Below are 54,955 nucleotides of genomic sequence, written 5' to 3'. Positions count from 1 at the left end.
GATTCGTCGGCGATGTGTTCGGCGCTCCACTCGCCCTGGAAGGTCTCGTCGCCTTCTTCCTCGAGTCGACCTTTCTGGGCCTGTGGATCTTCGGCTGGGGTCGGCTGCCGAAACTGGTCCACCTGGCGACGATCTGGCTGGTTGCCATCGGTGTCAACGCTTCCGCGTACTTCATTATCGCGGCCAATTCGTTCATGCAGCATCCGGTGGGCGCTCGCTTCAACCCGGAGACAGGCCGAGCCGAACTGACCAGCATCTGGGAGTTGCTTACGAACAACACTGCGCTGGCGGCGTTTCCGCACGCCGTTGCGGGGGCGTTCCTGACGTCGGGAACCTTCGTTGCCGGCGTGGCCGGTTGGTGGATGGTCCGCAACGTCCGACGCGGAGAAATCGATCTTGCGCGCACCATGTTCCGCCCTGCCGCGCGCATCGGAATGCTGGTGATCGTCATCGCTGGACTCGGCCTCGTCTACACCGGTGACGTGCAGGGCAAGCTGATGTTCGAGCAGCAGCCGATGAAGATGGCGTCGGCGGAATCGTTGTGCCACAGCGGAACCGATCCTGCGTTCTCGGTCCTGACGATCGGCACGCACAACAACTGTGACAGCGTCACCCACCTCATCGAGGTGCCCGGCGTTCTGTCGTGGTTGGCCGAAGGCAAGTTCTCGGGCGTCGAACTCAAGGGTGTCGTCGACCTGCAAAAGGAATACAACGAGAAGTTCGGCCCCGGCGACTACCGGCCCAATCTCTTTGTCACGTACTGGTCTTTCCGCACCATGATCGGCTTGTCGGCAGGCTCGGGACTCCTTGCGCTGGTCGGGTTGTGGATGACTCGCGGCCGCCGCGTGGTGCATCAGCGCTGGTTCGGTTGGCTCAGCTTGCTCGCGATTCCGACGCCGTTCCTCGCCAACAGTGCGGGCTGGGTCTTTACCGAGATGGGCAGGCAGCCTTGGGTTGTCGCGCCGAATCCCACGGGTGTCGACCAGATCCGACTGATGGTGTCGCAGGGTGTGTCCGATCATCCGACGTCGACGGTGGTGATCTCGCTTGTCACGTTCACGGTGATCTACGCCGGCCTCGGTGCGGTGTGGTTCGGCCTGATCCGTCGGTACGTGATCGCGGGTCCACTCGAGCACGATGCGCATCCGCCGGGTGACGACGAATCGGACGCCGATTCCGATGCGCCCTCGCAACTTTCGTTCGCCTACTAGGAGCGTGTGATGGGTATTCACGAGGCGTGGTTCGTGGTCATCGCCTTCCTGTTCCTCGGCTATTTCGTGTTGGAAGGCTTCGACTTCGGCGTCGGAATGTTGATGCCGATACTGGGTCGGGGTGCTGGCAGCGAGAAGCGTCGACGGGTCGTGCTCAACACGATCGGACCGGTATGGGACGGCAACGAAGTGTGGCTGATCACCGCGCTCGGCGCGTTGTTCGCAGCGTTTCCCGAGTGGTACGCGACGTTGCTTTCCGGGTTTTACTTGCCGTTCCTGGTGCTGATCGTGTCTTTGATTCTGCGGGTGTGCGCTATCGAATACCGCGGCAAGATCGACGATCCGGTCTGGCGGGCGCGGTGCGACGCCGGTATCGGAATCGGATCGTGGATACCGGCGGTGCTGTGGGGAGTGGTGCTGGCGAACCTGATTCGTGGTGTGGCGGTCGACTCCGACAAGCAGGTGACCGGCGGACTGCTCGATCTGTTCAGCCCGTACGCACTGCTCGGTGGGTTGACGACGGCGTTGCTGTTCGCGTTGCACGGTGCCGTGTTCATCGCGTTGAAGACAGCCGACGAAGTGCGAGTGGATGCGGGGAAACTGGCTGTGTCCCTTGCTGTTCCTGCCGTGGTCGTGACCGGTGCCTGGGCCCTGTGGACGCAACTCGCGTACGGCAAGGGGTGGACGTGGATCGCTCTCGGTCTTGTCCTCGCGGCGTTGGCAATTGCATTGCCGCTGGCACGGGCCGGTCGTGAAGGCTGGGCGTTCGGAGCGACAGCTGCCGCCGTCGCGTCGTTGGTGGTGCTGGTCTTCGGATCGATGTTCCCGAACGTGCTGCCGTCGACCATCGACTCGGCGTTCGATCTGACCATCCACAACGCGTCGTCGAGCGCCTACACGTTGCGCATCATGTCGTGGGCGGCGCTGTTCACCGCTCCCGTGGTGATCGGGTATCAAGCCTGGACGTATTGGGTTTTCCGGCAACGCATCTCGATGGCGCACATCCCGCCGCCGATCGGATTGCGGACGCGATGACCATATCCGCAGACCGCACCAGCCGCGCCCCGATCGATCCGAGGCTGTGGCACTACTCGCGCTCTGCACGCAGGTATCTGGTGCTGTCCGTGGTGCTGTCGGTTGTGACGACCGCGGCGATCGTGGTGTCGGCCCTGATGATCGGGGAGATTCTTGCCGGGGTGATCGTGACCGCGGATCGTCGGACGATCGGATCGTGGGTGCCGGAGTTGGTGATCCTCGCCTGCGCCGTAGCCGTTCGTGTCGCGACGACGTGGTTGCAAGCTCGGTTCGGGCACCGAGCCGCCACCCAGGTGGTCGCGGAATTGGAAGGCGATGTGTTGGCGGCGTCCGTGGTCTTGCCGCCCCGCGAATTGGACAGTCGGCGAGGCGAACTGGCCACGGTGTTGACGCGCGGGTTGCAAGACCTGCGGCCGTACCTCGCAGGCTACCTGCCCGCATTGCTGCTCGCTGTGATCGTCCCGCCGTGCCTGCTGATTGTGATCGCGACGCAGGATCTGACCTCGGCGGGAATCATCGCGATCACGTTGCCGCTGATTCCGGTGTTCATGATTCTGATCGGCCTGCTGACGAGGGGAGTAGTGGCTTCGGGACATTCCGCAGGCTCCACGTCCGCCAACAGGACGCTGACATCGCTGAGCAGGCTGTCGGACCAACTGCTCGACCTGCTCGCGGGGCTGCCCACGCTGCGCGCACTCGGTCGTGAGAAGGGTCCCGCCGAGCGGGTTCGCGAGCTGGGTGACGGTCACCGCCGGACGGCAATGAAGGCGTTGCGGGTTGCCTTTCTGTCCTCGATGGTGCTGGAACTGCTTGCAACACTGAGCGTTGCGCTGGTCGCAGTGAGCATCGGCCTTCGCTTGGTGTTCGGTGACATGGCGCTGCAGGCGGGCATCATTGCGCTGATTCTGGCGCCCGAGGTGTACCTGCCGTTGCGGTCGGTCGGTGAGCGATTCCATGCCGCAGAGGACGGTATGGCCGCGGCCGGACGAGCGTTCGGTGTACTGGGTGCCTCGGCGGACGTCGTGACGGGGGACCGCTTCACGTTGACTGCTCATCACCGGATCGATCTCGCCCGTGTGAGCGTCCAGGCACGCGATCGCACGGCCCCGCATCGATTGGAGGGCACCCTGCGTCCAGGCTCGATCACCGTGCTGACCGGTCCGAACGGCAGCGGTAAATCGACTGCGCTGCAGGCAGTTCTGGGTCTGGTCTCGGCGTCGTCCGGTCGGGTGCTGGTCGATGGGATCGATGTCACCGCGCTCGATCGGGACTGGTGGTGGAGTCGTGTTGCTTGGCTGCCGCAGCGCCCTGTGCTGATCCCGGGCTCGTTGCGAGAGAATCTGGAGCTGACCGGGATCGTCGGCGGTGATATCGCAGCGGCCTGTGCTGCAACCGGATTCGACGACGTACTTGCGGACCTGCCCGATGGCTGGGACACCGTGGTCGGTGCCGGGGGAGTCGGGCTGTCGCTGGGCCAGCGGCAACGGCTCGCGCTGACGCGGGTGCTGCTGACCGAGCGGCCGGTGCTGCTGCTCGACGAGCCGACCGCGCACCTGGATGCGGAAACGGAAGCGGCGGTACTGCATTCGATCGTAGGTAAGGCGGCATCGGGAGCGACCGTGGTGATGGTCGGACATCGGCCTGCCGTGCTCGCCGTCGCCGACAGGATCGTGGAGGTGAATGGCCATGACTGATCCATTGCTTCGGGCGTTGTCGTTGCTGGACCTGCCGCGCAAGCGAATCACTGCCGCCGTCGGCGCCGGTGTGATCGCGCTGGGTAGCGCGCTTGCATTGGCGGCTTTGGCTGCCTGGTTGATCGCTCGGGCTTGGCAGATGCCGCCGGTGTTGGACCTCTCGGTTGCCGTCGTGTCGGTGCGGGCGTTGGGGATCACGCGGGGGTTGTTCCGCTACCTCGAACGACTTGCCAGTCACGACACTGCTTTTCGCGGCACAACGTCGGCCCGTGCCGAGATCTATCGAAAACTTGCTGTCGGTGACGCCGCTGCTGTGACGAGACTTCGGCGCGGCGATCTGCTGACGAGGACGGGCGACGATGTCGACACCGTGGGCGCGGTGGTGGTGCGGGCGCTGGTGCCGATGGCGGTCGCGGCGGTGCTGTCGGTCGCTGCCGTCGTTCTGCTCGGCATGATCTCTTGGGCCGCTACCGGTGTGCTGGCGGTTGCGTTGGTGGTCGCCGGCGTGGTCGCTCCGATGTTCTCCGCACGGGCCGCCCGCGCTGCCGAGGCCGCAGCGATGACCGCGTCGGCGACCTATGCCGAAAATGCCGTCACCGTACTGGATCACGCGGCGGAGCTGCGCGTCGCAGGCCGAAGCGATGTGGTGATCGAAGCGGCGAAGGCGGCGAGCAACCGTGCTGCCCATGAGTCCGATCGGGCGGCAGGCGGCGCAGCGTTCGCGGCCGCAGCGACGCCCCTGGGTATCGGAGTGAGCGTGCTGGCGTCGTTGATGATCGGAATTCTGTTGGCGGACAACGGTATGTCGCCGATGTCGCTCGCGGTGCTAGTGCTGTTGCCGTTGGCGGCGTTCGAGGCGGTCGGGCCGATGCCTGCCGCTGCCCAGGCTCTCACCCGCGGGCGAGTCGCGGCCGGTCGGATCATGGAGTTGGTCGACAAGGCGACTGCAGCTGGGCGCGACGGCGTTGTGCCCGTCGTTGGCGTGGATATCGAGACATTGGATGTGTGTGCCGGATGGCCGGGCGGCACGGCCACCCGGCCGCAGAACATGACGGTGCCGCCAGGCGGTCGGGTTGCGATCGTGGGGCCGAGCGGATCGGGGAAGACGACGCTGCTGATGACGCTTGCCGGGTTGCTTCCCCCGACTGCGGGTTGGGTGAACGTCGGCGGTATCGACGTCACGGAATTGGATCCCGCCGAGCTGCGGCAGCGGGTGACGTTCTTCGCCGAGGATGCGCATCTGTTCGAGACGTCCTTATTGGAGAATTTGCGCGTCGCGAGGGGTGATCTGAACGAGGTCGATGCGGTGGCGGCGTTGCGGGCTGTCGGGCTGCGGGACTGGGTCGATGCACTGCCGGACGGTGTCGACACGGTGCTGGTCGGTGGTGATCGTGCGGTATCGGGTGGTCAGCGTAGGCGGATCCTGCTGGCGCGAGCGTTGGTTGCGCCTGCCGACGTGCTGCTGCTGGACGAGCCGACCGAGCATCTGGACGCCGCGGCGGGTGCAGAGCTGCTGCGTGCGCTGCTCGATCGCGATTCGGGGCTGCTGGGTGCGGACAGGTCGGTCGTGGTCGTGACGCACCAATTGCCGACCGATACGCGCGCCGATCAGGTGATATCGCTGAATTATGCGCAGCGAGAAAATCTGTTGCCGACTCCCTGAGTGCGCAGTACCTTCGGAATTACACGAGGAAGGAGGTGGTCTGAAGTTGGTGAATTTTAGGACGCGTGAGGTGGCTGCCAGCTAGCCGCTACCGCTGACGGATTCATTGACCGCGCGAGCGGCTGGCGAATCCCAGGCAGCTACCCGACCCCCGAGCCCCCGGTCAGTCCAGACCGGGACCTGAAAGCAGGTATGGCTCGGGGGTCGTTCCATGTGCGGCTCCGCCGCCCGTGCGTGAAATTCAGTGCCCCAACACCCAATTTCACTCACAGTTCGGGCAGGGGTTCGGGCCGAGATCCACGCCACCGCGGACCAGTACCAATCGCACTTCAGCAGCAACTGCGCACGGTTGGTCATGCACTTCCTCCCATCCGAAAACGAGACTGTGCTTGCCTGCGATTTCGGCCGCATTCTCACGTCGCCTGTCACGAAACACGATGTCGCGGAAAGAATGTGCAAGTCGGCCGTCTAGTCGAACGATGAGTTGCGACGAGGTCATTGGATACTCGACGTCCTCGTATAACGTGCGGCCGTCGACCACAACAGGCGATTGTCGCATTGCGCGCGGGAGGCCGTGTGCTTTCTCGACGTCGATAGCATAGTGAAATTCCAGCATTGACTGAACGCCGTCCCGGAGCAGATCGATAGCAGACGCGATGGCCTTGATGTAGCGGCGAGGTTTTCGATCCTGCATCCGCTGCAGTAGTAGATCAGGTCTGACCCCGCCGTTCGTCGCGCACGCGATTAGCGTGGCGTACGCGGCCTTTGGTGTCGGCTCGAGGACTGCCATGTCGAGAACCGTGTCTGCGCGGGATGTGCAAGGGAATTCGCGCTCGACCGCGATGTGTGTGAGCGCGCGAGATCGGTGAACGACGACGCCAGGGTGTCGCAATTCGCCGATGAATGGCGCAGGTTGGTCTGTGCGCGAAATTCGCGAAGGCGCCTGGCTGACCGCCGACCGCCCGTAGCGCAAGGTGATGTGAACCGGATCTGTCTCGTCGATGCGCTGTATGCCCCACAGAGTCGCTGCCGTGCCATGGCTCAGCACTGCGCCGCCCCCGCCGTAGAGGAGAGCGGAATCGAGGACCATTTGTCGATTCAGCGGTCCAGTAGTGACCGCGTAGACACCGTAGAGAACGCGCTGCCACCGACCGGCGGTGACTTCGTGTTCGATCCGGTCGCGGGTATAGCCGAGCCGCCGTAAATGCGGGTACGTCACTAAGCCGCTATGAGTATTGAGCAATGTTTGGAGCGTCGCGTTTTCCATAGCAGGATGGATAGCGCAAGCCACCGTCACAAACGAGCCGAGAAGTCCCGGATTCGTGCAGGCCTGTGGATAAACCGTGAGTGAAATTCAGTGCTCTGGCACCCAACTTCACGCACGGGTGTCAACCGATGTAGCGCTGAAGCCTTGCCGATAGCCGCGGCGCTAGTTCGCCATCGGGCTGGATTCGTTCTTCCACGTATGCCAGATCGCCGCCGTCGACGATGCCGTACAACCGCTTCGCGCCGCCGACCACCACACCCGACTTGCTCTGGATCACCACGTCCGTCGCCAATTGCCAGGACGACTGGTTGAGGGCTTCGCCGTAGAAGAGCTCGATGATGCCCGAGCTGTGGGTGAGCAGCAGTTCGACGGTTTCGTCGCCCTTGGTCGAGTCGCCGCCGATTCGCCAGTATCCGGTCTCCCGCAGATCAGGGCCGGTGTACTCGCCGTCGGCATCGAGTACCCAACTTCGAGACTCCCAGGCCAGGAAATCGCCGCCATCATGCGACACGACAACTTGTTGGCCGAAGCGATAATCGCCGGTCTCGGGTGTGTGGCCCTCGCCCTCGCCGCGCCAGACTCCGACCAGCGGCAGCAATGCGAGCATCGCGGGATTCAGATCGGGACCGAGGCGAAGGTTCGCCGTGTCCTCGGGCAGCGGCAGCCCAGGCAGTGCCGGAATATTGCGCCCGCCGGTTTCTTCGGCGCGAATTGCAGCTTCGGCTACGGCCTGATCGCCGCTGGGTCGTGCCACGGCAGGTGCGTCGACGTGCTCGTCGACAGCGGACTCGACGCCGGGATCCTGATCGGGGCTACCCGCAGGGTCCTGACTCACGACTCGTCGGTGACCAGTCGGTAGATCACATACAGCCCGAACCAAGTGATCAGGAGGGCTGCCGCACCAAGGAGTAATTCGTAGAAGAGGACCACGTCGGCCAGTTTAGACCGCGCGTGTGCCCACCACCGAACGGGAGCTACCAAAAGCAACCTTTCGCGCCTCGGCGCGCGTCATGACAATGAACGGGTTGGAAGGAGGGCAATGGGGGAGGAGGGATTCGCGCTCTACGTCGCCGAAGAATTCACGGCGGCTGCAAAGCGCGCGGCAGGGCGCTTCGACGGCTGGGCGGACGGCGAGGACGCTGTTCAGGAAGCGTTGATCAGAGCCTGGTTGACGACCGAGCAGGGGACCGAGATCAGGTCGTTGCCCGCGTGGATCACGACTGTTGCGCACAACGTCGGCCTCGACACGATCCGGAGTCGGCGAGCTGAAGAGCGAGCATTACGACGGATCGGGTTGCCGCAGAACATGATCGGCGGTCTGGACCGGCTGGAGAGACTCGGTGAGGTGGCCGACGCCATCATCGAGCTGCCGCGCCGCCAGGCCGAGGTATTGGTCCTGCACTACTACGGCGACCTGAGTGTTGCGGAGATCGGCGAGCACCTCGGCATCACCCCTGGCACCGTGAAAGCACTTTGCACCGCGCCCGTGCAGTCCTGGCGTCATCGCTTCGGAGACCTACGACAACGAGGAGCAGGCAGATGAAGGGCTGGATCATGGGTGGGAGCCATCCACACGACTATCACGTCGAGAAGATCGACGAGATGCTCGGCGGCAAGCCGGTCGCGCGGTTGGAATTCGGCGGGGACAAGGTCATCGGCTTCGGCACGATGACGCAGGTCGTCAAGTCCAACCGTTATGCGGGCAAGCGGATGCGGTTGTCGGCGTCGTTGCGCGCCAACGCCATCGAAGGGTGGGCCGGGCTGTGGATGCGAATCGATCGAGCGCACGGGGGAATGCTCGGCTTCGACAACATGCAGGATCGTGCGCTGACCGGATCCTCCGGCTGGCGTCGCGTCGAAATCGTGCTCGACGTGGATGCGACAGAGGCGCAAGCCATTGCTTTCGGCGTCCTGCTGAGCGGCTGCGGGGCCGTCGACATCTCCGATATTCGGTTCGAAGAGGTCGGAAAGGACGTGCCGACAACGGATTCTGCGATCACAGAACCCGTCAACCTCGACTTCACCGAAGATTGAACGCCGAACGGGCGGTTACCGGAGCAAATGCCGAGTGCATTGTCCGGTAACCGCCCGTTCGGCAGTGAGATCAAGCAGAGACGGTGACGTCCACGTTGTGGATGCCGTTGCTCTCGGGACGCACCTTGGCGTCACCGTTGCCCGAGCTGGACAGCGCGCGCACGGTCCAGTCGCCGGGGGCGGCGAAGAAGCGGAAGTCACCGGTGCCCGAGGCGACTACCTCGGCGGTGAACTCGCCGGTGCCGTCGAGCAGCCGCACGAACGCGCCGCCGACAGGCTGGCCGTCGTTGGCGACGACCTTGCCGGTGATGACCGTTTCCTTCTCCACATCAACGCCCGCCGGAATGGCCTGGCCCTGGGTAGGTGCTGCACACATATTTATGCTCCCAACTCGATAGGTGCTCCGACGAGGGAGCCGTACTCGGTCCAGCTTCCGTCGTAGTTCTTGACGTTCTCGTGGCCCAGGAGTTCCTTGAGTACGAACCAGGTGTGCGAGGAACGCTCGCCGATCCGGCAGTACGCGATGGTGTCTTTGGAGCCGTCCAGGCCGGCCTCGCCGTAGATCTCGGTGAGCTCTTCGTCGGCCTTGAAGGTGCCGTCTTCGTTTGCTGCCTTGCTCCACGGCACGTTGAGGGCGCCCGGGATGTGGCCGGGACGCTGGCTCTGCTCCTGCGGCAGGTGCGCCGGGGCGAGGATCTTGCCGGAGAACTCGTCGGGCGAACGGACGTCGACCAGGTTCTTGTTGCCGATGGCATCGATGGCCTCGTCGCGGAACGCACGGATGGTCAGGTCGGGCTCAGCCGCCTTGTACTGGGTGGCCTCGCGGGTCACGGCATCCTGCGACAGCGGACGACCGTCGAGCTCCCACTTCTTGCGACCGCCGTCGAGCAGCTTGACGTCCTGGTGGCCGTAGAGCTTGAAGTACCAGTAGGCGTAGGCAGCGAACCAGTTGTTGTTGCCGCCGTAGAGCACCACGGTGTCGTCGTTGGCAACGCCACGAGCCGACAGCAGATCGGAGAACTGCTCACGATTGACGAAGTCGCGGTTGACCTGGTCCTGCAGATCCTTCTTCCAGTCGAGCTTGATGGCGCCCTCGATGTGGCCGGTGTCGTAGGCCGCGGTGTCTTCGTCGACCTCGACGAAAACCGTCTTGGGGGCGGTCAGGTTCTGCTCTGCCCAGTCGGTGGTGACCAGTACATCGGAGCGAGCCATGGTGATCCTTTCGGGTGTGATCGTGTTAGGAGTTATGCGGCAGCGGGGGTAGAGGTACGGAATCGTGCGACCAGAGGGTAGATCTGGCATCCGAGGCAGATTCCGAAAGCAGCATTGAGGAACGCCGCAAACAACGCGAAACCTGTGAAGATCGCGCCGATCACGGGAGCACCAGCGACAAAACCGATCAGGCCTGCCGCGGCGAAGATGAAGCCGACCAGCTGGGCGAAGCGCAGCGGCGGTGTTGGTTCTTTCTCGGTGGGCTTGCTCAACCGCGGGGCGACAAGCTTTCCGAAAATCTGGCCGTAGGGGCTACGACGCGGGCCGACGGCCGCACCGACGGCGAAAACGACGGCCTGCAGGGCAAGGATCACCGCGGCGGTCGCGACGGAGAAACTGGCAACCAGCAGGACGATCACCAGAACTGCGGTGGTGATCCATGCGGCGAATCGGGGGCCGCGAACATCGACCTGCTCGAGCGGGGTGTTGGTGGTTGTGGACATGACGTGCTCCTGCGCTGGGAATGGCTTGATGGCCGGAAGTTGTGAGGCGAAGGTGTTCGATTTACGACGTGGCGCAACGAGGTGCGGGCAACGATGTGAAAGCGAAGAACGACGCGATCAGCGACAGCAGAGGCAGCAACAACCGCCGAGGCGGCACAGGTCGACTGTGCGGCGACGGGTGAGCATGAGCTCGCGGCGGATTTGCACGACACGGAGTTTACCTGTTTCTGCCGGAAATTGAACTTCTGGCCCCGCGACCACCACTTTTGGCCTTCGAGCTCAGGCGCTCAACGGCTCGAGTGCGCCGCGCAGATCGGCAACCGACGGGACTCCTGCAATCCGGAATCGCTCGGCCGCATCGGCGTCCAGAATGAAGGTGGTCGGCAAGGACAGAACGCCGAGTTCCTTGGCCAGCTGCGGGTTTTCGTCGATGTCGAGTTCGATCTCGACGGGCGGGCGTGGCGTGCCCGACAGGTCGGTGACCACCTGCCCGACGACCCGCCGTACCGCCGCGCACGGACCGCACCAGTCGGCGGAGAAGTGCAAAATCGTCGGCCGTGCACCGTCGACACCGACAGCGGTGAGCATGTCGGTGCGCGAACCCTGACCGTCGGTGGGTGAGACATTGCGGACTTTGCCTGCCCGACTGCGGAGGAAGAGGCCGATGCCTACGGCGAGTACCAGCGCGATCAGCAGAATTGTGATTTGTGTCATGGCCTCTGGAGTTGGTCGATGTCGATGGTCACGTTGTCGCCTTCACCCTCGATGACGATTTGCGAGCCCTGCGCCGACACCTTGGTCGGAACCACGCCGAACGGCAATTGCCGGGTGTCGATGTATCTGTCGAACAAGCCGAGCACGGTCGCCTTCAACTGCTCCGGCACCGCGACGTCGATCCCGCCGTCGCCGCCGGTGTAGAAGTCGCTGGCTGCGATCTTCACCTGATTCCCGTCGAGGACCAGATCGGCTTTCACGCTGACCTTCTGGGTGAAGGGGCCGATGGTGACTGTGCCGGTAAGAACAACGCCGCCGCCGGTCGTGGTCATTCCCGACCCGCCGGATCCGCCGGTGCCGTCCGACTTGTCCGCCGGCGACGCCGAAACCTGCAGGTCAGGGATGCCTAGGAGTTGGCCGAGCTCGGTGGCGTCGATCTTCAGTCGTCCGCCGATGTGATCGACAGGCACTTTGTGCACCTTGCCTTCGATCAGGTCGCTCGCCGGAATGGACACGCCGTTCAGCGTTGCTTCCAGCGTAGTGTTGCTGATCAGATCGGCGCGTACGCCCTGAGCCCTGATCTCGATGTTCTTGTACTTGCCGTCGATGGCCTGCGTGATGAACGGAAAACCGTGGATGGTCACCTCGGGATCCGAACTCAGCTCGCCGCCTTCGCGCAGTGCCCGAGACACTCGGTATTCGGAGTACGCCGCGGCGCCGAAGTCGACGACCACGGCAAGTCCGATGAGGATCGCCAGTCCTAAGATGAGTTTCCGCACCGCACCATTGTGACCGACCCGGCCGAGTGCACCGCCCGCGCGGCGTCGTCGTGACCCGACGTGTTCCCACATCGGCGCGCTAGTCTGTCATCCGACGTACACGCACTCGCAACGCGCGATGGGAGGGTCTGAAGATGGAGCTGCTGCTGCTCACGTCGGACCCCGATCCCGAGTCCGTACTGCCGTCGCTTGCGCTGCTCGCGCATACGGTCCGCCCTGTTCCCACCGAGGTGTCGTCGCTTCTCGAGGCAGGCAGTACCGATGTTGCCCTCGTCGACGCGCGTACCGATCTGGCTGCGGCGCGTGGGCTGTGTCGACTGCTCGGCAGCACCGGTTCCGCTGTTCCTGTCGTCGCGGTGCTCACCGAGGGTGGCTTGGTCGCCGTCAACTCGGACTGGGGACTCGACGACATTCTTCTTCCCGGCACCGGTCCCGCCGAGGTGGATGCACGGCTTCGCCTGCTGGTCGCTCGCAGCGGTGGCATTGCCAGCCCGGAGAACTCGGGCAAGATCACGCTCGGCGAGTTGGTGATCGACGAAGGCACGTACACGGCACGTCTGCGTGGGCGTCCGCTGGATCTCACCTACAAGGAATTCGAACTTCTCAAGTACCTCGCGCAGCACGCAGGCCGGGTCTTCACCCGTGCCCAGCTGCTGCAGGAGGTGTGGGGCTACGACTTCTTCGGTGGCACCCGCACCGTCGACGTCCATGTTCGACGCCTCCGCGCCAAGCTCGGCACCGAATACGAATCGCTCATCGGCACCGTACGCAACGTCGGCTACAAGGCTGTTCGACCGAGCCGCAGTGCCAAGTCGGACAGCTCCGGCCCGGTCGACGACGATGACGACGCCGAATTCGCGCCTGCCAACGGATCGGTCGGCTGAGTGGGCTGGTCCAGTGCCCTCGATGCCGATTCGGCACGGCGCATCGGTGAACTGGTCGAGGCCGCGACCGCGCTCGACGGGGGCACGCCGATCGACGAGCAGGCGGTTCTGTCGCTGACCACGGAATCCGACGCGCTCCACCTCACGCATTCGGTCGATGACACGATCGTCGGCTACGCCAACCTGATTCCCGCGCACGGCGAGCACGGTGCGATGGCAGAGGTGGTCGTCGATCCTGCCGCGCGAGGCAACGGAGTCGGTACCGACCTGGTGCGCGCCGCGTTGAGCGAGGGTGGCCCCGGTGCCCGCGTGTGGGCGCACGGCGATCTGCCGGCCGCGCGTGCGATCGCGTCGAAGCTGAACCTGAGCAGCGCACGTGAGCTGCTCCAGCTTCGACGCCCCCTTGCCGCGCCGGAACTGCCGGATGTCGTTGTGCCAGAAGGTATTTCGCTGCGCACATACGGTGGAACCGGCGACGACGCCGATATTCTGCGGGTCAACAACGCGGCGTTCTCGTGGCATCCAGAACAAGGCGGCTGGACCCAGGCCGAGATCGACGAGCGCCGCACCGCCGACTGGTTCGATCCAGAGGGGCTCTTCCTGGCCTTCTCGGAAAACGCAGCCGACGGCCCGCAACGCCTCGTCGGCTTCCATTGGACCAAGGTCCATTCCGAGACCGATTCGCCCATCGGCGAGGTCTACGTGGTCGCGATCGATCCGGCCGCACAGGGCAGGGGATTGGGACGGCTGCTCACCGTCGCGGGCCTGCGCTACCTGCGAGATCGGGGGCTTGCGGAGGTGTTGTTATACGTCGAAGCGGACAACGTCGCGGCGGTCCATACCTACGGTCGGCTGGGCTTCGAGCGGTTCCATGTGGACGTCGCGTATGCGACTACGTCACATTCGGTCTGATTCGGCGCCAAAAACGGACATTCAGCCCACCTGTTCACTCTCCGTTCACCGAACGGGGACCAAACGTCCACCGCATGCCCTTACCTTTCTCGGTGGGCGGCGCCGCGCTGCCCGGTGCATGCCGATTCGATGCGGGCACCACATTCTTACCGCCGACCAGTCGGCGAGTCGGACAAAGTTTCCCGGAGGAAACAGGTGAATCTCAAGCGCAGCAGCGCCCTGGTCGGTGTAGTGGCCCTCGGTGCCATGACCCTCGCCGCATGTGGCAGCGACAACAACACGGCATCGACGACGTCCGCGTCCGGTGGCGCATCCGCCGCCGCCGCGTCCACCGCGTCGTGCGATGGCAAGTCCAACCTTTCGGGTGCGGGCTCGTCGGCTCAGAAGAACGCAATGGATGCGTTCACGGCTGCATACATTTCGGCCTGCCAGGCCAAGGGCAAGACGGTCAACGTCGCCTACAACCCCAGCGGTTCCGGTGACGGCCGTACCCAGTTCATCGCGAAGCAGATCGACTTCGCCGGCTCCGACTCGGCCATCAAGGATCAGCAGGCCACCGATGCCAAAGCACGCTGCGCGGGCAACGACGCGTGGAACCTGCCGCTGGTCTTCGGTCCGGTCGCGCTGGCGTTCAACGTCGACGGCGTCGACAAGCTGGTCCTGAACGGTGAGACCGCCGCCAAGATCTTCAACGGCACCATCAAGAAGTGGAACGATCCGGCGATCGCCGCTCTCAACAGCGGTGCCAAGCTGCCGGACACGGACATCACCGTGTTCTTCCGCTCGGATTCCTCGGGTACCACCGACAACTTCCAGCAGTACCTCGCCGCCGCCTCGAACGGTGCCTGGGCTGCTGACGCGACCGGCTCGGACTTCAAGGGCAACGTCGGCCAGGGTGCCAAGGGCTCGGCAGGCGTCGCGCAGGGCGTGTCCAGCACCCCCGGCTCCATCGCATACGTCGAGAAGTCGTTCGCCGATCAGAACAAGCTGAAGTCGGCCCAGATCGACAACGGCAGCGGCCCGGTCGAGCTGACCACCGCGAGCGCCACCAAGTCGATCGAAAGCGCCAAGTTCAAGACCGAAGGCAGCAAGGACCTGGCTCTGGATCTCAAGGCCACCTACGCGAGCAAAGAAGCAGGCGCGTACCCGCTGATCCTCGCGACGTACGAGGTCGTTTGCTCAAAGGGCTACGACGCCGATACCTCGGCTGCCGTCAAGTCGTTCCTGACCAGTGCGGCCAACGAGGGTCAGTCGACCCTCGAAGAGTCGGGCTACATCCCGCTGCCGGATGCGTTCAAGAAGACGGTTGTCGCGTCCATCGACGCAATCAGCTGACAGATCGCCGGGGGTCGATCGGGAAGAGACATTGGCCTTATATTCAGATGACAGGATTGTGAGCGCATATGAGTGAGGCGCCTACCCAATCGAAGCCGTCGTCCTCCAGTCCTGCCGGCGGCAGGGCTGGAGGGGGCGGTCCCCTCGGCGCAGATTCACCCGAACCATCAGTTTCACCAGAACTACCGGAGGCCCCGATCAATTCATCGGCAAGCTCGATCACCGGTAAGGCCACACGGCCGGGCGATCGAATCTTCAGTTCACTCGCATCGGGTTCGGCGATCTTCGTCACCGTCCTGATCGGTGCGATCGGTGTCTTTCTGATCTGGCGCGCAATTCCGGCGCTCAGTCGCAACGAAGTGAACTTCCTGACGAGCAACGTCTGGAAAACCGAGAACATCAACGCCATGCTGTTCGGTGTTCGGGACTTGTTCCTGGTCACCATGTTGGTCTCGTTCTTCGCCCTGCTCCTCGCGATGCCCATCGCGCTGGGCATCGCCATCTTCCTCACCGAATACTCGCCGAAGCAGCTCAAGAAGCCGCTCGCGTACGTGATCGATCTGCTGGCCGCAGTGCCGTCGATCGTCTACGGCCTGTGGGGTCTGCTGGTCTTCGCGCCTGTGATCCGCCCCGTCGCGGTGTGGCTCAACGACCACCTGTCCTGGATTTTCCTGGTCAAGACCGGATCGGGTTCGGTCGCAGGTGGCGGCACCATCTTCACCGCGGGCATCGTTCTTGCCGTGATGATCCTGCCGGTGATCACCGCAGTGACCCGCGAGGTCTTCACGCAGACGCCCACCGCACACATCGAGGCCGCTCTCGCCCTCGGTGCAACCCGCTGGGAGGTGGTCAAGACCACCGTCATCCCGTTCGGAAAGTCCGGCTACATCAGTGGTTCCATGCTTGGCCTGGGCCGCGCGCTGGGTGAAACCATGGCGCTGTATCTGATCCTGCGCACCACGGCACAGTCGTTCAGCGGCTCGCTGTTCGACGGCGGAGCCACGATCGCGTCGAAGATTGCGCTCGGATACGCGGAGTTCAACAACTCGACGCAGGCCGGCGCCTACATTGCCGTCGGCCTCGTGCTGTTCGTCCTCACGTTCGTCGTCAACGCCACCGCGCGTGCCGCCGTTGCAGGGAAGAAGCATTGATGACAACCACCACGCTGGACAAGCCCGTCAAGCGCAAGACCTTCCAAGGCGTCGGCACGCGACGTCGTGTCACCGATCTCACCGCGACCGTCCTAGTGACACTGTCCGTGCTCATCGCACTGGTGCCGCTGGTATGGGTGCTGTGGACCGTGATCGCCAAGGGCCTTCCCGCCGTCACCAGCCAGACCTGGTTCACCAACTCGCTCAGTGGGCTTCTCCCGGCCTCGCCCGGCGGTGGTGTCTACCACGGCCTCATCGGCACACTGATCCAAGGCCTGGTCTGCGCTGTCTTCTCGATCCCACTCGGCATCTTCGTCGCGATCTACCTGGTGGAGTACGCGGGCAACAGCCGGCTCGGCAAGCTCACCACGTTCATGGTCGACATCCTCAGCGGTGTTCCGTCGATCGTGGCGGCCCTGTTCATCTATGCGCTGTGGGTCGTGACGTTCGGAATGACCAAGTCGGCATTCGCCGTATCGCTTGCCTTGGTGTTGCTGATGGTTCCCGTGGTCGTGCGTAGCACCGAGGAAATGCTGAAGATCGTGTCGCAGGATCTGCGCGAGGCGTCCTACGCGTTGGGTGTTCCGAAGTGGAAGACCATCGCGCGCATCGTGATTCCAACCGCGCTGTCCGGAATCATCACCGGCGTCATGCTCGCCCTCGCCCGCGTGATGGGTGAGACTGCGCCGCTGCTGATCCTGGTCGGCTACGCGCCGTTCATCAACTTCGACATGTTCAAGGGCGAGATGGGCTCGCTGCCCGGCGTCATGGTCGCGGAGATGAACAACCCGACCGATGCCGGCGTGAACCGAATCTGGGGTGCAGCGCTCACGCTGATCCTGTTGATCGCGATTCTGAACATCTTCGCGAAACTCGTCGGCCGATTCTCGTCGGTGAATACCCGGTGACCAACCACATGACCTACATAACGAGCAGGGAGTACTGATGGCCAAGCGTCTGGATCTCAAGGACGTCAATATCTACTACGGCAAGTTCCACGCCGTGGCAGACGTCGGCCTCGCTGTGCCGCCTCGCAACGTCACCGCGTTCATCGGGCCCTCGGGTTGCGGCAAGTCCACGGTGTTGCGTTCGCTGAACCGTATGCACGAGGTCACCCCGGGCGCCCGCGTCGAAGGCGCGATCCTGCTCGACGGTGAAGACATCTACGGCTCGCAGGTGGATCCGGTGGGTGTGCGCCGCACCATCGGCATGGTCTTCCAGCGTCCGAACCCGTTCCCCACCATGTCGATTCGCGACAACGTGGTTGCGGGCCTCAAGCTGCAGGGCGTGCGCGGCAAGAAGGAACTCGACGAGGTCGCCGAGCGCTCGCTGCGCGGTGCCAACCTGTGGAACGAGGTCAAGGATCGCCTGGACAAGCCGGGTGGTGGCCTCTCCGGTGGTCAGCAGCAGCGTCTGTGCATCGCCCGCGCAATTGCGGTTTCGCCTGACGTGCTGCTGATGGACGAGCCGTGCTCGGCCCTCGACCCGATCTCCACGCTGGCGATCGAAGACCTGATCACGGAGTTGAAGAAGGACTTCACCATCGTGATCGTCACGCACAACATGCAGCAGGCCGCCCGCGTCAGCGACCAGACCGCGTTCTTCAACCTCGAAGCCACCGGTAAGCCGGGCAAGCTGGTCGAGATCGACGACACCGAGAAGATCTTCTCCAACCCCACGCAGAAGGCGACGGAAGACTACATCTCCGGCCGCTTCGGCTAAACAGTCGATTGGAAAAGCCGCCGCCCGCTGATATCAGCGGGCGGCGGCTTTTTTGGTTTCCCGACCTACTGCGCCGAATGCAAGGGCGCGTCGGCATCGGTCGGCATCTTGCCGGTGACCAGGAAGATCACGCGACGACCGACCTCGACGGCGTGGTCGGCGAACCGCTCGTAGAACCGGCCGAGCAACGTCACGTCGACGGCGGCGGCAACGCCGTGCTTCCAGTCGCGATCCATCAGCACCGTGAACAGGTGACGGTGCAGGTCGTCCATCGCCTCGTCCTCTTCCCTGAGGCGGGCGGCACGCTCGGGATCGCGGGTCTCGAGGACCTCTTTGGCGGAAGCGCCCAGCTGGACCGCGATCCGACCCATCTCGGCGAAGTAGCCGTTGACCTCTTCAGGCAGGACGTGGTTCGGGTGGCGACGGCGTGCGATCTTCGCGACGTGCAGCGCCAGCGCGCCCATCCGATCCACATCGGCGACGATCTGGATTCCGCTCACCACCGATCGCAGGTCACCGGCGACGGGTGCCTGCAGCGCGAGGAGCGCGAACGCGCGTTCCTCGGCGAGCTGGCTGAGTTCGGCGATCCGGTCGTATTCGGTGATCACCTGTTCGGCGAGGGTGAGATCTGCCTGGAGGAGCGACTGGGTGGCTCGTTCCATAGCCGAGCCCGCGAGTCCGGCCATTTCGCCGAGGAGCTTCGCAAGATCGGTCATTTGTTCGTTGTAAGCGGCGCGCATAATAACCAAGCCTACTGTGCCGTATGGTCCGCGTCACGATCAGGCGGTAAACGTGAGGTGAATGGGCCGTCACCTTCCCACAACTGTTTGTGCAGTTCAGGAGCAGGAATCGTCGGCGGCGTTGGTCACGCTGAGGTCCACCGGAAGCGACGGTGCCCCGTTGGTCGACGACGGTTGGGTGGCCACCGGTGCCAGCGGTGAGCCTGCCGGAGTCGGATCCTTCACCTTCCCGGAGAAATCGGAGCCGACGACAACTTCGACGATGTTGCCCAAATCGTCCGATTCCTGCAGCGTGGCGCCGGGGATGGTGGAGGCGACGGTCTCGGCCTGTGCCTCGTTGCCCGTGGAGTAGCGCACGATCGTTGCGGTGCTGGTGCCGCTGTAGTTGCCGACGCTGTAGATCGAGAAGCCGAGGCTGCCGAAATTGTCGGCCGCGGTGGCCGCCATGCCCGACGCACCCGATCCGTTGGAGACCTGCAGGCTGATCGAACTCGGGTCGACGGCCGTCTGCACCGGTTGGTTCGGCGGTGGTGGCAACGGCGTCGTCGACGACGGCTTCGGCTTGTCCTTGCCTTCCTCGCCCGGCAGCGGATCGTCGTTGATGATGGCTTTGAAGATGGCCGTGATGTCGTCGGTCCGCGGAATCTCGTTGCCGTAGTCCGTGGTGCCCGCCGTCGGGACGGTGAGGAACGTGACGGCGCCGGCGTCCACGTTCTGCAGCGAACGGCCAAGCATCACAAGATCTTTCGTCGCGACGTTCTGTACGAACACGTCGCGGGTGAAGGCGTTGATGAAACCGTTCAGCTTGCCCGGATCGAGCAACACCTTGTTCGACAGCGCCGATCGCAGCAGCGACGACAAGAAGCGCTGTTGCCGCTTGATCCGGCCGTAGTCGCCGTTGCCCTCGGATTCGATGGTGCGCGCGCGCACGTAGTTCAATGCCGTCTTGCCGTCGACGGTCTGTTTGCCGGCTTTGGTCAGAATCGGTCCCAGCTCGCCGTCGGTCAGGGGCGTCGAGCTGCACACCTCGACGCCACCTACCTCGTTGACCATGGACTCGAACCCGGAGAAGTCCATGCCGACGAAGTGGCCGATCTTCAGGCCCGACATCTTCTGAATCACCTTGACCAGGCACTTGGGCCCGCCGAGCGCATACGTGGCGTTGAGCTTGTCGCCCTCCGCGGCCGGGTAGGTCTCGTCGGTGTATTTGCCTGCATCGTTGTCCCAGCCCTTGCAGACCGGGCGGGTGACGTCGAGATCGCGGGGGAAGGATACGGCCACGACGCGCTTGCGATTGGCGGGAATGTTCACCAGCATCACGGTGTCGGATCGGCTGCCCTCAGCGTCGTCGACCGTTCCTGCTCCCACCGAACTGTTCTTGCCCGCGCGACTGTCGGTGCCGACGATCAAATACGTCTCGTCGCCGGTCTGACCGCCGGGATCGACGACGTCGGTCGAGTTCTCGTCCAACGCCGCGACCTGCGCAAAGCCGTTGTCCGTCGAGCGGAGGTAGCCCCAGACCAAGCCGGTGAGGAACAGTGCGACCACTGCGAACATCGCAATGGTCGTGCGGCCGACGATCCGCATCCGACGCTTGCGCCGCACCTTGCTCAATGCCAGGCGCGTCAGCTGTGGCGCCGCGATGACCTCTGGTTTCGCGGGAGCGGGCGGGGTTTCGGCGAGTCGCTCCGCCAACGGGGTGGCGGGCACCTCGGGTGCGGGTGGTTGAGCTCTGTTCTGCGGCGGCGCGGCCTGCGGTGGGACTGGTTTGGGCGGCAGCGGCTTTGGCGGGATCCGTTTGGGTGTAGGCGGTTTCGGTGCCGCTCGTGGAGTCGGCACCGGGGGATTGGGTCGCCTGACCTGGGGTGGCGTCGTCGGGCGTTGCCGGGTGGGCGGCTCGGTGCGATCGGTGATCTTGGGAAACTGATCCGTTTCGGCTTCGCCGCCGACCTTGTTCACCAGATCGGAAACCGAAACCGAATCGGAGTCCGACTTGCCTGCCTGCGGCGCACGCGGTGCGCGTGGCTTGGGCGCCTGGCGCGACCGGACAGGATTCTTGGGTTCCGACTTCTTCGGCGCGTTCTTTCCGAAGGGAAGCTTGGACGCGATCTTGTCCTTCAGCGTGGGCTCGGGATCGGCGCCGGGGAGTTCACTCGGATCGGAAAAATAGCGTTCCCAGTGTGCGCGACTTCCAGGCGGCTGCGAGCCTGGAGTTTCGTCGTCACCCACCTAACGAACCTTGCCTCTCGCAACTAGTCGAACCGCCACTGGTATGGAAACCGCCACCGGCATTGCGACGACTCGAGCAATGATAACGATCCAGCCACCTCGGTCCACAAAGGAACCGTGCGGTCCGATCGGGCCCGGCAATAGCCCCGATGTTGCTCAGCCGCCGCTGTGCATGAGGTCTGCGCCGGCAGGCACCAGCACGTCCTCGGGATCGTCGAGCCACCCCTCCGGAAGGGCAACGGCGCCGGGCGAGCCCTGGCGTCCGCGTGGGCCTTCGGCGTCCTTGGGGAAGGCGACGGTGGGGTCGAGCTGATCGAGCAAACCGTCGAGTTCGGTCAGCGACGACACCAGCGCGAGTGCGACACGCAACTCCGGTCCGGCCGGGAATCCTCGCAGGTACCAGGAGATATGTTTGCGCAGCTCGCGCAGGCCCTTGTCTTCACCGTGGTGCGCGGCGAGCAACTCCGCGTGCCTGCGCATGATCGTCGCGACCTCGCCGAGCGTCGGGGGCACCGGTTCCGGCGTGCCGCTCAAGGCGGCGCTCAACTCGGCGAACATCCATGGCCTACCCAGACATCCGCGGCCGACCACCACGCCGTCGCATCCGGTTTCCGCCATCATTCGGACGGCGTCCTGAGCGGCGAAGATGTCACCGTTGCCCAGCACAGGCACGTCTGTGACGTAGTCCTTGAGCCTGCTGATCTGTGACCAATCCGCCGTTCCCGAGTAGCGCTGTGCGGCGGTGCGAGCGTGTAGTGCGACGGCGGCTGCGCCTTCTGCTGCGGCGATCCGACCGGCATCGAGGTGGGTGTGGTGCTCCTCGTCGATGCCGACGCGGAACTTCACGGTCACCGGAATGTCGGTGCCCTCGGTGGCCTTCACAGCGGCCGCGACGATTCTGCCGAATAGCGTCCGTTTGTACGGCAGCGCTGCACCGCCGCCCTTGCGGGTGACCTTGGGGACCGGGCAGCCGAAGTTCATGTCGATGTGGTCCGCCATGTTGTCGTCGACGATCATCTTGGCCGCGTCGTAGGTGGTCTGCGGGTCGACCGTGTAGAGCTGCAGCGATCGCGGCGTCTCGGTGGGCCCGAAGGTCGTCATGTGCAGCGTGGCAGGCTGGCGCTCCACGAGCGCGCGGGCGGTGACCATTTCGCAGACGTAGAGGCCGGAAACGCTGCCTGCCCGCTCCATCTCGAGCTCGCGGCACAAGGTCCGGAAGGCGACGTTCGTGATCCCCGCCATCGGGGCAAGAACGACCGGACTCGCGAGTTCCAAGGAACCGATTCGAAGCGCACTCATCAATTCAGTATCCGGGACAACTGATCAATGAAGAACATGGGTAACTCCAGGGGTACGCCCAAAGGGCAGGAAAAACAGAACCGCCGGCCCGCAACGGGACCGGCGGCGCACCACAACCAGTGCGCTGAAGTCGCTGAGAGGAGGCCCAGCGGCGGACTAGCTAGCTTGCATTTCCCGTTTCTTTGCCTCGCGGGCCAACATGCGATCGCGCTGTTCCTCGAACTTGAGAACATCCTTCTCGAGCTTCTCGAGGAAGCCTGCGAGGCTCTCGCGGGTGTTCTCGCCCTTGGCGGTGAAGTCCGTGCGCTCGAAGATGTTCCACTTGCGCAGGACGGGCATGATCACCTCTTCGAGGTGCTGGCGAAGGTCGTAGATGCCGTGCTTGGCCATCAACACACCGTTGCGGCGGAAGTTGGGCATGCCTGCGCCGGGCATCTGGAAGTTCTGGACGATCATGTCGATCGCTTCGATGGTCTGGTCAGGCGAGATGTCGAGAGCCGAACCGCACAGATTGCGGTAGAAGATCATGTGCAGGTTCTCGTCGGCGGCGATGCGCTGGAGCATGCGGTCGGCGATCGGCTCGTTGCATGCCTTGCCGGTGTTGCGGTGCGAAACCCGGGTCGCGAGTTCCTGGAACGTCACGTATGCCACGGAATACAGCAGCCCTGCACCCTCGGTTTCGGGCGACGCGAAGCCATTGGTCATGTGCTCCATGCGAGCCTGCTCGAGCGCGACGGGGTCGACGGCGCGGGTGGTCACCAGGTAGTCGCGCATCACGATGCCGTGGCGGTTTTCCTCGGCGGTCCAACGACCGACCCAGGTGCCCCAGGCGCCGTCTTGTGAAAAGTTCTCGGCGATTTCGCGGTGGTACGACGGCAGGTTGTCCTCGGTGAGGAGGTTCGTGATCATCGCGGCCTTGGCAACTTCGTCCAGCTGGGACTGGCTGGGATCCCAGTCCTCGCCGCCCATCGCCGCGAAGTTACGGCCTTCGTCCCACGGCACGTAATCGTGCGGGTGCCATTCCTTGGCCATCGAAATGTGCCGGTTGACGTTCTCTTCTGCCACCGGCAACAGCTCGGTAAGGAGTTCGAGTTGGGTGAGATCCCTCGCCATTGCTTGCCCCTCGATCGATTGCAGATGTCTGTGCGCCACCACGGCACGGTGGCCGGTTTAGGCAAGCCTACGGCACCGTAGGTGTGATTCGAAACGCGTCGGCGCGCCGAAAGTGATGCCGCAGCCCTTCCGATCCACCGTAGCGAAGGTGTGCGTCGGACAGTCCACGACGGGGTGCCGCGGCACCCCGTCGTGGCCGTTACTACTTCTTGCCGCCACCCAGAAGGCCGCCGAGCACGTTGCCCAATGCGCCGCCGCCGCTGCCACCGAGCAGGCCGCCGAGGATGTTGCCGAGGCCGCCGCCTGCCGCCTGCTGGCCGCCGCCCGCGCCACCCAGAATGCTGCCGAGGACGTCGCCGATTCCGCCTCCGCCGCCGCTGGCTTGAGCCTGCGGAGCAGCGGCGTTGCCGGCGAATTGCTTCGCCAGGTACGCCAGCACGATCGGAGCGAGGATCGGAAGCAGCTTGGCGATGATCGCGTTGCCGCCAGCACCGCCGACGTTTCCGAGGGTGTTGACCACCTGGTCCTGTGCGCCGCCGAAGACATTGCTGACGATCTTCTGACCGTCGGCGACGTTGATCTTGCTGACATCGACGCCCTGATCGAGCAGGGTGCCGTGGTTGTTCAGTGCATTTGTCAGCGAAGCAGCACCACCCGGATCTTGCGCGTTGGCCTGCAGACCGCCGAGCAACGTGGGGAGCGTGGACTTGACCGCGGTGGTCGCGGTCTGCTCGTCGACGCCGAGCTGCTGTGCGATCTGGCTGATGGGGATCTGGGACAAAAGATCTTCGAAGGACGCCATTCTGACCCGCCTACTCGTGGGCATTTTTCGGCAAATGCCCCCTATTAGCTGACCCTAGTGAAGCGGGAACGGTTACGGGAGAGTTTGCGTCGCCGCGATGTGCCCTACGCGCCGCGCGGAACCAGACACGCGAGCAGTGCGATCACCAGCGCGCCGCCCACCAGATTCAGACCCCACCGATCGGCAAGCAGAGTGCTGTAGTTGTCGCGGATCATCTGGCCCGAATTCGCGTTCAGGCGCCAAGCGAAAACACCGAGCGTGCCGAAGCCGAGCACCACACCGAGCCAACCTGCGATCCGCCAGCCGATCAGACCTGCGAGCAGCAGAAGCACAGCGGCGCCAAGCAGCAACACGTTCATGGATGTGTAGAAGGTCACTGATCTGTCGGCGATCTGATCGAGTCCCCAGCCCGGTCCGAAGCCGTCTCGCAGGTCGACCAGAGCGACGTTCGTCGGTACGACCCGACCGATCACGGGGAGAAACGAGCCGACCGCCAACCCGATCGCACAGACGAAAAGAAGAAGGTGGACGAAGCTGCGCATGGTAACCAACGGTATCGGGTCACGGCGACACTCGCCGTGCCACGATTGCCCGATGGCGCAGAACATGAAGCGGCTCGAAGCGATAGTCGCCGAGTTGCCCGAAGCGCAACGCGTGAACGTGATCGAGTGGGGCGGCCATCCCACGTTCAGGGTCCGGAACAAGAACTTCGTGTTCAGCGACCACGACGCAACCTCGCTGTCGTTCAAGCTGAGCAAGGACGAGGCCGCGGCCGTGATCGCCACCGACCCGAATGCCGAGCCCGTCGCCTATGGGCTCGGCAGGCACGGCTGGGTACGAGTGCAGCTGAGCGGGCGTGTCAGCGCTGCGCGGTGGGAGCAGGTGCGCGAGTGGGTTCGCACGTCGTACACGTTGGTAGCGCCGAAGAAGTTGGCGCGCGTTGTGGAGGAAGAGGACGCGGGGTGAGAGTCAGCGTGTGCCCTCGCTGCGCGCCTTCAGTCCATTCGCTTCGGTTGCGAGATAGCGATCGGTGAGACCTCTGAAGAAGAGGCGGCCCATCACCACGCCGAGGACACCGGATTGCTCGACGCCCAAGCGCACGCGAGTCCCGCCGTCCGTGAGGGGTTCGAGCGCGTGGCTGGCAGTGGTCCGCACACCCGGACTCGTGGCGACCCAGGTGAACGAATGGCCGGGCTGGCATTCGGTCACGACATATTCGGTCGGCGGCAACTTCGGTTGTTGAAGTCGCGCCATGCTCCCTGCCTGCAATGGCCCTTCATCGAGGCGAGTCGCCGAGGTGACGGTTTCGGTCCACTCGGACCATCGCTCGACGTCGGCCAGGACTGCCCACACTCGCTCGGGCGAAGCATCGATGTCGACGGTGATGCTCTGTTCCATCGAGAAATTCTCCCGCATACCCGCGGGTCAGGTGCGCCGAATGTTTGCAATCGCTCGTTCGGCACCGGCGACGATCAGCGGCACCAGTTCGGCGGCCGAATGCAATTCGGTGATCAGATCTACTGCCTCTCCGGCCCAGACAGCCATCTCGTCGGTGTCGCCGCGAGCAACCGATCGCGAGTACTCCTGCTGTGTTGCAATATCTTTCGCGAGCTCGACTTCGCGGCCACGCCAGCGCTCGAGGAACGCGTTGCACACAGTTCGCGAGCTGAACTCCGCAGGCCACTGCGCGCCACCCGCGATATCGAAGACCCGACCGCGTTCTGTCTCGCTGCCATGAGCATCGACGATCGCCTTGCCGACCTGCGCTGGAATCAATGCCTCATGCGTTGCTTGGAATCGCGTTCCGATCAGCGCACCTGATGCGCCGAGTGCCAGCGCAGCAGCGAGACCTCGCCCGTCGGCGATCCCGCCTGCAGCGAGAACCGGTACCGAGCCTGCGATGTCGACGACAGCGGGAACGAAGGGGAGGGTCGACCGACCCCCACCGTGGCCGCCTGCCTCACCGCCCTGAGCAACGACGACATCGGCGCCGAGGTCGAGTGCACGGCGGGCGTCATCGAGGTTCGTTACCTGCACGATCAACGGAATGTCGGCGTCGCGAACGATTTCGACGAACGGTGTCGGATCCCCGAACGACAGCATCAACGCCGCCGGACGCTGTTCCAATGACCATTCGATGACGGCCGAGTCGATCGCCCACGTCAGAAAGCCGATACCCCAGGGCTTGTCGGTCCGGTCTGCAGCGATTGCCAGCTCGGTCGCCAGCCAGTCGTGATCTCCGCGACCGCCACCGATCATGCCCAACCCGCCGCCGTTGGAGACTGCAGCGGCAAGAGCGCCGCCGGCGGATCCGCCCATCGGCGCTTGGACTATCGGGTGATCGACGCCGAGTAGTTCGGTGAAGGCGGTCTGGAGCATGACTCGATGATGCCGCGCGACGTCAGATACGTACACCTCAGTGCTGCCCTGCGAGGCAAATTTGTGCCCCCTCTCGGGCTCGAACCGAGGACCTGCGGATTAAAAGTCCGCGCAAGTTATTAGTACCACACGCCACAATCTTTCACAAACAGTCACCCGTTTTAATGCCTTGAGCTGCGGTTACCGGCACTTGACGCTGCCGTTCCTTCACAACGATTCACAGCCTCTATCAATCTCTGTGCCCCACGTTTTGCCCCACGGCTGGCGCCCCGCTGCCCCACGCCGCTAACCCAACGCTTTTCGCACGTTGTCCCAATTCGATTGGGCAAGGTGGGCGTATCGCATCGTCGTTGTAATCGACGCGTGCCCCATGAGTTCCTTGACCTCCGCGAGTGACACTCCCGCGCGGAGTAGGCGGCTGGCGTACGTGTGCCGCAAGTCATGCAGCCGTACATGCCCCACGGGTTTGCGTGCGCCGCGCTTGCCTGTGTAGGCGATCCGCGTGGACGCCTCGAACCGGTGCCTCAGGTTGCTACTGTCCGGAGGTTTGCCGTTGACGTGAGCGAGCACTAGGCCACTGTGCAAACGCGCCCCACGCGGATACTCAACGGGCGCCGGACTCCCGTAACCGTTGCGCTTAATCAGCTCTGCGAGTTGCCCCGCCAGGGTGGAGCCAATTGGTATGTCGCGCCGCTCATAGTCCTTCGGCGGTTTCATCACACGGGCAACCGGGTCGTACGCCCATTCGATTCGCACTAGCTTGCGCTCAGGGAATACGTGTTCAAGATGCAATCCCAACGCTTCCCCCAGTCGGGCGCCGGTCCCAATGAGTACGTCGGTGGCGAACCTGTCGAAGTCGTCAAGCGAGCATTGAATTGCCCGAAACTCTTCCGTCTCTAGAAACCGTTCCGGCATTGGGCCGGGCTTGGGCAGCGTTACGCCCTTGCATGGGTTGTAGGCGATCAGGCGGGCGCCGTTGGCGCCCTTGAGTGACGCGCTCAGGAGGAAATAGCACTTGGCGACAGTAGAGGGCGCCAATTGCTTATCTGTCAGCTCAGCAACCCACGCCTCTACCGATTCTTTCGTGATCGAATTTAGCGGCTTATTCGACCAGTGCGGGCGCAAGTGGTCGCGTATTCGTCCGTCGTCTGATCGCGCGGTGGACTTCGCTACTCTGCGGGAGCTTTGCCAACGTGGTTCCCATTCACCCCACGTGATCTTTCGGGCTTCGCTGGGCGTTGGTGTATCGCGTTCCGATTCTTCGGCGGCGTTCGCTTTCCGTACTGCCTCACGTTTGTGCGTGTACGTCCCTGCGGACCGCTTGCGTCCGTCGCCATCGCGGTAGAGCGCCCGATACTTTCCGGACGGTAACGCTTCCGCCCATCCCATTTAGACGCGCTCTCTTTCTGGCATTGGTTCGGTTGTCTTGATCCGGTAATTGCCGTGCGCGGCTACGGCGTAGAGAAAGGTCGTGAGCGCACTGAGCGGCCATACAACGGCGTCCTGCGAGCTGGCGAACATATCGGCGTGCAGGTATTCGGTTGCGCGGTATGCGCCCACGAAGATTCCGCAGAGCGAACCGGCGCCAAGCGGGAGCAGGACGGTTAGCCATACCCGATCTTTCGATTCGTGCGCGAGGATCACAGACCCGAAAATTACGACGTTCGCGATAAGGATTGCGACGGCGGCAACGTACGAATATGCCTCAGCCCATCCGCCAAGGTGGCCGATGTAGCTAATGTCCGCACTTGCACCACCCGCTTTGACGAATGCGAGGGTGACGAATGCGGCGACTGCAATCCCAGCATGTGCAATGAACCCGTTGAGTTCCGGCTTGCCCCACGCGTTCGCGGCGTGGATGACGAGAGCGCAGAGAGCGAGCAACCCGCATAGGTCTCCGCACAAGTCGGCAAGGTTCCGGACGCTAAGGGCAGCGTCGAGCGCCTCGTTAATCCAGACGTTGCCAAGGACCGGGCTGCGGAGCACGCAGTACGCGGCGAGTCCCGCGAGGGCGATGGTCATAGGGCGGGACTCGCGTCGAGCCCAACGATTAGACCGGAGCCAAGCGGCGGAACCTGCGGCCAAGATTGCAGCCATATGCAACGCGTGTGTCATTCCAATAAGCCTTTGCGGAGTCGTTCGCGCTGTTGGGTTTTCGCCCCCCGTGCGCTGTCCTGATTGGGTCTGAGTGTCGCTCGATTGCCCCCGGCTCCGCGTGACTCAGGTTTCATCTTAAATCGTCTGACTGTTACTGGTTCGGGTTCCTCTTCCGCGTCTAGGTCCTCTCTGTGGGCGTCCTCTCTGCGGGTCAGTTCGGCCAGTAGTTGGACTGAGGTTGCGGCGCGTAGTGCGCGTGTGGCGTTGCTGTGCGCCACTTCTGATTCATCTATGAGGCCAGCCGCTACTAGTCCGTCTATGGGGCTTGCGCCGTATGCGCGCGCGAAGTCAACGACCGTTTCCGCAAACTTGACCGGGTTAACGTCAAGGTGCCGACCAACTTTCGTGTTATCGACACCCATGCGTTCGCCGATCGTTCGGTTGCTGTCGGTTCCTGCCACGGCGTATTTCCATGCTTGGAATCGGTTCATGTCGCTAATCTTGCACCACTTCCGGCGCAACCTCAACCGCTCCGACCTGCGGGTTTTGTTTTTCGTGCGCACAAATCTGCGCCACTTACGGCGCAGAGTGTTGCAAGTCTGCCGCGGTCATGTAATAGTTCTCACGTCGCCAAGAACGAATAACAACGATGTAAGACAGGGGGCAGGGATGCCGGGGCAGACAACCCTAAGGTTCCTTCCGGGACTATTGGAGCTGGTCAGAGAGTCGCGGGGCTTCAAGAACGAACGCGATTTTGCTGCCGCCCTGGGTGTTAGCCAGGGAACTTTGCGCCGGGTTCAGTCCGGCTCGCAGGCTCCCACGGCGATACTGATTTGCAGCGTTAGCATCTTGTCGGGTAGAGGGCTGGACCGTGTTGTTCAGGCCGTGAGCATCCGCGAAATGCGGGCGTCGTGAGCCGGGCGCGGTTCGAGCTGGTCTCAGTTAAAGAGGCTGCGGCTGAGGCGGGGCTACACGCGAACACGATTTACACAGCTTTGCAGTCTGGTGAGTTGCGCGGCTTTCAGCGGAAAGCTCGGGCGTCTTGGCGGATTGACGTGCGGGACTTGGCCGCATGGCTCAGGGGCGAGCAGGTAAGCGCCTAAACCCTACTTGCAAGCAAGAAAACCACTCAGCGACTAAACGTCACTGTGACGCAACGAGACTCAGGAGAATCCAAAATGACCGCACTGGCGTTCCTTTCTATGGCCGTTCTGCGCTTCACGCAGTCGATCCCGTTCCTCATTACCGGGAGCAGTTAGCCACAACGAACAGCCCGGCAAGCGGCGGCAACCACTTACCGGGCCAGCGAACAAACCATCAGACCCACACAATGAGTAGAGAGCTGTTCAATGACTGAGCTTACCGTCTCTATTGAGACGATGACCGCGACCGTGCAGGCGCTGAGCGCCCTGGTCCTTGAGAACGTGGCGCTGCGTGCCGGACTGGACGCGCCTGTGCCGTTCATGTTGACGGATGCAGGCAAGGCCGTGGCTGAGGATGCGGGAATTGCGTTCGCGCAGTTCGATCCCGACGAGCCGGTGCCGTTCGTTCCGGCTGAGACTGTAGACGGCGAGCCACTGGATTTCGGCTACTACGAGGACCGCGAGGGCGACGAGTGGTGCAAGTCGGATGATGGCTGGCAGTTGACCCGATTCAACGGGCGCACGATTCAGGACGAGTACCCGAACGAATGGGACGAGACCGAGGGGTACGGCCCCCTGACGTTCCTGCGTCCGCTGTTCTCCGATCCGGAGCCCACCAAGACGTACACGCTGAGCGAGACGGCGGAAATCCTTGGGCGCCAGGGGATCGATACGGGCCAAAATCGGCTCAAGCGCTTTCTGAACGAAGGCATTGCGTGGACGGATCACTTCGGCGAGCCGCGCGGGTGCGCTGATGGCATGTTGGTCCTGACTGACTGCGCAAATCGTCATCGCAAGGGCGTCGTGCGTGTCACGCCCGAAGGTGTCAACGAGCTTGTGCGCGTGATGAATGTGGCGATCTGATGGCGTACGCGGACACGCTTGAGCGTGAGGCCGACCGGATTCTCGCGGAAGCTGGATACGTCGAGCCGCGCGTGACGAAGGCCGACCTCGCGGGAAGTGCGGCAGATATTGACGCGATCCTGCACGCCCCGCATTGGGTGCAGCGCAAGGTTGCGCGTCGGATGAAAGTTCGGATCAAGTGACCGGCGAGCGTTCGGCGTTGACCCGAAGTGCCGCGTTCGCTTTGGACTACAAGCACTTTCGAGAGCTAGGTATGTCGCACCAACGGATTGCCGACAGGTTGGGCGTGCAGCGCGGTTCGTTGCTGCGGAGGGTTGACAGGTTAGGCATTTGCATTCCGGAGCCGGAAGAGGCGCATTCGTTGCGCGTGCTAGATCGGCTGGTATCTGAGGGCGTGCCGTTCACAGTGGATCACATTCCGGGCGACGGCGAGTTTGTGAACGGGATTCTTCGGCGCGATTGTCGGCGCGGACGTTTTGAGCGTGTAGGGCGCCGGAAGCCCACCGTTTCTGGCAATGACACGGTGACCGTATATCGAGCGAAGGCGGCATAGATGGACAAGTTTCGTGACACCTTGGGCAAGCATGGGCTTTCCGTGTTCACGGTAACGAGCGATCCGGTTGGTTTCCTTGTGCGGGTTCAGGTTCCGCGAGAGTGGGTCATTCGCGGTTGGCGGATTGTGACGACGCTTGAGGATGCGTACGTGGAGTCTTGGGCGCGTGATCTGGATATGGCGTTTGCGTTGGCGTCGGGTGTGATTGAGGGTTTGGCGTGAGGTTGCGCCGGTTCGATCCGACGTTCTGGTTGGTTGTGTTTTGTGTCGTCGCGTATGTGGCGCTTGGCTTTTCGCGACTGTTGCTCTAGCTGTTCGGCTGGGTTCAAACAATTCTTGCGTGTCCATTCGGGGGATACGTCTGTCTGAAAGTGGGTTTGTTGTGGCAATCACGGTCACCAATCAGCGCGAGCTAGACGACGCGCTTACGGCAAAAACGAGCATCATCTACATTGATGCACCTGCGGGAGTTCGCCTCCTGGTTGACAGCGCGGGCAGTTCGCACGTTGTGGCGCGGGGCAGTTCGCGCGTTGTGGCGCGGGGCAGTTCGCACGTTGAGGCGCGGGACAGGTCGCACGTTGTGGCGTGGGACGGTTCGCGCGTTGAGGCGTGGGGCAGTTCGCACGTTGAGGCGCGGGGCAGGTCGCACGTTGTGGCGTGGGACAGTTCGCACGTTGTGGCGTGGGACGGTTCACGCGTTGAGGCGCGGGGCAGTTCGCGCGTTGTGGCGTGGGGCAGTTCGCACGTTGTGGCGTGGGACAGTTCGCACGTTGTGGCGCGGGACGGTTCGCGCGTTGAGGCGTGGGGCAGTTCGCACGTTGAGGCGCGGGGCAGTTCGCACGTTGAGGCGTGGGACAGTTCGCACGTTGTGGCGTGGGACGGTTCGCGCGTTGAGGCGCGGGGCAGTTCGCACGTTGTGGCGTGGGACAGGTCGCACGTTGTGGCGTGGGACAGTTCGCACGTTGAGGCGCGGGACAGGTCGCACGTTGAGGCGCGGGGCAGTTCGCACGTTGAGGCGTGGGGCAGGTCGCACGTTGAGGCGTGGGACGGTTCGCACGTTGAGGCGTGGGGCAGTTCGCACGTTGAGGCGCGGGGCAGTTCGCACGTTGAGGCGTGGGACAGTTCGCACGTTGTGGCGTCGCGATTTGTTGCCGTGCATCTGCACTCGCAGCGCGTCATCCTTGCGGGCGGCGTTGTCATTGACCTAACGGCTATCGACTTGTCCGATCCCGTGCAGTGGTGCGAGTTCCACGGTGTCACGGTCGATGGTGGTATCGCCTACGTTTACAAGGCGGTCAATGATGCGTGGACGACGGATCGGGGTTTCGATTACTCGCCCGGTAGCAAGACGGTAGCGCCCGATTGGGATGCCGCGCCGCACTGCGGGAATGGCTTGCATTTCGGCGCTACGCCTGGACATTCCAGGGTTTACATGCCGGACGCTACCAAGTTCGTTCGCGTGGGCGTGGCGGTTAGCGGGCTGGTTCCCCTGGGGGGCAAGTGCAAAGCGGCGGCGGTTGTAGTGGCAGCGGTTGAGGTTGACCGTTGGGCAAATGAAGTGCCGCAGTGACCGACTACAGCGTAATTCGCGACCAGTGGGGCAGGCCGTTCGTCAGCCAGGATGGCGGACCACTCAAGTTCGAGGGCAAGCGCAAGACGCCAACCAACGCCGTTGGTTACCAGCGGGTTTCGACGCTGGCGGGCGTGCTGGATGACAAGTCGATGCTTGGCGAATGGCAGGCCGCGCAAACCGCAATTGGTGTAGTGCGTGAACGGTCCGTGTACGCGCAGCTTGCGTCACTGGTCAGCAAGCACAAAGACCCATGGCGCGAGTCGAAAACGCAACTCAAGCAATTGGTTGCGCGGGCGCAGCAAGCCGCGTCCTCCGATGATGGCTCAGGTTTGGGGACGGCGTTTCACGACTTGACGGAGGTTGACGACAAGGGGCAAGAGCCGGATTTCATGCTCGAAATGTTCCGCCCATGGTTGGCCGCGTACCGGGAGGTAATGGCCGCGTGGGAAGTGTTGGACGCTGAACCGTTCCTTGTGGTCGATGAGCTGCAGGTTGCAGGCTCGATGGACAAGTTGCTGCGGCACAGGGAATCCGGCGCGATTGTTGCGGCAGACCTCAAGACCGGGGCGTCTGACCCGTTCTATCCGCTCAAGGTTGAGATTCAGGTTGCGTGTTACGCCCACGGGCAAAAGTACGACCAAGCGACGGGCGTTCGTACGCCGCTGCATCCGGACATTGACCTTAAGCGCGGGTTGCTGATTCATGTTCCGGTTCGCGGTGGTGTTCCGTCCGCGAAGTTGTACCCGCTCGATTTGGAGCGTGGCTGGAGGGCGGCGCAGGTGGCGCGCCAGGTTGCTAGTGAGTTCCGAAAAGTTAAGGCATTGGAGGCAATTGGATGATGAATACACAGTTGGATGACAACGCGTTTGTGGCGGCGGTCCGCACGCTGGCGGGTGACGCGGTGGGTTTCGTCTACCGCGCGGACATGCGGAAGATGACGCCTGACGGCAGTTGCGAGTGCAAATACGCGGAGACGCGCGAGGGTGTTGTTCGCGGGAGTTGCCTTATCGGGCAGGCGTTGCTTGCCGCTGGCGCGCCGCTGGCAGAGGTTTCAGCGCTGGACAGGCTGAGCGATTCGAACGCGGACTACGTTCTGCCAAACTTCGGTTTGAGCTGCAAAGTCATCGACTGGGCGGCTTCGGTGCAGAGCAGTCAAGACGCGGGTGAGCCGTGGGGCCAAGCTGTTGCAGACGCCGATGCGCGATACGGTGATCCGCTTGCCTGACAACGCAATTCCAGCCGTATATGAAGCGCTAAACCGGGTTTCGAAGGCGGTTGGCGCCGTACGCAAAGACGACTTCAACCAAGGGCAAAAGTTCAACTTTCGCGGAATCGACGCGGTTGTGAATGCGGTCCATGCGGCACTCAACGAGCACGGCGTTGTGGTCATCCCGCGTGTGTTGACGGTTGACTATCTGCCGGTCACGATTGGCCGGAACGCAACGCCTGCAACGTCTGTGCGGTTGCTGGTTGAGTACCAGTTCATTGGTCCCGCTGGCGATTCCGTGACTGCGGTTGTTGCCGCTGAGGGCAACGATTCGGCGGACAAGGGTACGGCTAAGGCAATGAGCGTTGCCTTGCGTACCGCGCTGTTGCAGGCGTTGATGCTGCCGACTGATGAGCCGGACCCTGATGCGAGCTATGACGAGCAAGTGCCGGAGTTCGTGGGTTTGCGGAATCAGTTGGTCGAGCTGTGCCAGGTGAAGGGCCTTACGCCCGCTGAGGGCACGGAGCAGTTCAAAGCCGTTGGCGGCGTGGGCAAGATTTCCGAATGCACGGACGTTGCCGTTCTTCGCGGGGCAATCGACATGATCAAGGGGGCCTAGATGGGCGCAGACGCCGACTACGTTATCGAGCCGGAAGACTCGCTTGCGTACATTACTTCGCGGCTGATGGAGATTGAGGTTGCCATCTATCGCGGGCCGCTGGCAATGGGCCGTGAGCGCAACGCGCTTGTGGTCGCGGAAGAGCGCTACAACACGGCGAAAGCTAAAGCGTTGCTTGCGGTTCCGGTTGAAGATGACGGGCGCAAGTTGACCGCTGGTGAGCGCGAGGCGCGGGCGTTCTTGGCGACTGGGCTTGAGCGTGAGGCGTACCAAATTGCAGACGCCGCGTTCAAGTATTCGCAGGACGTGAGCCGGTCCTTGGACCGGGAAAAGGATGCATTGCAGACGCGATCGGCGAATCTGCGTGCAGAGCTGCAACTTTCAGGAAAGGGTGGCGCATGAGCGTGAGCATTGAGCCCGGCGCGCTGGAAACCATCGAACGGCGAGCCAGGAACGGCGTCAGCTCACCCGTGGAGCTTTTGCGGGTCATTGCATACGCCAAAGACTTGCTGCGGCGCAATGAGGCTCTGAGCCGGGAGTACCGGATTGCCTCGAACACGGCTGAGCAGTTGGCGGTGCCACTGGGCAAGGTGCGCGAGCTGGTGGCGGGGTTCAATTCCGGCGAAGTCGAGCTTGAGGCGTTCGTTGCGGGTGTCGCCTACTGGACAACCAACTAGGCGCGGTGGCACGCAAGACAGGACCGGACAAAGCGACAATTGCGGCAGTACGGGAACGCTCAGGCGCGATCTGCGAAAAGTGCGGATGGGCTGAGGGGCAGCAAATACACCATAGGAAACCGCGCGGCATGGGCGGAAGCCGCGAAGCGCTGATTAATTCCCTGTGCAATTTGCTTCACGTTTGTTACCCGTGCCATCGGCTTATTGAGTCGGATAGGGATACGTCCCGCGAGGCTGGTTGGTTGGTTCATTTCGCGGGCGATCCGGCAGTTGTTCCGGTTCTTTATCGGGGCACATTCAAGTTACTAGAGCAGAACGGAGGAATGGTTAGTTGTGCCGTGGTTCAAAGTTGATGATGGGTTTAGTAGCTCACGTCAGGTGATGCAGATTCCTAAACGTCAACGCGCGGCGGCTATTGGCCTCTGGACGCTGGCGGGCGCGTGGTCCGCTAAGGAACTGACGGACGGGAATGTTCCGGCTTTCATGCTTCCAGAGCTGTGCGGCACGGAGAAACTGGCGGGCGAGCTAGTGGCCTGCGGGCTTTGGCTGAGGGGCGGTAACGGGTTTGCTTTCGCGAACTGGTCGAAGTACCAACCGACCGCTGAGGAAGTCCGGTCAAAGCGGCATTCCGACGCGGAGCGAAAGCGGGCGAGGCGGCGAAAGCCTGACGGTACATACGAAATAGCCGCTACCAGCAATGATGCCGAAATGTCCACGCGGACAAATGGCGGAGTCCTTGCGGAGTCCGGCGCGAGTCCTGTGGGTACTCCGTCCATCCCGACCCGACCCGACCCGACCCGTAGTAAAGAACTAGAACCTGACGGGTTTGCGGAGTTCTGGCAGGCGTACCCGAAAACGGCAGATAAGGGCGCCGCGAGACGGGCGTACGTCAAGGCCATTGCGAGGGCTGACCCGTCTGTGATTCTGGCCGGTGCAATTAGTTATCGGAATGAGCCGGGGCGTGATCCGAAGTTCACCAAGAATGCGGCGACTTGGCTGAATGCTGAGTCGTGGGACAACCAACCGGAAGTTGTGACGCGGCGCCAAATAGGAAATTGGGAGGAAATATAAGCGGCGCGGATATTGCAAATCGTTGGGATGAGATAGCGGAGAAGGCCGTTTTAGGTTCGGCGTTGATGTGGCCGGACCGGGACGTATGCCGGGAGGCATTGCGTTCGGTCGAGCACGATGATTGGTACAAGCCAGCGCACGCGGACTTGGCGGCTGTGATTCGCGGAATGTTTCGGGCGGGTCAGACGGTCGATGCGATGACGGCGTTTGGTCAGTGTCAGGCGCAGGGGTTTGCCCACATTTGGGACGCGCCCCAGTTGGTCACACTGATGCAGACGGCAATCACGCCTGAGGGCGCCCGTACGCACGCTAATCGGGTTCGCGCCTTGTCGGGTATGCGGAAGCTGGCTGTAGGCGCTACGCGTGCCGTACAGGCGTTAGAAACTGGTTCGGCAGACGAGACAGGCTCAGTTCAATTCGCTATTGAGGCGTTGCGGGAAAAGTGCGATGAAGCCGAGAGTGTGATCCTTTCGGGCAACGCGAATCCTGACCTGTTGGGGATGGGCGAGTTCTTGGCGCAGCCGAGTACGTATGACTGGCTTGTGCCGGGCTTGCTTGAACGGATGGACCGCGTTGTCATTACCGGCGCTGAGGGTGGCGGCAAGTCGGTGCTCTGCACTCAGATAGCGGCTTGTCTCGCTGGCGGCGTGCATCCGTTCACGGGCCGTGTGATGGGCGACGGAGACAAGGGTGTTCGCGTGTTGGTGCTCGATTGCGAGAACAGTCCGAATCAGTCGCGGCGGCGTTATCGGTGGGTTGTCGAGCGGGTCAAGCACGTTCGCAAGATTTTCGACCATGACCCGATCGATTGGTCGAAGCAGATGGCAATCGACTTCCGTCCTGGCGGTATCGACTTGTTGGGTTCGCGCGATCGGGCGTGGATTGAGCACTCAGTGCAGGCGTTCGAGCCTGATCTTGTGGTGTTGGGTCCGTTGTACAAGTTGCATTTCGAGGACCCAAACGCGGAGGCGCCAGCGCGGAAAGTGTCGGGCGTGCTCGATGGGTTGCGGGAGCGGTACGGGTTCGCGCTACTCACGGAAGCGCACAGCGGCAAGGGCAAGACGGCAGACAATGCGGGCCGTGAGGTTCGGACGGTTGCGCCTGTCGGTTCGTCAATGTGGTTGCGGTGGCCTGAGTTTGGTTTCGGTCTGCGTCGGGCGCCGGATGATCCTGGGGAAGCGAGGGCGTCGATTGTTGACGTAGTGCCGTGGCGTGGTGCGCGTGAAGAACGGGCGTGGCCGAACGGGTTGTCTCAGGGCAGTAGTGAGCAATTGCCGTGGATTCCGGACGCCGATTACTACCAGAAAATGCACGAAGAAAAGTATCAGTTCAACTAGCTGGGAGCGAAACACTATGGCATTGCCAACTATTGACGGTCGCGGATTCATCATCTCGGATGAGATTGACTTCAAGGCGCTTGCGTCGGGTCAGCTTGTCGCGAACTTCACGGTTGCGTTCAACAAGTCCCGCAAGAATGAGCAGACGGACGAATGGGAACGGACGCACGAAATCGTTGTTCGGGCTACGGCTTGGGGCGATCTGGCGCAGTTCATTGCCGACAACTTTTCGAGCAAGGTTGATATTGACCTGTCGGGCGAGGTCTACACGGAAAAGTTCGAGCGCCGTGACGGCTCTGAGGGTTCGGCTACGGCGATGGTTGTTCGCAAGGTTGGCGGTCCTGTTCCTAAGCGCGACAGCAACAACGGTGGCGGCAGCGGGGGCGGCAACAACGGCGCCAAGCGTCAGCAGGCGGCTAAGTCCAAGGGGTCGAACCCGTGGGGTAGCAACCCGGCGAACAACCCGAGCAACGGTTGGTGATCGTTGCCGGACGTTGCTGAGCGGTCGGGCGTCGAAGTCCTGTCAGGTTTGGATTTTGACGCCCGGTGTGGAGTGCGTTGGGGGCCGGATGGGCGGGTTGATTGTGGGCCTGCGCCAGCCGTGTCAGACATGGATTACGTGTCTCTGAGTGGTCCGGCTGCAGACTTCGCGTGTGCGGATTGTGTTGCACGCGTTGTACTTCAAGATCGTTTGATTACCGTTAGGTGGTTTAAGTGAGCGCTTTGGAATTTCGACCGTGGCCGAAGACTCCGCGACTCAAGCGCAGCATGGTCGTATCGGAGAAAATCGACGGCACCAATGCGTGCGTGATCGTGACCGAGGATGGGCAGGTTGGTGCGCAGTCGCGCAATCGGTTGATTGAGCCGGGCAAGGACAACGCGGGGTTTGCGTTGTGGGCGTACGCGAATGCCGCTGAGTTGGCCGACATTCTTGGTCCGGGCTACCACTATGGCGAGTGGTGGGGCAGCGGCATTCAGCGCGGCTACGGGTTGTCTGCGGGTGAGCGCCGGTTCTCTCTGTTCAATGTGCCGCGCTGGCGGTTCGTCCTGCCTGAAAAGTTGGCCTTTCGTGAGCGTGAGGGGCTGCCTGTTCCGGAGGGTTTGGGAGTCGTTCCAGAACTGTATGAGGGCGATTTCAGTACCGAGAAGATCGTTGAGCTGACAACTGATTTGGATGATGGTGGGTCGATTGCGGCGCCGGGATTCATGCGCCCCGAGGGTGTGATCGTGTACCTGCCTGCGGCCAATCAGGGGTTCAAGGTGCTACTTGAGAATGACCACTTGCCGAAGGGTGCGAACGCTTGAGTGATCCGCGTGAGGACAAGTTGCCACGGTGGGCGCGGGAGCTGTTGGGCAGCGAACGGCGGAAGGCGAGCGACGCGCAGGCCAAGCTAGCCGAGCACCTGGGCACTGTTGTTGAGTCGCCCATTTGGTATGGGGGCTATGACAATCCGGTCTACCTGCCTGAGCGCTACGGCTATCAGGAGATCCATTTTCGGGTAGGCGGTACTGATCGGCTGTTCGATGAGGTGGCCGTGGGTCTCAATGGTGATCGGGTGGAGGTTCGCGGCGGTCGCGGTCTGATCCTTGAACCGGTTGCATCGAAGGTGGTTGTTGTGAAGCTGGGAGGGGTTTGAGATTGATCGAGCTTGTTGACGGGCGTTGCGTGCGTTCGGATTTCCCGCCTGATTGGTGCTGGCATTGCCGTGGGTTGCCGGATGACCCGTTCGAGACGGTTGAGGCGGTGACTGATGGCGAATGACGTTGCGGTGGACGCAATCAACCCGTCTCACTACCGGAGTCATCCGAGCGGCATTGAGTGCATACAGGTGACCGAACATATGGACTTCACGCTTGGCAACGCGGTCAAGTACATATGGCGGGCAGGGCTCAAGTCGGACAGTGCAATTCAGGATTTGCGTAAGGCTATTTGGTATGTCGAACGCAAGATCGCGAACCTGGAAAAGTCAAGTGGCGCGGCAGATTAGCAAGAGCGTGGAACTTGTTGCGCTAGCACTGCGCAGCGAGATTCGAGCGCATGACGGTTCGAGCCTGACCAAGATGCCAAAGGGGTTCGTGGACAGCTTGACTGGGCGGCTTGTCCCGTATGGAGAAATCGGTTTACCGGCAACAGTTATCAGAGAGGCTTGAGAGTGAACAAGGGTATGAGATTTGCGGCAGTGGTTGCGGGCGTCGCGGCAATGGTCACGCTGACGAGTTGCACCGATACGGACGCTGACGTTGCTTCCGCGAACCTGTCTAAGGCTGCGGATCAGTTCGAGATTGACCGGCGCATTGTGTTCTTCAACGGGATCACGGATACGTATCTGCTCACCATTGAGGGCAGGTGTGCGATCCACGACGACGGCGGGCAGTTGGAAGTCACCTGCAAAACGGGCGAGGGCGAGTACAAGAAGCACTTTCTCGGATTGAGCGACAACGTGACCTATGTAGCTGAACAGCTCGAAAGCGCGAGCGTGAGCACTGATCACTACCGGGTGATTTTCAAGCCCGAGGTCATCATTCCCGACATTGACCGACCGTGAGGTAAAGCGATGACTAACCGCATGAAGGCCAAGGGCGACCGTTACGAGCGAGATATGCGAGAGCTGTTCCGCGCTAACGGTTTCCCTGGATGCGAGCGAACGAAAGCCGGTTACGAACGTGACGCGGGTGACCTGCACCTTGATCCGGTCTTGGGTATCGGGCCGGGTGTAATCGTGCAGTGCAAGGACGTGAAAACGCCCTTGTGGTCCGAATGGCTGGACGGACTCACGGAGCAGGTTGGTGAGTCGCGGGCAGAGGTTGGATTCATTGCCTGGAAGCGGTCACGTCCCGGTAAGGCGCCGTTGAACTTGGCGGTTATGCCGGTGGACGCGATGACGTATCTGTTGCGTCGGGCGGGCTACGGAACAGCGTTGGGCGACTAGGTGGCCTTTGTTCCAGTCCCTAGGTGCCCGGTGTGCAGGCACGCAGTCCAGCTACACGCCAAGCACAACGGTTGCGCCCAATGTGAATGCCCGGGAATAGCTAAGCGGTTGAACGACTCTGGAAGTGGGCGAGCAAGTGGCAGAAATGATGGACGTTTCGGAGAATCAGCTTGAGCCGGGTTATCCCTGCCTGGCGAAGCTTGAACGCCGGATCAGCGGCGTGCCTTGGTATCTCGACTGTGTTTTGCCCAAGGGCGAGCACGGCGGAATCCATGAAACGCCAACAGGTCGGCAGTTCGGGCTAGGAATCCGCGCTTGACCGAACTTGAAGAGCTGATTTCCGATACGTGGGATGCGGTGGAGTTCTTGCGGGCGCAAATGTTCGCGAGGGCTAAGCCGCAAGACGGGGCGGCTCAGGGCGACGGCGAACGGCAGGAAACCGGGCGGGAAGTGTCCACGGGCGCGAAGCCAAAGTCTAAGCCTCCGTTCAATCTTGATGCGATGGACGCGGCGGACGCTGAGGTTGCGGCACTGATCGGATGGGCTGACACGCTGGGCTTGCGTGGGCAGTATCGCGGTTGGGTTTGGCGGGTCAATGGTGTAGCGCGCGGCGTGCTCTATGACGACACGCGGGCTGTGCGTGACGTGACCAAACTGTTGACCGATTGGCTACGGGCTGGCGGGAATGCGCCGGACGGGATGCTCGATGATATTCGTTCGGTGCGGAACACGAACCGGAAGAATTGGCCTGAGCTAGACGTGTTCTTGGAGCGCCCGATTGTGGAGCGTTCGAGGGTGGATGACCCAAACCAGTACGCACTATCTCTCTAAGGGGAAGCTATTGAAGCCGAAATTACTTGACCTATTTTGTTGCGCTGGCGGCGCGGCAGAGGGGTACGACCGCGCGGGATTTGAAGTTATCGGGGTGGATATTATCCCGCAGCCAAACTCTCCGTTCGAGTTTCACCAAGCGGACGCGTTGGACTTTCTGCGCTGGAACTGGACAAGATTCGACGCGGTACATGCTAGTCCACCTTGCCAAGCTTACAGCGCTATGAAGCATATGCCTGACGCCAAGGCGCATCCGGAGTTGATCGAACCAACGCGCGAGTTGTTGACTAAGTTGGGTTTGCCGTGGGTTATAGAGAACGTCGTCGGAGCGCCGATGGCCGGATCAATCGTTCTGTGTGGCTCAATGTTTGCCCTCAATGCGCAAGGTTTCGGGTTGCGCAGGCACCGACAGTTTGAATCGAGCCTACCAATCACGGCCCCGAGGCTGTGCGAACACAGTTTGCCGACAATCGGCGTCTACGGTGGTCACGTCCGTTGTCGGAGTAGCAAGTTTTGGCGCGAGACGGGCGCTGATTTTCCCGGCTACGACAAGAAGAGTCTTGCTTATGAGGCAATGGGTATCGGTCATAAAATGACAATGAACGAACTATCCGAAGCTATTCCGCCCGCGTACACGGAGCACATTGGGCGGCAGTTGCTTTCGGGCATGGCGCCCGCGTCAAGTTTGTTCGCGCTAGCCCGTTGACGGTTTGGCTGGACGAGTGGGACGCAATGCGGTTCGTCGGCAGGTCGCGCGTCACCCTCTACAGGTGGCGCAAGGCTGGAATCGTCAAGGTGGGCACGAAACGCGGCAAGTGGTACTACGACAAGGACTCATTGCGTGAGGCGCGCAAAGAGGCTAAGCGTAGGCAGCAGGCGACGGAGTTGCAGAATCAGAACCGGCGCTATCTGGCCGGTCCTGGGCGTGGTCATAAGAAACTGGCTCGAAATGAGGATCAGTTACCTTTGTTTTGTGCTTGATTGAGCGGCCAAACGGAATCCCAAGACACTAAACGCATTCCGGCCTCAATCCGAGCATCGGGCGGCGCCCGTCATCTAGCGTCCGGAGTTGCAGACCTCCGTATCAAGGGCCTCATGGGGCTTAGCTCAAAATGGGTAGAGCGGCGGATTCCAAACCCGCAGGTTGTTGGTTCGAGTCCAGCAGTCCCCGCAATTCAAATTGACCAAATCGACACTGTTAGAGGGATTCTCGCGTTGCTTGTCACTGTCTACACCAAGCCCGACTGCGTTCGATGCAGGCAGACCTTTAGGGCGCTGGACGCTCAAGGCACCGAATATCGAGCGGTGGACGTGAGTAAGGACGCGGACGGCTACGCGGCTGTTGAGGCGCTGGGCTACCTAGAGCTTCCCGTTGTGGTCACGCCTACCGAACATTGGTCAGGATTCAGGCGGGAACGCCTCAAGTCATTGAAGGCGGACGCATGAGCGCGGGAACAGTCATCGCTTGCAAGATCGCCGGATGGGTAGATCAGCTAGACGACGATGACCGCGCGGAGCTGCACAAGTTCCTAACCGATGGCGGTTCGATGGCTGCGCTGTTCGAGCGGTGCAAGACCGTTGGTCTAGTAGCCGGTCTTACGACGTTCAAGGACCACTTAAAAGAGCGTTGCGCTTGCGTAGCGGAGTAAACCGCGGGACATATGCCGGGCATTGGCATAACTGCACTTCAAAGGCTTTTGAGCCTGTTTGCGGACTAATAACTAGGGGTTGATTACGTGGGCGCGTTGGCTGACTTACTGAGGGGCGAACCTGCGCAGCAACCACAAGAACCCGATGAGCAGGACGGGCGAGCGCTAGCGGCCCTGATTGAGGGACCGCACGACGCGTCTGACTACGGCGCAATTCTTGAATCGTGTGGGCATGATCCCTCTCAGGTTGGATTCGCAGCGCCCCCGTCCGTTTACACCCGTTGGAAAGCTGACGGCACACAGGCCACGACATACAGGTACAAGCTCATTGCAAAGCGCGAATCAAGCGTTGAGCCTTTAATTGAGCGAATCAAGGCCGCGCCCAAGCGTGTCGCTGACGGTTCCACCGGTCCGCACTGGTTCGTGTTTCAGGCTGGCGATCAGCAAATCGGTAAACGCTCCCGTGACGGCTCGACTGCCGAAATCATCGAACGCTACCTAGATAGCGTCCAACAGGCCACGGAAGAGTTCGCAGACCTCAAGCGGCACGGCATTGAGGGAATCCAGATTTCGATGCCGGGTGACTGCCTAGAAGGCGTCGTATCGCAGAGCAGTAAGAACCTGTGGCTGACTCAGGAAACAATCACTGAGCAGTTCCGCATTTTGCGGCGCCTCATGCTGCACACAGTAGAGGCGTTCGCACCACTGACTGACCGCGTGTACCTGGACGTTGTTAACGGCAACCATGATGAAGCCCAGCGCGAGCAGAACACATATCCCGGTGACGGCTGGGCGACTGAATCGGCTATTGCGGTAGCTGACGCCCTCGAAATCAATAAAGCCGCTTACGGGCATGTTGAGGTTCGCACGCCGGATAAATGGTGTCCCGATATGACCAACGAGGTTGGTTCGTCTCTGGTCACTGTCGTTCATGGTCACCAATGGCGCATTGGCAAGGGCATGGCGTGGTGGCAAGAACAGGCATTTGGTAATCAACCCGCTGCGTCCGCTCAGGTGCTGCAGCACGGGCACGGGCACAGGTGGGAATTGGAAACCACACGGGACCGTGTTCGCGTTGCTTCGCCTACCTACGACTGTGGCTCTGATTGGTATCGGGGTGCGCACGGTGGCGAATCTAAGCGCGGCGGACTCGCGTACTTGCTCAAGAACGGCGAAATCAGCCGTATGTCTCTGGTCTAACGATTAAGGATTGAAGAATGCTGTTCGGTATTTCGTGGGCTGACTGGCTCACTATTAGCAAGGGCGCCGTAACGGTGCTGAGCGTGATTGTGTCCGTATTGGGGATTCTGCTTTGATCAGTATCCATTTGTACAGGTTGGCGAGTCTCGATGATGGCCGTATTGGCTGGAAGGCTCAGCGGACGAATACCGGGTTTATTGCGTCGGCTGGGTTGTTTCCGTTCGGTATCGCGGTCGCGAAGCGCTGACCCTAAGGGGGCTACTGGTGAAAACGTACCGAATCGGGCCAATAACGATCTACAAGCGCGCACCCGTCCAAACATGGGCAGAGCGCCTAGCTAAGAACGCGCCCGTCAGTGCCGAAATGGACTTGGCGAAGATCGGCGGTAAAGGCAAGTGGGTCCTGATCCGCGACTACACAGCGGGTAAGTGATGGATGAGGACGCGCTTGAGCCACTGAAAGAGCTACACAATGCCCCCACGCACTAAGCGAAGCGGCCTCGATCACCGGGCGTACAGGCGGGCAAAGAACCGGCTGCGGCAAAACGCACGAACATGCTGGCTCTGCGGTAAATGGATAGACGTAGACCTGCCATCCAATGACCCGATGTCATGGACTGCGGACCACGTAATACCGCGCTCAAAGGGCGGTCACCTACTGGGGGAACTGCGGGCGGCACATAGGTCCTGCAATAGCTCGCGCGGGAACAGGCCACCTGAGCGGATAGACCAACTACCAACGACAAGGCAATGGTGATGATGGCGCACGAAGAGATTGCACACAGGTTTGATTTCCACCCGGCAAGCACCGACGAGAAGCGGGGCGAGCACGGCTCTATTCGTGAAGCCTGCAAAGCTCTAGCCCTCAAGCTTGATGACGCATTGCCCAATGGGCGCGAGAAAGCAACAGCGCTGACAAAGCTGGAAGAGGCAATGTTCTGGTCGAATGCGGCGATTGCGCGGGCTAAATGAAGCTATTCCCAACGCTTATCGCGGGTGGGGCTGTCGGCTCTTACCTGACGTTCGTTTACCTGTACGTGAGGTCAACTCATTTAAGGGCGAGCCGAAGGGTATTCGGTTGTGTGTACGTGCTCGACACTGCGTCACTGCCTGACGAGCTGAACGCTGCGGTCACTGGCTATGCGCGACCCATTGAGGCAGGCAAGGGCTGATGCAGGCACTACTAGCCATATCGCAGGCACAGGGCAATGCGCATATCGCACGCCGCAAGCTAGACCGCCACCAATGGGTAGTGATCACGCCAAGGTCAAGTGATCGCCTACGGGGGATGCGGCTACACGGGTATGAGGAACTGCCAGGGGTAGCGGAGCAGACAGGCTATGCCCAACTCAGGGACCAACTACGAATAGCGATGATGCACCTGCCCACGGGTTGCGCTAAGCACAGCCAATGGTTGAACAGTGCAGGACGAACAACACTATGCCCCGCACAGTGCTACCGCCCTAACGGCACAGAATGCGCACAGCAGACCTAGGCACAACAAAGGCGAGAACGACGCTCAGCGTTGAACACAGAGCCAGCAATGCATAGGGGGCTATAACCCCTCCCGTGGGGTCTTGCGGCCTCCCCTCAGGCATACGTGCCGATATCCCCCCGAGCTAAATACAACCGCCAACAGATTCGTTCTGTTAGGCGGTTTTCACATTTCAGGAGGCGTTTTGTCGTCCGTTTATGACCGTGAGGTTCGCCGTATGGCTAAGGCGCGCGCTGATCGGCAGTGGGCTGGTCATTTCCCGGTTCCCAATGCTTTTTACCCTGCGATCTGGAAATTGCCGGAAATTAATTTTCCCGGCGCGGTGGAGGTGAAGAAAACTTCCCGTTTGTACAAGGCGCGGCGCTGATGGGCTCCGTTGAAGTCGCGGCAGAGATTGGTGACCGCCTTAAGACGCTTGAGGCATTGAGGGACAGCCTCGCGTCAGCAATTGATGCAACGTCCGGCGCCGTTGGTTTGGCCGCGCTGGCGAAACAGCTATTGGACGTGCTTGCGCAGATTGCGGAGCTAACGCCTCCCGATGTGAAGGACACGCCACTAGATGAGTTCACACAACGACTTGCCAGTAAGAGGCAGTCAATCCCCGAGACTGGCAGTTAGCTGCGATTATATCGGCACCTTTGCCGAAGAGGCCGCTAGCTTTGCCTCCGCGTATGGACTGATTCCGGACCCGTGGCAGCTTTTAGTTCTTGAGCAGTGGCTTGGTTATCGAGCTGATGGCAAGTGGAGTGCGTCTCGCTGCGGTTTGTCTGTGCCACGCCAGAATGGCAAGAACGCGCTGATTGAGATTCGCGAGCTGTTCGGCATGGTCGGCTTGGGTGAAAAGTTTCTGCACACTGCCCACGAAGTTAAGACCGCGCGTAAAGCATTCCTGCGTTTGGCGTCGTTCTTTGAGAATACGAAGAAATACCCTGAGCTTGCGGCGATGGTTAAGGAAATCCGCCGCACCAATGGGCAAGAGGCCATTGTTCTGCGCAATGGCGGCTCTGTTGAGTTCGTGGCGCGTTCTAAGGGCTCTGCGCGCGGCTTCACTGTGGACGTTGTTGTCATGGATGAGGCACAGCAGATGGACGACGACTCGCTTGAGGCGCTTGGTCCTACGACTGCGGCGGCTCCGCTTAAGAATCGTCAGCTCATTTGGGCGGGTACGCCTCCGGCGCCTGGAATGCCTAGCGAAGTCTTTACGCGTATCCGCGCGGAGGCGTTAGATGGTAATTCGCGGCGCCTGAGTTGGCTTGAGTGGTCCATTGACGCGGATTCTGATCTAGATGACCCGCATACGTGGGCGCAGGCTAATCCGGCGCTTGGATTTCGGCTGGGCTTGGAAGAGTTGGCGGAAGACCGCGCGACGTATTCCGATGAAGGCTTCGCGCGCGAGCGTGGCGGTTTGTGGTCGTTCGCGGGCACTGACGCGGTAATTGATGCGGATACGTGGGACGACGTTGGCGATCCTGCGTCTGAATTGCTCGATCCTGTGTCTTTCGCTGTGGATATTGCGCCTGATCGTGGCATGGCGTCTATTGCGGTGTCTGGCGTGCGCCCTGACGGGCTTTACCACGTTGAGGTAACTGAGAACCGCAAGGGAACTGATTGGCTGATTCCACGGCTTACGCGGCTGTGTGCTCAGTGGTCCCCTATTGCGATTGTCGTTGACGGTCCCGCTGCGTCATTGGTTCCCGAGTTAACGACTCTTGGCGTTCCGGTCTATTCGACGGGCGTCTCAGAGTTCGGAATTGCCTGCGGCATGTTCTACGACGCAGTTTTTAACCAAACGCTTCGCCATCCTGAGCAGCCGCTCTTTTCCTCAGCAATTGACGCCGCACGTAAACGTCCCCTTGGCGATATGTGGGCTTGGGGGCGGAAGACCAGCGAGTCGGATATTACGCCCGTTGTCGCGGCAACCCTTGCTCTCTATGGGTTTGTTGTTGCGCGACCGAAGCGGCGCCAGAAACAAGGTAAGCGAAAAGTACAGGTGATGATGTGACTGCGCCCAATATTGCAACCCTCGATGCGCTCAGCGCGGATGAGGCGGGGCTACTTGCTATGCTCTTGACTCGCGTTTCTGCATTTACGCGGGCGAATGCGACCAAAGAGGCGTACTACGAAGGTGAGCAGCGGGTCAAACAGTTGGGAATTGCTATTCCGGCAACTCTCGCTGACAAGATTGCGACTGTTGTTGGATGGTCGGGTACTGCCGTTGACGTTCTGGAAGAGCGCCTAGATTTCCTTGGCTGGGTTGAAACCGGCGCGAAATACGATTTGGGTAGTATTTTCAATGCAAACGATTTAGACGTTGATTCTGGCTTGGGTCATCTTGACGCCCTGATTTGCGGGACGGCATTCGTGGCAGTCGGCACGGGAGACAATGGCGAACCGTCGCCACTGATTACCGTTGAGTCGCCCAAGAACATGACGGGCCTACGGGATGCGCGCACGCGGCGGTTGACGGCTGCGGCGTCCCGGTTCCGCGACGAAGGCAAGGACTTCGACAACGGCGCAACGCTCTACCTCAAGAACGAAACGATCCGCGTAGCTCGCAGCAGCGAGGGTGCGGCCTGGGCGGTCGTTAACCGCGATCAGCACAAGTTGGGCCGGGTTCCGGTTGCGCAATTGGTGAACCGTCCGCGCTCTAGCCGGATGACTGGGCGCTCTGAGATTTCGCACTCTGTGCGCGGGTACACGAATGCGGCGGTTCGCACTTTGCTTGGCATGGAAGTCAACCGCGAGTTCTATTCTGCGCCTCAACGGTACTTGCTGAACGCTGCGGAAGATCAGTTCGATAAGGGCGACGGGTCCGTTGTGACGGGCTTTGAGGCGATCATGTCGCGGATGCTTGCGGTTCCTTTTGACGAGGACAATCCGGAGGCAAAGCCGGAAGTTGGGCAGTTCGCGCAGTCTCAGCCGGGTCCGTACTTGGATCAGGTGCGAGGGCTTGCGCAGTTGCTTGCGGCTGAGTGTGCCATTCCGCCTACGTATTTGGGCTTCGCGACGGATCAGGCTGCGTCTGCGGACGCTATCAGGGCGATGGAAGCACGGCTTGTGAAGCGTGCAGAACGTCGTCAGGCTGCGTTTGGCAAGGCGTGGCTTGAGGTTGCACGGTTGGCGCTGTTGGTGCGTGACGGCAAGGTGCCTGACGGATTCGCTGATGGCGTGTCGGTCAAGTGGCGCGATGCTGCGACGCCTACCCGTTCGGCGGCTGCCGATGAAGCTACGAAATTGGTTGCTGCGGAGGTCCTTCCGCCTGATTCGTCTGTGACGTACGACCGAATCGGGTTGACGCCTCGCGAGCAGGAGCAGGTTGAGGCGGACAAACGGCGCGCACGAAGTCGAGCAATTCTGGGCGGGATAGCGGGCGCGGCGGATGTGGCCACGGCGAACCCGCGCGTTGCGGAGGCAGCGAGTCGGCGCGTTCCGGCTGAGGGCAATTGACCACGGCGGCAGAGTTTCAGGCGGTCTTAGGCGACCTAAATACGGTGATGCTGGGCGACCTTGACGCCATGTGGAGCCATGCGGCGGATTGGGATGCGCAGGAGTTCCGGTCTTGGGTGCTGGACGCCTATCCGGACGTTGCGAGCCCTTACGTGGATGCTGCGGGAGATTTGGCCGCTGATTGGTACGACGACGCGGCGCCTGAGCTTGAGTTCAAGGCCAAGCCTGCGGCACTTCCGCCTGTGGAGCAAATGCGGGCGTCGGCTGGCTGGGCTCTGTCGAATGAATCGGCGTTCGAGTTGCTGGCGGGTTCGGCGCAACGCATGTTGTTCAACGGTTCGAGGCAAACAGTCCTTGGCGCGGTTGAGCAAGAGGCGGGCGCCACGTGGGCGCGTCACGCGTCGGGTACGGCGTGTTCGTTCTGCCGGATGCTGGCTACACGCTCGAACGTGTACGTCTCGAAAGGCGCTGCGGAGCACGGCAAGTCCGGCTCTAGGTATCACGACAATTGCCATTGTCTTGCCGTCATGGTTCGCCCCGGCTGCAGTTTCGAGCCTGCGCCCTATGTGAGTGCGTGGGAAGCGGATTACAAGGCTGCGCGCAGGCTGGCGGGGTCGGGTGACGTGAAGGAAATTATGGCGGCGTATCGCCAACTTGGGCAGTAGCGCAACAACTTACGCGGACGCCTTGCGGCTAAAGGGCGGTTTGTTCGATCTGACGAGATACGGAGTTTCTATCAATGAGTGACGCTGGAAAGACTACGCCGGACGATGCTGGCGCCGGGGGCGGCGAGCCTGACGGCAACGGCGGGAACGCGTTTCAGGCGATTACGTCTCAGGCGGATTTTGACCGGGCGATCAGTGCGCGGCTTGAGCGGGAGAACGCCAAGTATGCGGATTACGACGCGCTGAAAGACAAGGCTGGCAAGTTCGATGCTGGCGAGCTGGCGAAGCTCGATGAGATTGAGCGCGAAAAGCTGGCGCGGCAGGACGCGGAAACTAAGTACGCCGAATTGCTCAGCAAACAGGCGCGTTTCGAGGTTGCAAGCGCGAAGGGTGTCCCGGTGGCTCTGCTCAATGGTGGGACAAAAGAAGAGCTTGAGGCGCAAGCCGATGCTCTGTTGCAGTTCGCAGGCGCGGCCAATGGTCCGCGTACGCCTCAGCCGGACCCTAGCCAGGGGCAGGGCGGCGGTAATGGCGGCGATTCGGGCTCTACCGGCGATTGGCTGCGAGACAGCCTCAACCGTCGTTAATTCCAATCTTCAATTCTAACTGAGGGATACAAACATGAGTGGCTTTGCAAATGTCCAGGGTCGTGCCGATCTTACCGACGCGCAGATTCCTGAGGCCATCGTCAAGAACGTGATTGAGACTCTGCCGGAACAATCGGCGCTCATTCAGCGGGCGCGAAACGTGCGAATGGGCACGAAGAAGACCAAGCAGCCGGTGCTTGCGTCGCTGCCGGATGCCTACTGGGTTGACGGTGACACGGGTCTTAAGCAGACCACTAAGACAGGTTGGGAAAACGTGACCATGACGGCGGAAGAGCTTGCCGTTATCGTGCCGATTCCCGACGCTCTGGTCTCGGACTCGAACGTCCCGCTGTGGGATGAAATTAAGCCTCTGCTCACTGAGGCAATCGGCAAGAAGGTTGACGGCGCAGGCATCTTCGGCGTTGATAAGCCCGCCTCTTGGCCGACCGCGTTGGTTCCCGGCGCTATCGCGATGGGTAACACTGTCGCGGAGTCTGAGACTGCCGACATTGGCGAGAACGTGGCATTCCTGGGCGAGAAGCTGAGCAAGCAGGGCTTCGCTATCAACGGCTTTGCCTCGCGTCCCGGTTTGCAGTGGAAGATGGTTGGTCTGCGCAACGCGCAGGGTGTGAGCATCTACACGCCTGCGCAGGGTCTTGCCGCTGGCCTGCCGTCCGGTCTCTATGGCCTGCCGCTCAACGAGGTTCGCAACGGCGCATGGAAAGAAGACGCTGCAACTCTGGTCGCGGCTGATTGGTCCAAGGTGGTTGTCGGCATTCGCCAGGACGTGACCTTTGACATGTTCAGCGAGGGCGTCATCTCCGACGCTGACGGCAAGGTGATCCTGAACCTGATGCAGCAGGACAGTAAGGCGCTTCGCGTCGTGTTCCGTGTTGGCTTCCAGATCGCTAACCCGCTGAACCGGGTTGAGACGGACAAGACCAAGCGCTACCCGGCTGCGGTCATTACGCCTGACCTTACCCCGTAGTCGTGGCGCTCTGGAAGTCGCCGCAAGGCGAAGTGTTGGCGATTCCGGGCGATGGCACGCATGCGTTGAAGGCTCTTGGCTGGGTTCCGTTGGAGTCCAGCCCTGGGCCGGTCGCGCCGGAAGTTGCGCCAGTCAAGCGCGGTCGCGGGAGGCCGCGAAAGAATCCGATTCCGACAAGCTAGGGGCGCAATCGTGGCAATTGCATTCGATATTGACGCGGACTTGCGCCCGTTCATTGAAGACATAGAGAACGCGAAGGCGCTCTTGATGATTGAGGACGCGCTAGCAACGGCGTCTGTAGCTGCACCGTGCATCCTTGAAGATGGATTCAAGTACCCGGCTGCGGCTAAGGCGATCATTCGCGGCGCCATCCTGCGCTGGGCGGAGTCCGGTACGGGAGCAAAGTCGCAGGTGTCCGATACGGCTGGGCAGTTCGGTCACACGGAGACGTTGGATACGCGGCAGGTGCGGCGTGCCATGTTCTACCCCACTGAAATCACGGACCTGCAAAAGCTATGCAAGTCGAGCCGGGGCAAGGCATTCACTATCGACACGATGCCACCTGAGCCGGGCATTGCGCCAACGCTTGCGGGCGCTTGGGTTAATGGTCCATGTGGGACGGAACCGGGCCTGTGAGCCTGCGGGCGAGATACAAGGTTGGCACGCGGAAGTTCAGCGAGGGGCCGGACAAAGACCCGCGCGGCAACAAGGTTAAGCGTTGGGCACCTGCCGTCGAGCAGCGCGCGATTTGCTGGGGTCCGGCCAATGCGAACCAAGCTGAGCCGAAAGTTGTTGGGCATGACCGGGTTGTTGTCGAGCTTGAGCTTTGCGTACCCGAGGGCTTCGACGTTGGTCCGCAAGACAAGGTGATTATTGCCGGTGCTGAGTACGACGCTATCGGCTATCCGGAGGACTTCAACAACGGGCCTTTCGGGTTCCGCCCTGGCATGGTCGTGAATCTGAAAAGAGTTGAGGGTTAGTGGCCATTCGGGTCAAGGATGAGTTCGGCGAGGTTGAGACGTTCGGGGATGCAACGGGTTTCCGGACGGACGAGGAAACGAACAACCTTGAGGTTTACAACGATAGTGGCGCGGTCTTCGGGGCATGGGCCGAAGGCAAGTGGGTGTCTGCGGTGAAGCTCGATGAAGATTGAGTTTAAGAGCGGGGCATTTCAGGAGTTGCGGCGGGCGCCGGGAGTCATTGCCGACTTGGACAGGCGGGCGCGGCGGGTGCAAAAGGCTGCGGAGGCTGACGGCGGCAAGTACGTCACGGGCTCACGGCAGGGCGCCAGTCGCCCTCAGGGCCGTTGGCGCGCGTCTGTTGTGACTGCGGACTACAAGGCGCGGAAAAGCAACGCGAAGAATCACACGTTGATTAGAGCGCTGGACAGTGCCAGGTAATACGCGGAAACCGGCAATTTCGGTTGCGGTCGCGCTGTTGACCGCGAACCTAGACATTGATGTGGGTAGCCGCGTCCCGACTAAGCGCCCTGATTCGTTTGTGCGAGTTGCACGGACGGGCGGCAGTCGGATCAATGCGGTTACGGATGGGCCTTGGCTCACCTTTGAGTGTTACGCGCTCGATAGCGCGGAAGCCTTGGCGCTGCGTGTGTCCGAGATTTGCGAGTCGGCGCCGAGTTCATTTGTTGACTACATGAACGACGACGGAACCATGCGGCAGGCATGGATTTCGAGCTACGCGGAAGTTGGGGCACCCGCTGAGAATCCGGACCTTGACGTTCCGGATCAGGACCGTTGGACGTTGACGGTCGAGCTTGGCATTTCGAGCAACGTCTAAGTACAGCAATTCATTTCATGCCCTGGCGACTGCCGGGGCTTTTCCCATTGAAGGGGTCTATTTCTCATGGCTACTGATACCAGCAAGGTCTTTGTTCCGGCGCCCCCTAAGGTCAAGGGTGTTATCCACCGCGCGGAGCTGGGCACCGAACTTCCCGAGGACGCGGCTACCGATCTGGCCGTGGCGTACAAGGATCAGGGCGGCGTGTCTGATGCGGGCATCACTAATGCGCAGTCGCGTGATGTCACTAAGGTCAAGGACTTTGGCGGCAAGACTGTCGCGACGCCTCAGAGCGACTACAGCGAGACGCTGACCGTCGAGTTTCTGGAATCGACCAACCTGGAAACTCTCAAGACCGTGTTCGGGTCCGACAACGTGAGCTTTACGGCTGCGACTCCGGACAAGGGCGCTCAGATCGTGGTTGACCACACTGCGGCGGCTCTGCCCAAGTCGGTCTACGTGGTTGACACGGCGCAGGGCAAGGGTTTGCGTCGGCAGGTTGTGCCGATTGGTCAGCCTACGAAGGTTGGCGACGTGGTGCAGGTCAGTAAGGACGTTGTTAAGTACAACGTCACTATCGAGTGCTTTGAGTACGTGGACGGCGACAAGGCGTTTTTCGTGCGCGAGTACCTGTATGACGGCATTACTGCGCCGTAAGCGTTCCGCCCGGTGAGTGTTTCTTTGACCGGACCCACCTTGCCGGGTGGGACTTCACGGGTCCGTGTCTCCCAAATACTTTCGATTCTAAGAGGTCTGGTCAATGACTGTATTTACTGTTCCGAAGTCCCTTGGTTCCAAGCGTGTCAACCGTTTCCCGTTCCGTGTCGCTGACGGCGGCAAGGTTTTCAGTGTGCCGTTCGTTCAGTACCTTTCGGGCGCTGGCGCGGACTACCTGGAAGAGGCCGCAGAGAAGGGGCACGACGAGATTCGTCTTACGCGGCGTCTGGTTGAGATTGAGTCTCCCGACGCTAGCGAGGCCGTGGCGAAGATGTCGCGCGATCAGGTCAAGGCGCTTGGCGAAGCCTGGGCAGAGGCGTCCACGGCTTCCGTGGGGGAATCCTTGGCCTCCGACAACTCCTAAAGGAGCACGCGGGGGCCGTCGAGTACGACTTACTCTGTCGCGGTTTCAGGCTGAGCGACATTGGGACAGAGCGCCTTTCGTGGCACGAGTTGCACGTATTGCTTGAACACACTCCACCGAATGGTGAGTCTGCACTGTACCGGGCGCGGTATCCGCGCTCTTGGTACTGGACGCCTGAAATGGATTTCTTGGCTATGCAGCTCTACGCGATGCAGGGCGCCAATTGGCAACGAGCTGGCGGCGAAGGCGACAAGCCGGAACCCGTGCGGCGTCCTGCCGAGGGTGAGCAAGTAGAGGCTGCGGAGCCGGAAGCCGTTCCGCTGGATGAGATTAGAGACGTGCTAGCGGCTAGGGCGTGTCTCTCAATTGGTTGGCTCCGACGCGGGCGTGGATGACGGCGCAGGCCAGCAGGACACCACCGAGGTAGGTCAGGGCGTATTTGTCGTAGCGGGTCGCGATACCGCGCCA

Annotated in this window: 68 protein-coding genes, 1 tRNA gene and 1 pseudogene (1 of these 70 cut by a window edge); 52 read left to right on the top strand and 18 right to left on the bottom strand. The window is 61.7% G+C overall.

The features are described from left to right. The 4 genes in view from FOY51_RS15830 to cydC are tightly spaced (at most 9 nt apart) and all read left to right on the top strand, a layout consistent with a single transcriptional unit that may run on beyond the window. Positions 1-1,211, top strand: the 3' portion of a protein-coding gene (locus FOY51_RS15830; RefSeq protein ID WP_149431225.1) for a cytochrome ubiquinol oxidase subunit I. 253 nt of this gene lie to the left of the window's left edge; the window shows 1,211 of its 1,464 coding nt (coding positions 254-1,464); the start codon falls outside the window, past its left edge; the stop codon is at positions 1,209-1,211. Positions 1,212-1,220: 9 nt separating this feature from the next. Beyond that, complete coding sequence (cydB, locus tag FOY51_RS15825; RefSeq protein WP_149431224.1) at positions 1,221-2,246, top strand: cytochrome d ubiquinol oxidase subunit II; 1,026 nt, start codon at positions 1,221-1,223, stop codon at positions 2,244-2,246. After that, positions 2,243-3,940 carry a thiol reductant ABC exporter subunit CydD gene (cydD, locus tag FOY51_RS15820; RefSeq protein WP_149431223.1) on the top strand — a complete coding sequence of 566 codons (1,698 nt, stop codon included), beginning with the start codon at positions 2,243-2,245 and terminating at the stop codon, positions 3,938-3,940. The genes cydB and cydD overlap by 4 nt, the downstream gene beginning before the upstream one ends. Further along, entirely contained in the window at positions 3,933-5,603 is a 1,671-nt protein-coding gene (gene cydC / locus FOY51_RS15815; protein ID WP_149431222.1) for a thiol reductant ABC exporter subunit CydC, read from the top strand. The genes cydD and cydC overlap by 8 nt, the downstream gene beginning before the upstream one ends. A gap of 262 nt (positions 5,604-5,865) precedes the next feature. On the opposite strand, the gene FOY51_RS15810 is transcribed toward cydC, so the two are convergent. Then, positions 5,866-6,870, bottom strand: coding sequence for a hypothetical protein (locus FOY51_RS15810; protein WP_149431221.1), 1,005 nt, complete (start codon positions 6,868-6,870; stop codon positions 5,866-5,868). 121 nt (positions 6,871-6,991) lie between these two features. Continuing rightward, positions 6,992-7,624 (bottom strand): heme-binding beta-barrel domain-containing protein, encoded by a 633-nt coding sequence (locus tag FOY51_RS15805; RefSeq protein ID WP_149431443.1) that lies wholly within the window; start codon positions 7,622-7,624, stop codon positions 6,992-6,994. A gap of 285 nt (positions 7,625-7,909) precedes the next feature. Here FOY51_RS15805 and FOY51_RS15800 point away from each other — a divergent pair, with 285 nt between their 5' ends. After that, on the top strand, positions 7,910-8,413 hold the full coding sequence (locus tag FOY51_RS15800; protein ID WP_149431220.1) for an RNA polymerase sigma factor: 504 nt from the start codon (positions 7,910-7,912) through the stop codon (positions 8,411-8,413). Next, positions 8,410-8,904, top strand: coding sequence for a hypothetical protein (locus FOY51_RS15795; RefSeq protein WP_149431219.1), 495 nt, complete (start codon positions 8,410-8,412; stop codon positions 8,902-8,904). The genes FOY51_RS15800 and FOY51_RS15795 overlap by 4 nt, the downstream gene beginning before the upstream one ends. A gap of 70 nt (positions 8,905-8,974) precedes the next feature. Here FOY51_RS15795 and FOY51_RS15790 read toward each other — a convergent pair whose 3' ends face one another. The 5 genes from FOY51_RS15790 to FOY51_RS15770 form a co-directional block, all read right to left on the bottom strand. Beyond that, positions 8,975-9,280, bottom strand: coding sequence for a DUF1416 domain-containing protein (locus tag FOY51_RS15790; RefSeq protein WP_149431218.1), 306 nt, complete (start codon positions 9,278-9,280; stop codon positions 8,975-8,977). Positions 9,281-9,282: 2 nt separating this feature from the next. After that, entirely contained in the window at positions 9,283-10,116 is an 834-nt protein-coding gene (locus tag FOY51_RS15785; protein WP_149431217.1) for a sulfurtransferase, read from the bottom strand. A gap of 32 nt (positions 10,117-10,148) precedes the next feature. After that, the gene (locus FOY51_RS15780) at positions 10,149-10,619 is read right to left on the bottom strand and encodes a DUF4395 domain-containing protein (protein WP_149431216.1); all 471 of its coding nucleotides are present in this window, start codon (positions 10,617-10,619) and stop codon (positions 10,149-10,151) included. Between the two features lie 279 nt (positions 10,620-10,898). Next, the gene (locus FOY51_RS15775) at positions 10,899-11,333 is read right to left on the bottom strand and encodes a thioredoxin family protein (protein WP_149431215.1); all 435 of its coding nucleotides are present in this window, start codon (positions 11,331-11,333) and stop codon (positions 10,899-10,901) included. Continuing rightward, entirely contained in the window at positions 11,330-12,112 is a 783-nt protein-coding gene (locus tag FOY51_RS15770) for an LmeA family phospholipid-binding protein (RefSeq protein WP_149431214.1), read from the bottom strand. Before FOY51_RS15770 ends, FOY51_RS15775 begins: the two co-directional genes overlap by 4 nt. Before the next feature lie 134 nt (positions 12,113-12,246). Between FOY51_RS15770 and FOY51_RS15765 the strand changes: the two genes are divergently transcribed. The 6 genes from FOY51_RS15765 to pstB all read left to right on the top strand — a co-directional run bounded on the left by FOY51_RS15765 (position 12,247) and on the right by pstB (position 18,116). Beyond that, entirely contained in the window at positions 12,247-12,996 is a 750-nt protein-coding gene (locus FOY51_RS15765) for a winged helix-turn-helix transcriptional regulator (RefSeq protein WP_149431213.1), read from the top strand. Further along, positions 12,997-13,908, top strand: a complete 912-nt coding sequence (mshD, locus tag FOY51_RS15760; protein ID WP_149431212.1) for a mycothiol synthase — start codon at positions 12,997-12,999, stop codon at positions 13,906-13,908. A gap of 195 nt (positions 13,909-14,103) precedes the next feature. Beyond that, entirely contained in the window at positions 14,104-15,243 is a 1,140-nt protein-coding gene (pstS, locus tag FOY51_RS15755; protein ID WP_149431211.1) for a phosphate ABC transporter substrate-binding protein PstS, read from the top strand. A gap of 68 nt (positions 15,244-15,311) precedes the next feature. Continuing rightward, a complete protein-coding gene (gene pstC / locus FOY51_RS15750) occupies positions 15,312-16,394 on the top strand; it encodes a phosphate ABC transporter permease subunit PstC (protein ID WP_149431210.1) in 1,083 nt (360 codons plus the stop codon). Continuing rightward, positions 16,394-17,302: a phosphate ABC transporter permease PstA gene (gene pstA, locus FOY51_RS15745; protein WP_149431209.1), complete on the top strand. Its 909-nt coding sequence runs from the start codon at positions 16,394-16,396 to the stop codon at positions 17,300-17,302. The genes pstC and pstA overlap by 1 nt, the downstream gene beginning before the upstream one ends. Positions 17,303-17,339: 37 nt before the next feature. Then, positions 17,340-18,116: a phosphate ABC transporter ATP-binding protein PstB gene (gene pstB, locus FOY51_RS15740; RefSeq protein ID WP_149431208.1), complete on the top strand. Its 777-nt coding sequence runs from the start codon at positions 17,340-17,342 to the stop codon at positions 18,114-18,116. Positions 18,117-18,181: 65 nt separating this feature from the next. Here the strand turns inward: pstB and phoU are convergent, their stop codons facing one another. From phoU to FOY51_RS15710, 6 genes are all read right to left on the bottom strand, one after another. Continuing rightward, positions 18,182-18,856, bottom strand: a complete 675-nt coding sequence (gene phoU / locus FOY51_RS15735) for a phosphate signaling complex protein PhoU (RefSeq protein WP_149431207.1) — start codon at positions 18,854-18,856, stop codon at positions 18,182-18,184. Positions 18,857-18,952: 96 nt separating this feature from the next. Continuing rightward, entirely contained in the window at positions 18,953-21,085 is a 2,133-nt protein-coding gene (locus tag FOY51_RS15730; protein ID WP_149431206.1) for an LCP family protein, read from the bottom strand. Positions 21,086-21,241: 156 nt separating this feature from the next. Continuing rightward, positions 21,242-22,384, bottom strand: coding sequence for a tRNA dihydrouridine synthase DusB (gene dusB / locus FOY51_RS15725; RefSeq protein WP_149431205.1), 1,143 nt, complete (start codon positions 22,382-22,384; stop codon positions 21,242-21,244). A gap of 156 nt (positions 22,385-22,540) precedes the next feature. After that, entirely contained in the window at positions 22,541-23,497 is a 957-nt protein-coding gene (locus tag FOY51_RS15720) for an acyl-ACP desaturase (RefSeq protein ID WP_149431442.1), read from the bottom strand. 202 nt (positions 23,498-23,699) lie between these two features. After that, positions 23,700-24,299: a DUF937 domain-containing protein gene (locus FOY51_RS15715; RefSeq protein WP_149431204.1), complete on the bottom strand. Its 600-nt coding sequence runs from the start codon at positions 24,297-24,299 to the stop codon at positions 23,700-23,702. Between the two features lie 104 nt (positions 24,300-24,403). After that, the gene (locus FOY51_RS15710) at positions 24,404-24,841 is read right to left on the bottom strand and encodes a hypothetical protein (protein ID WP_149431203.1); all 438 of its coding nucleotides are present in this window, start codon (positions 24,839-24,841) and stop codon (positions 24,404-24,406) included. A gap of 52 nt (positions 24,842-24,893) precedes the next feature. Here FOY51_RS15710 and FOY51_RS15705 point away from each other — a divergent pair, with 52 nt between their 5' ends. Beyond that, complete coding sequence (locus tag FOY51_RS15705) at positions 24,894-25,265, top strand: MmcQ/YjbR family DNA-binding protein (RefSeq protein WP_149431202.1); 372 nt, start codon at positions 24,894-24,896, stop codon at positions 25,263-25,265. 3 nt (positions 25,266-25,268) lie between these two features. Here the strand turns inward: FOY51_RS15705 and FOY51_RS15700 are convergent, their stop codons facing one another. The 4 genes from FOY51_RS15700 to FOY51_RS15685 all read right to left on the bottom strand — a co-directional run bounded on the left by FOY51_RS15700 (position 25,269) and on the right by FOY51_RS15685 (position 28,700). Beyond that, positions 25,269-25,697: an SRPBCC family protein gene (locus FOY51_RS15700; protein WP_149431201.1), complete on the bottom strand. Its 429-nt coding sequence runs from the start codon at positions 25,695-25,697 to the stop codon at positions 25,269-25,271. 27 nt (positions 25,698-25,724) lie between these two features. Then, the gene (locus FOY51_RS15695; protein WP_149431200.1) at positions 25,725-26,678 is read right to left on the bottom strand and encodes an NAD(P)H-dependent flavin oxidoreductase; all 954 of its coding nucleotides are present in this window, start codon (positions 26,676-26,678) and stop codon (positions 25,725-25,727) included. Positions 26,679-26,963: 285 nt separating this feature from the next. After that, complete coding sequence (locus FOY51_RS15690; protein ID WP_187776351.1) at positions 26,964-27,803, bottom strand: tyrosine-type recombinase/integrase; 840 nt, start codon at positions 27,801-27,803, stop codon at positions 26,964-26,966. Between the two features lie 264 nt (positions 27,804-28,067). Continuing rightward, positions 28,068-28,700, bottom strand: a complete 633-nt coding sequence (locus FOY51_RS15685) for a hypothetical protein (protein WP_149431198.1) — start codon at positions 28,698-28,700, stop codon at positions 28,068-28,070. A gap of 986 nt (positions 28,701-29,686) precedes the next feature. Between FOY51_RS15685 and FOY51_RS27990 the strand changes: the two genes are divergently transcribed. From FOY51_RS27990 to FOY51_RS15510, 39 genes are all read left to right on the top strand, one after another. Further along, the gene (locus FOY51_RS27990; protein ID WP_149431197.1) at positions 29,687-29,878 is read left to right on the top strand and encodes a helix-turn-helix domain-containing protein; all 192 of its coding nucleotides are present in this window, start codon (positions 29,687-29,689) and stop codon (positions 29,876-29,878) included. 246 nt (positions 29,879-30,124) lie between these two features. Continuing rightward, positions 30,125-30,781, top strand: a complete 657-nt coding sequence (locus FOY51_RS15675; protein ID WP_214633110.1) for a hypothetical protein — start codon at positions 30,125-30,127, stop codon at positions 30,779-30,781. Beyond that, positions 30,781-30,963, top strand: a complete 183-nt coding sequence (locus FOY51_RS15670) for a hypothetical protein (RefSeq protein ID WP_149431195.1) — start codon at positions 30,781-30,783, stop codon at positions 30,961-30,963. The genes FOY51_RS15675 and FOY51_RS15670 overlap by 1 nt, the downstream gene beginning before the upstream one ends. A gap of 371 nt (positions 30,964-31,334) precedes the next feature. Next, entirely contained in the window at positions 31,335-31,556 is a 222-nt protein-coding gene (locus FOY51_RS15665; RefSeq protein WP_149431194.1) for a hypothetical protein, read from the top strand. Positions 31,557-32,466: 910 nt separating this feature from the next. Then, the gene (locus FOY51_RS15660) at positions 32,467-32,904 is read left to right on the top strand and encodes a DUF7666 domain-containing protein (RefSeq protein WP_149431193.1); all 438 of its coding nucleotides are present in this window, start codon (positions 32,467-32,469) and stop codon (positions 32,902-32,904) included. Further along, complete coding sequence (locus FOY51_RS15655; protein WP_149431192.1) at positions 32,901-33,746, top strand: hypothetical protein; 846 nt, start codon at positions 32,901-32,903, stop codon at positions 33,744-33,746. The genes FOY51_RS15660 and FOY51_RS15655 overlap by 4 nt, the downstream gene beginning before the upstream one ends. After that, entirely contained in the window at positions 33,746-34,132 is a 387-nt protein-coding gene (locus tag FOY51_RS15650) for a hypothetical protein (RefSeq protein ID WP_149431191.1), read from the top strand. The genes FOY51_RS15655 and FOY51_RS15650 overlap by 1 nt, the downstream gene beginning before the upstream one ends. Beyond that, the gene (locus FOY51_RS15645; RefSeq protein WP_149431190.1) at positions 34,104-34,733 is read left to right on the top strand and encodes an ERF family protein; all 630 of its coding nucleotides are present in this window, start codon (positions 34,104-34,106) and stop codon (positions 34,731-34,733) included. Before FOY51_RS15650 ends, FOY51_RS15645 begins: the two co-directional genes overlap by 29 nt. After that, on the top strand, positions 34,734-35,135 hold the full coding sequence (locus tag FOY51_RS15640) for a hypothetical protein (protein ID WP_149431189.1): 402 nt from the start codon (positions 34,734-34,736) through the stop codon (positions 35,133-35,135). It abuts the gene before it with no gap. Continuing rightward, positions 35,132-35,410 (top strand): hypothetical protein, encoded by a 279-nt coding sequence (locus FOY51_RS15635; protein ID WP_149431188.1) that lies wholly within the window; start codon positions 35,132-35,134, stop codon positions 35,408-35,410. The genes FOY51_RS15640 and FOY51_RS15635 overlap by 4 nt, the downstream gene beginning before the upstream one ends. 381 nt (positions 35,411-35,791) lie before the next feature. Then, positions 35,792-36,481, top strand: a complete 690-nt coding sequence (locus tag FOY51_RS28215; protein ID WP_503487661.1) for an LvrA C-terminal domain-related protein — start codon at positions 35,792-35,794, stop codon at positions 36,479-36,481. Further along, positions 36,421-37,818, top strand: a complete 1,398-nt coding sequence (locus tag FOY51_RS15630; protein WP_235916392.1) for an AAA family ATPase — start codon at positions 36,421-36,423, stop codon at positions 37,816-37,818. Before FOY51_RS28215 ends, FOY51_RS15630 begins: the two co-directional genes overlap by 61 nt. A gap of 16 nt (positions 37,819-37,834) precedes the next feature. After that, complete coding sequence (locus FOY51_RS15625) at positions 37,835-38,299, top strand: single-stranded DNA-binding protein (RefSeq protein WP_149431187.1); 465 nt, start codon at positions 37,835-37,837, stop codon at positions 38,297-38,299. Between the two features lie 233 nt (positions 38,300-38,532). Beyond that, positions 38,533-39,123 carry an RNA ligase family protein gene (locus FOY51_RS15620; RefSeq protein WP_214633109.1) on the top strand — a complete coding sequence of 197 codons (591 nt, stop codon included), beginning with the start codon at positions 38,533-38,535 and terminating at the stop codon, positions 39,121-39,123. Then, entirely contained in the window at positions 39,120-39,455 is a 336-nt protein-coding gene (locus FOY51_RS15615) for a DUF7239 family protein (protein WP_149431186.1), read from the top strand. The genes FOY51_RS15620 and FOY51_RS15615 overlap by 4 nt, the downstream gene beginning before the upstream one ends. Positions 39,456-39,569: 114 nt before the next feature. Beyond that, the gene (locus tag FOY51_RS15610) at positions 39,570-39,806 is read left to right on the top strand and encodes a DUF3310 domain-containing protein (protein ID WP_235916390.1); all 237 of its coding nucleotides are present in this window, start codon (positions 39,570-39,572) and stop codon (positions 39,804-39,806) included. Positions 39,807-39,983: 177 nt separating this feature from the next. After that, positions 39,984-40,364 (top strand): beta-sandwich lipoprotein, encoded by a 381-nt coding sequence (locus tag FOY51_RS15605; protein ID WP_149431185.1) that lies wholly within the window; start codon positions 39,984-39,986, stop codon positions 40,362-40,364. A 9-nt stretch (positions 40,365-40,373) separates the two neighbouring features. After that, entirely contained in the window at positions 40,374-40,748 is a 375-nt protein-coding gene (locus FOY51_RS15600) for a hypothetical protein (RefSeq protein WP_149431184.1), read from the top strand. A gap of 124 nt (positions 40,749-40,872) precedes the next feature. Further along, positions 40,873-41,067, top strand: a complete 195-nt coding sequence (locus FOY51_RS15595; protein ID WP_149431183.1) for a hypothetical protein — start codon at positions 40,873-40,875, stop codon at positions 41,065-41,067. Further along, positions 41,064-41,579 carry a hypothetical protein gene (locus tag FOY51_RS15590; protein WP_149431182.1) on the top strand — a complete coding sequence of 172 codons (516 nt, stop codon included), beginning with the start codon at positions 41,064-41,066 and terminating at the stop codon, positions 41,577-41,579. The genes FOY51_RS15595 and FOY51_RS15590 overlap by 4 nt, the downstream gene beginning before the upstream one ends. Further along, positions 41,548-42,285 carry a DNA cytosine methyltransferase gene (locus FOY51_RS15585; RefSeq protein WP_149431181.1) on the top strand — a complete coding sequence of 246 codons (738 nt, stop codon included), beginning with the start codon at positions 41,548-41,550 and terminating at the stop codon, positions 42,283-42,285. Before FOY51_RS15590 ends, FOY51_RS15585 begins: the two co-directional genes overlap by 32 nt. A 26-nt stretch (positions 42,286-42,311) precedes the next feature. Beyond that, positions 42,312-42,560, top strand: a complete 249-nt coding sequence (locus FOY51_RS27985) for a helix-turn-helix domain-containing protein (RefSeq protein WP_353961374.1) — start codon at positions 42,312-42,314, stop codon at positions 42,558-42,560. A 116-nt stretch (positions 42,561-42,676) separates the two neighbouring features. Beyond that, positions 42,677-42,750, top strand: a tRNA-Trp gene (locus FOY51_RS15575). Positions 42,751-42,794: 44 nt separating this feature from the next. Then, on the top strand, positions 42,795-43,025 hold the full coding sequence (locus tag FOY51_RS27980) for a glutaredoxin domain-containing protein (RefSeq protein WP_187776350.1): 231 nt from the start codon (positions 42,795-42,797) through the stop codon (positions 43,023-43,025). A gap of 290 nt (positions 43,026-43,315) precedes the next feature. Continuing rightward, on the top strand, positions 43,316-44,428 hold the full coding sequence (locus FOY51_RS15565; protein WP_149431179.1) for a hypothetical protein: 1,113 nt from the start codon (positions 43,316-43,318) through the stop codon (positions 44,426-44,428). Positions 44,429-44,692: 264 nt separating this feature from the next. Then, a complete protein-coding gene (locus FOY51_RS27245) occupies positions 44,693-44,860 on the top strand; it encodes a hypothetical protein (protein ID WP_187776349.1) in 168 nt (55 codons plus the stop codon). Positions 44,861-44,899: 39 nt separating this feature from the next. Continuing rightward, entirely contained in the window at positions 44,900-45,184 is a 285-nt protein-coding gene (locus FOY51_RS27850; protein WP_149431178.1) for an HNH endonuclease, read from the top strand. Then, complete coding sequence (locus FOY51_RS15555) at positions 45,178-45,399, top strand: Acb2/Tad1 domain-containing protein (RefSeq protein ID WP_214633108.1); 222 nt, start codon at positions 45,178-45,180, stop codon at positions 45,397-45,399. The genes FOY51_RS27850 and FOY51_RS15555 overlap by 7 nt, the downstream gene beginning before the upstream one ends. Positions 45,400-46,139: 740 nt before the next feature. Beyond that, positions 46,140-46,289 (top strand): hypothetical protein, encoded by a 150-nt coding sequence (locus tag FOY51_RS27240; protein WP_187776348.1) that lies wholly within the window; start codon positions 46,140-46,142, stop codon positions 46,287-46,289. A gap of 192 nt (positions 46,290-46,481) precedes the next feature. After that, positions 46,482-47,924, top strand: a complete 1,443-nt coding sequence (locus FOY51_RS15550; protein ID WP_149431177.1) for a terminase large subunit domain-containing protein — start codon at positions 46,482-46,484, stop codon at positions 47,922-47,924. Then, entirely contained in the window at positions 47,921-49,369 is a 1,449-nt protein-coding gene (locus tag FOY51_RS15545) for a phage portal protein (RefSeq protein ID WP_149431176.1), read from the top strand. Before FOY51_RS15550 ends, FOY51_RS15545 begins: the two co-directional genes overlap by 4 nt. Continuing rightward, a complete protein-coding gene (locus tag FOY51_RS15540; protein ID WP_149431175.1) occupies positions 49,366-50,034 on the top strand; it encodes a VG15 protein in 669 nt (222 codons plus the stop codon). The genes FOY51_RS15545 and FOY51_RS15540 overlap by 4 nt, the downstream gene beginning before the upstream one ends. A gap of 74 nt (positions 50,035-50,108) precedes the next feature. Next, a complete protein-coding gene (locus FOY51_RS15535) occupies positions 50,109-50,621 on the top strand; it encodes a hypothetical protein (RefSeq protein WP_149431174.1) in 513 nt (170 codons plus the stop codon). A gap of 34 nt (positions 50,622-50,655) precedes the next feature. Then, on the top strand, positions 50,656-51,609 hold the full coding sequence (locus FOY51_RS15530; protein WP_149431173.1) for a phage major capsid protein: 954 nt from the start codon (positions 50,656-50,658) through the stop codon (positions 51,607-51,609). A gap of 192 nt (positions 51,610-51,801) precedes the next feature. Then, entirely contained in the window at positions 51,802-52,245 is a 444-nt protein-coding gene (locus FOY51_RS15525) for a hypothetical protein (protein ID WP_187776347.1), read from the top strand. Beyond that, a complete protein-coding gene (locus FOY51_RS15520; protein ID WP_149431172.1) occupies positions 52,242-52,589 on the top strand; it encodes a hypothetical protein in 348 nt (115 codons plus the stop codon). Before FOY51_RS15525 ends, FOY51_RS15520 begins: the two co-directional genes overlap by 4 nt. Continuing rightward, on the top strand, positions 52,589-52,762 hold the full coding sequence (locus FOY51_RS27235; protein WP_187776346.1) for a hypothetical protein: 174 nt from the start codon (positions 52,589-52,591) through the stop codon (positions 52,760-52,762). The genes FOY51_RS15520 and FOY51_RS27235 overlap by 1 nt, the downstream gene beginning before the upstream one ends. Positions 52,763-53,472: 710 nt before the next feature. Next, a complete protein-coding gene (locus tag FOY51_RS15515; RefSeq protein WP_149431171.1) occupies positions 53,473-54,063 on the top strand; it encodes a hypothetical protein in 591 nt (196 codons plus the stop codon). Positions 54,064-54,166: 103 nt separating this feature from the next. Then, positions 54,167-54,487, top strand: a complete 321-nt coding sequence (locus FOY51_RS15510) for a hypothetical protein (protein WP_149431170.1) — start codon at positions 54,167-54,169, stop codon at positions 54,485-54,487. A 348-nt stretch (positions 54,488-54,835) separates the two neighbouring features. On the opposite strand, the pseudogene FOY51_RS15505 reads toward FOY51_RS15510, so the two are convergent. Next, positions 54,836-54,955: pseudogene (locus tag FOY51_RS15505) on the bottom strand (IS5 family transposase); the annotation flags it as partial.

The organism is Antrihabitans cavernicola, assembly GCF_008297975.1.
GTDB classification, from domain to species: Bacteria; Actinomycetota; Actinomycetes; order Mycobacteriales; family Mycobacteriaceae; genus Antrihabitans; species Antrihabitans cavernicola.
This window is presented reverse-complemented; position numbering and strand designations above follow the sequence as displayed.

Coding starts and splice junctions, on each gene's coding strand:
- cydB (WP_149431224.1), top strand. CDS start 1,221: ATGGGTATTCACGAGGCGTGGTTCGTGGTCATCGCCTTCCTGTTCCTC.
- cydD (WP_149431223.1), top strand. CDS start 2,243: ATGACCATATCCGCAGACCGCACCAGCCGCGCCCCGATCGATCCGAGG.
- cydC (WP_149431222.1), top strand. CDS start 3,933: ATGACTGATCCATTGCTTCGGGCGTTGTCGTTGCTGGACCTGCCGCGC.
- FOY51_RS15810 (WP_149431221.1), bottom strand. CDS start 6,870: ATGGAAAACGCGACGCTCCAAACATTGCTCAATACTCATAGCGGCTTA.
- FOY51_RS15800 (WP_149431220.1), top strand. CDS start 7,910: ATGGGGGAGGAGGGATTCGCGCTCTACGTCGCCGAAGAATTCACGGCG.
- FOY51_RS15795 (WP_149431219.1), top strand. CDS start 8,410: ATGAAGGGCTGGATCATGGGTGGGAGCCATCCACACGACTATCACGTC.
- FOY51_RS15790 (WP_149431218.1), bottom strand. CDS start 9,280: ATGTGTGCAGCACCTACCCAGGGCCAGGCCATTCCGGCGGGCGTTGAT.
- FOY51_RS15785 (WP_149431217.1), bottom strand. CDS start 10,116: ATGGCTCGCTCCGATGTACTGGTCACCACCGACTGGGCAGAGCAGAAC.
- FOY51_RS15780 (WP_149431216.1), bottom strand. CDS start 10,619: ATGTCCACAACCACCAACACCCCGCTCGAGCAGGTCGATGTTCGCGGC.
- FOY51_RS15775 (WP_149431215.1), bottom strand. CDS start 11,333: ATGACACAAATCACAATTCTGCTGATCGCGCTGGTACTCGCCGTAGGC.
- FOY51_RS15765 (WP_149431213.1), top strand. CDS start 12,247: ATGGAGCTGCTGCTGCTCACGTCGGACCCCGATCCCGAGTCCGTACTG.
- pstC (WP_149431210.1), top strand. CDS start 15,312: ATGAGTGAGGCGCCTACCCAATCGAAGCCGTCGTCCTCCAGTCCTGCC.
- pstA (WP_149431209.1), top strand. CDS start 16,394: ATGACAACCACCACGCTGGACAAGCCCGTCAAGCGCAAGACCTTCCAA.
- pstB (WP_149431208.1), top strand. CDS start 17,340: ATGGCCAAGCGTCTGGATCTCAAGGACGTCAATATCTACTACGGCAAG.
- phoU (WP_149431207.1), bottom strand. CDS start 18,856: ATGCGCGCCGCTTACAACGAACAAATGACCGATCTTGCGAAGCTCCTC.
- dusB (WP_149431205.1), bottom strand. CDS start 22,384: ATGAGTGCGCTTCGAATCGGTTCCTTGGAACTCGCGAGTCCGGTCGTT.
- FOY51_RS15720 (WP_149431442.1), bottom strand. CDS start 23,497: ATGGCGAGGGATCTCACCCAACTCGAACTCCTTACCGAGCTGTTGCCG.
- FOY51_RS15715 (WP_149431204.1), bottom strand. CDS start 24,299: ATGGCGTCCTTCGAAGATCTTTTGTCCCAGATCCCCATCAGCCAGATC.
- FOY51_RS15710 (WP_149431203.1), bottom strand. CDS start 24,841: ATGCGCAGCTTCGTCCACCTTCTTCTTTTCGTCTGTGCGATCGGGTTG.
- FOY51_RS15705 (WP_149431202.1), top strand. CDS start 24,894: ATGGCGCAGAACATGAAGCGGCTCGAAGCGATAGTCGCCGAGTTGCCC.
- FOY51_RS15700 (WP_149431201.1), bottom strand. CDS start 25,697: ATGGAACAGAGCATCACCGTCGACATCGATGCTTCGCCCGAGCGAGTG.
- FOY51_RS15695 (WP_149431200.1), bottom strand. CDS start 26,678: ATGCTCCAGACCGCCTTCACCGAACTACTCGGCGTCGATCACCCGATA.
- FOY51_RS15685 (WP_149431198.1), bottom strand. CDS start 28,700: ATGACCATCGCCCTCGCGGGACTCGCCGCGTACTGCGTGCTCCGCAGC.
- FOY51_RS15675 (WP_214633110.1), top strand. CDS start 30,125: ATGACTGAGCTTACCGTCTCTATTGAGACGATGACCGCGACCGTGCAG.
- FOY51_RS15670 (WP_149431195.1), top strand. CDS start 30,781: ATGGCGTACGCGGACACGCTTGAGCGTGAGGCCGACCGGATTCTCGCG.
- FOY51_RS15665 (WP_149431194.1), top strand. CDS start 31,335: ATGGACAAGTTTCGTGACACCTTGGGCAAGCATGGGCTTTCCGTGTTC.
- FOY51_RS15650 (WP_149431191.1), top strand. CDS start 33,746: ATGAATACACAGTTGGATGACAACGCGTTTGTGGCGGCGGTCCGCACG.
- FOY51_RS15645 (WP_149431190.1), top strand. CDS start 34,104: ATGCGCGATACGGTGATCCGCTTGCCTGACAACGCAATTCCAGCCGTA.
- FOY51_RS15640 (WP_149431189.1), top strand. CDS start 34,734: ATGGGCGCAGACGCCGACTACGTTATCGAGCCGGAAGACTCGCTTGCG.
- FOY51_RS15635 (WP_149431188.1), top strand. CDS start 35,132: ATGAGCGTGAGCATTGAGCCCGGCGCGCTGGAAACCATCGAACGGCGA.
- FOY51_RS28215 (WP_503487661.1), top strand. CDS start 35,792: ATGCAGATTCCTAAACGTCAACGCGCGGCGGCTATTGGCCTCTGGACG.
- FOY51_RS15625 (WP_149431187.1), top strand. CDS start 37,835: ATGGCATTGCCAACTATTGACGGTCGCGGATTCATCATCTCGGATGAG.
- FOY51_RS15610 (WP_235916390.1), top strand. CDS start 39,570: ATGGCGAATGACGTTGCGGTGGACGCAATCAACCCGTCTCACTACCGG.
- FOY51_RS15605 (WP_149431185.1), top strand. CDS start 39,984: ATGAGATTTGCGGCAGTGGTTGCGGGCGTCGCGGCAATGGTCACGCTG.
- FOY51_RS15600 (WP_149431184.1), top strand. CDS start 40,374: ATGACTAACCGCATGAAGGCCAAGGGCGACCGTTACGAGCGAGATATG.
- FOY51_RS15585 (WP_149431181.1), top strand. CDS start 41,548: ATGACCCAAACCAGTACGCACTATCTCTCTAAGGGGAAGCTATTGAAG.
- FOY51_RS27985 (WP_353961374.1), top strand. CDS start 42,312: ATGCGGTTCGTCGGCAGGTCGCGCGTCACCCTCTACAGGTGGCGCAAG.
- FOY51_RS27850 (WP_149431178.1), top strand. CDS start 44,900: ATGCCCCCACGCACTAAGCGAAGCGGCCTCGATCACCGGGCGTACAGG.
- FOY51_RS15555 (WP_214633108.1), top strand. CDS start 45,178: ATGGTGATGATGGCGCACGAAGAGATTGCACACAGGTTTGATTTCCAC.
- FOY51_RS27240 (WP_187776348.1), top strand. CDS start 46,140: ATGGCTAAGGCGCGCGCTGATCGGCAGTGGGCTGGTCATTTCCCGGTT.
- FOY51_RS15550 (WP_149431177.1), top strand. CDS start 46,482: ATGAGTTCACACAACGACTTGCCAGTAAGAGGCAGTCAATCCCCGAGA.
- FOY51_RS15535 (WP_149431174.1), top strand. CDS start 50,109: ATGAGTGACGCTGGAAAGACTACGCCGGACGATGCTGGCGCCGGGGGC.
- FOY51_RS15530 (WP_149431173.1), top strand. CDS start 50,656: ATGAGTGGCTTTGCAAATGTCCAGGGTCGTGCCGATCTTACCGACGCG.
- FOY51_RS15515 (WP_149431171.1), top strand. CDS start 53,473: ATGGCTACTGATACCAGCAAGGTCTTTGTTCCGGCGCCCCCTAAGGTC.
- FOY51_RS15510 (WP_149431170.1), top strand. CDS start 54,167: ATGACTGTATTTACTGTTCCGAAGTCCCTTGGTTCCAAGCGTGTCAAC.